This window comes from Bradyrhizobium jicamae (assembly GCF_018130695.1).
Lineage (GTDB): Bacteria > Pseudomonadota > Alphaproteobacteria > Rhizobiales > Xanthobacteraceae > Bradyrhizobium > Bradyrhizobium jicamae_B.
On record NZ_JAFCJX010000011.1, the window covers coordinates 224,144 to 275,700 of the forward strand.

At 64.9% G+C, this 51,557-nt stretch carries 52 protein-coding genes and 2 riboswitches (1 of these 54 cut by a window edge); of the genes, 26 read left to right on the forward strand and 26 right to left on the reverse strand.

The features are described from left to right. Positions 1-423: the 5' portion of an OsmC family protein gene (locus JQ604_RS18320; RefSeq protein WP_212359130.1), read on the reverse strand. It extends 120 nt beyond the left edge of the window; only the first 423 of its 543 coding nucleotides appear in the window; it begins with the start codon at positions 421-423; its stop codon lies off the left edge, out of view. Positions 424-664: 241 nt separating this feature from the next. Between JQ604_RS18320 and JQ604_RS18325 the strand changes: the two genes are divergently transcribed. After that, positions 665-1,315, forward strand: a complete 651-nt coding sequence (locus tag JQ604_RS18325; RefSeq protein WP_212359132.1) for a TetR/AcrR family transcriptional regulator — start codon at positions 665-667, stop codon at positions 1,313-1,315. On the opposite strand, the gene JQ604_RS18330 is transcribed toward JQ604_RS18325, so the two are convergent. Genes JQ604_RS18330 through JQ604_RS18340 form a run of 3 tightly spaced genes read right to left on the reverse strand, consistent with a single transcriptional unit; the run spans position 1,312 to position 3,106 of the window. Beyond that, positions 1,312-1,992, reverse strand: coding sequence for a flavin reductase family protein (locus JQ604_RS18330; RefSeq protein ID WP_212359134.1), 681 nt, complete (start codon positions 1,990-1,992; stop codon positions 1,312-1,314). The genes JQ604_RS18325 and JQ604_RS18330 overlap by 4 nt on opposite strands. Continuing rightward, positions 1,992-2,927 carry a DUF1989 domain-containing protein gene (locus JQ604_RS18335; protein ID WP_212359137.1) on the reverse strand — a complete coding sequence of 312 codons (936 nt, stop codon included), beginning with the start codon at positions 2,925-2,927 and terminating at the stop codon, positions 1,992-1,994. The genes JQ604_RS18330 and JQ604_RS18335 overlap by 1 nt, the downstream gene beginning before the upstream one ends. After that, the gene (locus tag JQ604_RS18340) at positions 2,924-3,106 is read right to left on the reverse strand and encodes a hypothetical protein (protein WP_212359139.1); all 183 of its coding nucleotides are present in this window, start codon (positions 3,104-3,106) and stop codon (positions 2,924-2,926) included. The genes JQ604_RS18335 and JQ604_RS18340 overlap by 4 nt, the downstream gene beginning before the upstream one ends. Positions 3,107-3,351: 245 nt before the next feature. Between JQ604_RS18340 and JQ604_RS18345 the strand changes: the two genes are divergently transcribed. Together JQ604_RS18345 and JQ604_RS18350 are read left to right on the forward strand one after the other, a co-directional pair. Next, positions 3,352-4,104: a GntR family transcriptional regulator gene (locus JQ604_RS18345; protein ID WP_212359141.1), complete on the forward strand. Its 753-nt coding sequence runs from the start codon at positions 3,352-3,354 to the stop codon at positions 4,102-4,104. Positions 4,105-4,208: 104 nt separating this feature from the next. Then, a complete protein-coding gene (locus JQ604_RS18350) occupies positions 4,209-5,327 on the forward strand; it encodes a BMP family ABC transporter substrate-binding protein (RefSeq protein WP_212359144.1) in 1,119 nt (372 codons plus the stop codon). Positions 5,328-5,354: 27 nt separating this feature from the next. Here JQ604_RS18350 and JQ604_RS18355 read toward each other — a convergent pair whose 3' ends face one another. Together JQ604_RS18355 and JQ604_RS18360 are read right to left on the reverse strand one after the other, a co-directional pair. Next, a complete protein-coding gene (locus tag JQ604_RS18355; protein ID WP_212359146.1) occupies positions 5,355-5,705 on the reverse strand; it encodes a hypothetical protein in 351 nt (116 codons plus the stop codon). A 20-nt stretch (positions 5,706-5,725) separates the two neighbouring features. Then, a complete protein-coding gene (locus JQ604_RS18360) occupies positions 5,726-6,625 on the reverse strand; it encodes a LysR family transcriptional regulator (RefSeq protein WP_212359148.1) in 900 nt (299 codons plus the stop codon). A 114-nt stretch (positions 6,626-6,739) separates the two neighbouring features. On the opposite strand from JQ604_RS18360, the gene JQ604_RS18365 reads away from it, so the two are divergent. The 4 genes from JQ604_RS18365 to JQ604_RS18380 all read left to right on the forward strand — a co-directional run bounded on the left by JQ604_RS18365 (position 6,740) and on the right by JQ604_RS18380 (position 9,595). Further along, positions 6,740-7,948, forward strand: coding sequence for an arabinose transporter (locus tag JQ604_RS18365; protein ID WP_212359151.1), 1,209 nt, complete (start codon positions 6,740-6,742; stop codon positions 7,946-7,948). After that, positions 7,945-8,736, forward strand: a complete 792-nt coding sequence (locus tag JQ604_RS18370) for a carboxymuconolactone decarboxylase family protein (protein ID WP_212359153.1) — start codon at positions 7,945-7,947, stop codon at positions 8,734-8,736. The genes JQ604_RS18365 and JQ604_RS18370 overlap by 4 nt, the downstream gene beginning before the upstream one ends. Before the next feature lie 122 nt (positions 8,737-8,858). Next, complete coding sequence (locus JQ604_RS18375; RefSeq protein ID WP_212359271.1) at positions 8,859-9,254, forward strand: (R)-mandelonitrile lyase; 396 nt, start codon at positions 8,859-8,861, stop codon at positions 9,252-9,254. Continuing rightward, the gene (locus JQ604_RS18380) at positions 9,251-9,595 is read left to right on the forward strand and encodes a putative quinol monooxygenase (protein ID WP_212359155.1); all 345 of its coding nucleotides are present in this window, start codon (positions 9,251-9,253) and stop codon (positions 9,593-9,595) included. The genes JQ604_RS18375 and JQ604_RS18380 overlap by 4 nt, the downstream gene beginning before the upstream one ends. Positions 9,596-9,621: 26 nt before the next feature. On the opposite strand, the gene JQ604_RS18385 is transcribed toward JQ604_RS18380, so the two are convergent. Beyond that, complete coding sequence (locus JQ604_RS18385) at positions 9,622-9,834, reverse strand: hypothetical protein (protein ID WP_212359157.1); 213 nt, start codon at positions 9,832-9,834, stop codon at positions 9,622-9,624. 806 nt (positions 9,835-10,640) lie between these two features. After that, the gene (locus JQ604_RS18390) at positions 10,641-11,837 is read right to left on the reverse strand and encodes a TrmJ/YjtD family RNA methyltransferase (protein ID WP_212359159.1); all 1,197 of its coding nucleotides are present in this window, start codon (positions 11,835-11,837) and stop codon (positions 10,641-10,643) included. A gap of 297 nt (positions 11,838-12,134) precedes the next feature. Here JQ604_RS18390 and JQ604_RS18395 point away from each other — a divergent pair, with 297 nt between their 5' ends. The 3 genes from JQ604_RS18395 to JQ604_RS18405 all read left to right on the forward strand — a co-directional run bounded on the left by JQ604_RS18395 (position 12,135) and on the right by JQ604_RS18405 (position 15,812). Continuing rightward, positions 12,135-13,862, forward strand: a complete 1,728-nt coding sequence (locus JQ604_RS18395) for an alpha/beta hydrolase family protein (RefSeq protein ID WP_249158327.1) — start codon at positions 12,135-12,137, stop codon at positions 13,860-13,862. Between the two features lie 126 nt (positions 13,863-13,988). Continuing rightward, positions 13,989-15,203 carry an NADP-dependent isocitrate dehydrogenase gene (locus tag JQ604_RS18400; protein WP_212359161.1) on the forward strand — a complete coding sequence of 405 codons (1,215 nt, stop codon included), beginning with the start codon at positions 13,989-13,991 and terminating at the stop codon, positions 15,201-15,203. Positions 15,204-15,305: 102 nt separating this feature from the next. Beyond that, entirely contained in the window at positions 15,306-15,812 is a 507-nt protein-coding gene (locus JQ604_RS18405; protein WP_212359164.1) for a DUF3455 domain-containing protein, read from the forward strand. 9 nt (positions 15,813-15,821) lie between these two features. On the opposite strand, the gene JQ604_RS18410 is transcribed toward JQ604_RS18405, so the two are convergent. Both JQ604_RS18410 and alaS read right to left on the reverse strand, forming a co-directional pair. Continuing rightward, positions 15,822-17,066 carry a cyclic nucleotide-gated ion channel gene (locus JQ604_RS18410; RefSeq protein WP_212359166.1) on the reverse strand — a complete coding sequence of 415 codons (1,245 nt, stop codon included), beginning with the start codon at positions 17,064-17,066 and terminating at the stop codon, positions 15,822-15,824. A gap of 12 nt (positions 17,067-17,078) precedes the next feature. Continuing rightward, positions 17,079-19,751, reverse strand: a complete 2,673-nt coding sequence (alaS, locus tag JQ604_RS18415) for an alanine--tRNA ligase (protein WP_212359169.1) — start codon at positions 19,749-19,751, stop codon at positions 17,079-17,081. 201 nt (positions 19,752-19,952) lie between these two features. Further along, positions 19,953-20,043: riboswitch (glycine riboswitch) on the forward strand. Positions 20,044-20,045: 2 nt separating this feature from the next. Further along, a riboswitch (glycine riboswitch) is annotated at positions 20,046-20,124 on the forward strand. Between the two features lie 60 nt (positions 20,125-20,184). Between alaS and gcvT the strand changes: the two genes are divergently transcribed. The 4 genes from gcvT to JQ604_RS18435 all read left to right on the forward strand — a co-directional run bounded on the left by gcvT (position 20,185) and on the right by JQ604_RS18435 (position 25,156). Then, a complete protein-coding gene (gcvT, locus tag JQ604_RS18420) occupies positions 20,185-21,330 on the forward strand; it encodes a glycine cleavage system aminomethyltransferase GcvT (protein ID WP_212359171.1) in 1,146 nt (381 codons plus the stop codon). Positions 21,331-21,340: 10 nt separating this feature from the next. Beyond that, the gene (gene gcvH / locus JQ604_RS18425; protein ID WP_212359173.1) at positions 21,341-21,706 is read left to right on the forward strand and encodes a glycine cleavage system protein GcvH; all 366 of its coding nucleotides are present in this window, start codon (positions 21,341-21,343) and stop codon (positions 21,704-21,706) included. Positions 21,707-21,717: 11 nt separating this feature from the next. Continuing rightward, positions 21,718-24,591 carry an aminomethyl-transferring glycine dehydrogenase gene (gene gcvP, locus JQ604_RS18430; RefSeq protein WP_212359176.1) on the forward strand — a complete coding sequence of 958 codons (2,874 nt, stop codon included), beginning with the start codon at positions 21,718-21,720 and terminating at the stop codon, positions 24,589-24,591. Between the two features lie 127 nt (positions 24,592-24,718). Then, a complete protein-coding gene (locus JQ604_RS18435; RefSeq protein ID WP_212359178.1) occupies positions 24,719-25,156 on the forward strand; it encodes an acyl-CoA thioesterase in 438 nt (145 codons plus the stop codon). Positions 25,157-25,172: 16 nt separating this feature from the next. On the opposite strand, the gene JQ604_RS18440 is transcribed toward JQ604_RS18435, so the two are convergent. From JQ604_RS18440 to JQ604_RS18450, 3 genes are all read right to left on the reverse strand, one after another. Further along, the gene (locus JQ604_RS18440) at positions 25,173-26,150 is read right to left on the reverse strand and encodes a hypothetical protein (RefSeq protein ID WP_212359180.1); all 978 of its coding nucleotides are present in this window, start codon (positions 26,148-26,150) and stop codon (positions 25,173-25,175) included. Between the two features lie 105 nt (positions 26,151-26,255). Continuing rightward, entirely contained in the window at positions 26,256-27,344 is a 1,089-nt protein-coding gene (recA, locus tag JQ604_RS18445) for a recombinase RecA (protein ID WP_212359182.1), read from the reverse strand. A gap of 521 nt (positions 27,345-27,865) precedes the next feature. Beyond that, the gene (locus tag JQ604_RS18450; protein ID WP_212359185.1) at positions 27,866-28,216 is read right to left on the reverse strand and encodes a hypothetical protein; all 351 of its coding nucleotides are present in this window, start codon (positions 28,214-28,216) and stop codon (positions 27,866-27,868) included. A gap of 787 nt (positions 28,217-29,003) precedes the next feature. Here JQ604_RS18450 and JQ604_RS18455 point away from each other — a divergent pair. After that, positions 29,004-29,213 (forward strand): hypothetical protein, encoded by a 210-nt coding sequence (locus JQ604_RS18455; RefSeq protein WP_212359188.1) that lies wholly within the window; start codon positions 29,004-29,006, stop codon positions 29,211-29,213. Positions 29,214-29,236: 23 nt separating this feature from the next. Here the strand turns inward: JQ604_RS18455 and JQ604_RS18460 are convergent, their stop codons facing one another. From JQ604_RS18460 to JQ604_RS18470, 3 genes are all read right to left on the reverse strand, one after another. Continuing rightward, complete coding sequence (locus JQ604_RS18460; RefSeq protein WP_212359190.1) at positions 29,237-29,467, reverse strand: hypothetical protein; 231 nt, start codon at positions 29,465-29,467, stop codon at positions 29,237-29,239. Between the two features lie 80 nt (positions 29,468-29,547). Beyond that, positions 29,548-29,847 carry a hypothetical protein gene (locus JQ604_RS18465; RefSeq protein WP_212359192.1) on the reverse strand — a complete coding sequence of 100 codons (300 nt, stop codon included), beginning with the start codon at positions 29,845-29,847 and terminating at the stop codon, positions 29,548-29,550. Between the two features lie 59 nt (positions 29,848-29,906). Further along, complete coding sequence (locus tag JQ604_RS18470) at positions 29,907-30,035, reverse strand: peptidylprolyl isomerase (protein WP_212359194.1); 129 nt, start codon at positions 30,033-30,035, stop codon at positions 29,907-29,909. A gap of 170 nt (positions 30,036-30,205) precedes the next feature. Here JQ604_RS18470 and JQ604_RS18475 point away from each other — a divergent pair, with 170 nt between their 5' ends. Together JQ604_RS18475 and JQ604_RS18480 are read left to right on the forward strand one after the other, a co-directional pair. Beyond that, positions 30,206-31,681: an amidase gene (locus JQ604_RS18475; RefSeq protein ID WP_212359195.1), complete on the forward strand. Its 1,476-nt coding sequence runs from the start codon at positions 30,206-30,208 to the stop codon at positions 31,679-31,681. A 32-nt stretch (positions 31,682-31,713) separates the two neighbouring features. After that, on the forward strand, positions 31,714-32,175 hold the full coding sequence (locus tag JQ604_RS18480; RefSeq protein WP_212359197.1) for a PaaI family thioesterase: 462 nt from the start codon (positions 31,714-31,716) through the stop codon (positions 32,173-32,175). 102 nt (positions 32,176-32,277) lie between these two features. Here JQ604_RS18480 and JQ604_RS18485 read toward each other — a convergent pair whose 3' ends face one another. The 4 genes from JQ604_RS18485 to JQ604_RS18500 all read right to left on the reverse strand — a co-directional run bounded on the left by JQ604_RS18485 (position 32,278) and on the right by JQ604_RS18500 (position 36,770). Then, positions 32,278-32,571, reverse strand: coding sequence for an HdeA/HdeB family chaperone (locus tag JQ604_RS18485; RefSeq protein WP_212359199.1), 294 nt, complete (start codon positions 32,569-32,571; stop codon positions 32,278-32,280). Positions 32,572-32,788: 217 nt separating this feature from the next. Then, positions 32,789-34,810, reverse strand: coding sequence for a pyrroloquinoline quinone-dependent dehydrogenase (locus tag JQ604_RS18490; protein WP_212359201.1), 2,022 nt, complete (start codon positions 34,808-34,810; stop codon positions 32,789-32,791). 90 nt (positions 34,811-34,900) lie between these two features. Next, a complete protein-coding gene (locus JQ604_RS18495) occupies positions 34,901-36,295 on the reverse strand; it encodes a caspase family protein (RefSeq protein ID WP_212359203.1) in 1,395 nt (464 codons plus the stop codon). Between the two features lie 256 nt (positions 36,296-36,551). Beyond that, complete coding sequence (locus tag JQ604_RS18500; RefSeq protein ID WP_433996259.1) at positions 36,552-36,770, reverse strand: hypothetical protein; 219 nt, start codon at positions 36,768-36,770, stop codon at positions 36,552-36,554. Between the two features lie 138 nt (positions 36,771-36,908). On the opposite strand from JQ604_RS18500, the gene JQ604_RS18505 reads away from it, so the two are divergent. Then, the gene (locus JQ604_RS18505; RefSeq protein ID WP_212359207.1) at positions 36,909-37,319 is read left to right on the forward strand and encodes a hypothetical protein; all 411 of its coding nucleotides are present in this window, start codon (positions 36,909-36,911) and stop codon (positions 37,317-37,319) included. A 94-nt stretch (positions 37,320-37,413) separates the two neighbouring features. Continuing rightward, the gene (locus JQ604_RS18510; protein ID WP_212359210.1) at positions 37,414-37,749 is read left to right on the forward strand and encodes a hypothetical protein; all 336 of its coding nucleotides are present in this window, start codon (positions 37,414-37,416) and stop codon (positions 37,747-37,749) included. A 59-nt stretch (positions 37,750-37,808) separates the two neighbouring features. On the opposite strand, the gene JQ604_RS18515 is transcribed toward JQ604_RS18510, so the two are convergent. After that, complete coding sequence (locus tag JQ604_RS18515) at positions 37,809-39,620, reverse strand: ShlB/FhaC/HecB family hemolysin secretion/activation protein (protein ID WP_433996256.1); 1,812 nt, start codon at positions 39,618-39,620, stop codon at positions 37,809-37,811. 125 nt (positions 39,621-39,745) lie between these two features. On the opposite strand from JQ604_RS18515, the gene JQ604_RS18520 reads away from it, so the two are divergent. From JQ604_RS18520 to JQ604_RS18535, 4 genes are all read left to right on the forward strand, one after another. After that, positions 39,746-40,948, forward strand: coding sequence for a FecR family protein (locus tag JQ604_RS18520; RefSeq protein ID WP_212359215.1), 1,203 nt, complete (start codon positions 39,746-39,748; stop codon positions 40,946-40,948). A 49-nt stretch (positions 40,949-40,997) separates the two neighbouring features. Next, positions 40,998-43,730 (forward strand): EAL domain-containing protein, encoded by a 2,733-nt coding sequence (locus JQ604_RS18525; protein WP_212359217.1) that lies wholly within the window; start codon positions 40,998-41,000, stop codon positions 43,728-43,730. A gap of 159 nt (positions 43,731-43,889) precedes the next feature. Then, positions 43,890-45,071, forward strand: coding sequence for a GNAT family N-acetyltransferase (locus JQ604_RS18530; protein WP_349631114.1), 1,182 nt, complete (start codon positions 43,890-43,892; stop codon positions 45,069-45,071). A 75-nt stretch (positions 45,072-45,146) separates the two neighbouring features. Then, positions 45,147-45,980, forward strand: a complete 834-nt coding sequence (locus JQ604_RS18535) for a transglutaminase-like domain-containing protein (protein WP_212359221.1) — start codon at positions 45,147-45,149, stop codon at positions 45,978-45,980. A gap of 2 nt (positions 45,981-45,982) precedes the next feature. Here JQ604_RS18535 and JQ604_RS18540 read toward each other — a convergent pair whose 3' ends face one another. Beyond that, on the reverse strand, positions 45,983-46,621 hold the full coding sequence (locus tag JQ604_RS18540; protein WP_212359223.1) for an NIPSNAP family protein: 639 nt from the start codon (positions 46,619-46,621) through the stop codon (positions 45,983-45,985). 75 nt (positions 46,622-46,696) lie between these two features. Continuing rightward, entirely contained in the window at positions 46,697-47,359 is a 663-nt protein-coding gene (locus JQ604_RS18545) for a DsbA family oxidoreductase (RefSeq protein ID WP_212359225.1), read from the reverse strand. 157 nt (positions 47,360-47,516) lie between these two features. Here JQ604_RS18545 and JQ604_RS18550 point away from each other — a divergent pair, with 157 nt between their 5' ends. After that, entirely contained in the window at positions 47,517-48,314 is a 798-nt protein-coding gene (locus tag JQ604_RS18550; protein WP_212359228.1) for a thioesterase family protein, read from the forward strand. Here JQ604_RS18550 and JQ604_RS18555 read toward each other — a convergent pair. The 3 genes from JQ604_RS18555 to JQ604_RS18565 are packed head-to-tail and all read right to left on the reverse strand — an operon-like array spanning position 48,302 to position 50,587. Then, the gene (locus tag JQ604_RS18555) at positions 48,302-49,126 is read right to left on the reverse strand and encodes a helix-turn-helix domain-containing protein (protein ID WP_249158328.1); all 825 of its coding nucleotides are present in this window, start codon (positions 49,124-49,126) and stop codon (positions 48,302-48,304) included. The two genes, JQ604_RS18550 and JQ604_RS18555, sit on opposite strands and share 13 nt — an antisense overlap. 51 nt (positions 49,127-49,177) lie before the next feature. Further along, positions 49,178-49,726 carry a hypothetical protein gene (locus JQ604_RS18560; RefSeq protein WP_212359230.1) on the reverse strand — a complete coding sequence of 183 codons (549 nt, stop codon included), beginning with the start codon at positions 49,724-49,726 and terminating at the stop codon, positions 49,178-49,180. A 42-nt stretch (positions 49,727-49,768) separates the two neighbouring features. Beyond that, positions 49,769-50,587, reverse strand: a complete 819-nt coding sequence (locus JQ604_RS18565; protein WP_212359232.1) for a helix-turn-helix domain-containing protein — start codon at positions 50,585-50,587, stop codon at positions 49,769-49,771. Positions 50,588-50,681: 94 nt separating this feature from the next. On the opposite strand from JQ604_RS18565, the gene JQ604_RS18570 reads away from it, so the two are divergent. Together JQ604_RS18570 and JQ604_RS18575 are read left to right on the forward strand one after the other, a co-directional pair. Next, complete coding sequence (locus JQ604_RS18570) at positions 50,682-50,906, forward strand: hypothetical protein (protein WP_212359235.1); 225 nt, start codon at positions 50,682-50,684, stop codon at positions 50,904-50,906. A gap of 31 nt (positions 50,907-50,937) precedes the next feature. Then, positions 50,938-51,336: a hypothetical protein gene (locus JQ604_RS18575; RefSeq protein WP_212359236.1), complete on the forward strand. Its 399-nt coding sequence runs from the start codon at positions 50,938-50,940 to the stop codon at positions 51,334-51,336. The last annotated feature ends 221 nt before the right edge of the window (positions 51,337-51,557 follow it).

Genomic DNA, 51,557 nt, shown 5'->3' on the forward strand with positions numbered 1-51,557 from the left:
GACCTTGACGCGCACATCGGTGAAGCCGACCGGCTTCTCGCTGACGTCGCCGGTGCCCCACACCGCGGTGATGTTGAGGTCGCCCTCGAGCTCGAGCTCCAGCTTGTTGACGGTCCAGCCGCGGTGCACGGCATTGGCGTGCAGGCCGACCGCAAGGCAGGAGCCGAGGGCTGCGAGCGAAGCTTCCGACGGATTGGGCGCGGTGTCGTCGCCGAGCAGCCCGGGCGGCTCGTCGACGATGTAGGGCGCGAGGTTGCGGATGTAGTTGGCGTGGCGGAACTTGCCCTCGGCCACCGTCTTGCACTTCAAGGTCTTGATGATCTTCGGGTTGGCCTTGCCGTTGGCAATCAGCTGTTCCAACCCGTTCTTGTCGATGGGCGCGAGGCAACCCGTCAGCACGGTTTTTTGAGCGACAGCAGTCATGGTTTTCTCCCTGGAGCCGTGGAAATCGGCAGGATACAGAACGTTCTGTATCCTGCATGAAGCGTGCCAGCCAGCGGCCAAATCAAAAGCCGAATGGCTTGAGCCACTTGGGCTGCCCTGCCTGCGGATTGATCAGCGCGCTTCTGCTCAAAGCCGATGCATCTGCTGCGCAGCAGCGATTATTTTCGGCGCATGAAGATGCGACTTGATGATTGCGCGGCGGTCCGATTTACTGCCGCGCATGGGCAAATCAGGTGTGAAGAAAAAATCCGCCGCAGCGTTCGCCGCCGGCGATGAGGAATCCGCGCGCGGGCGCTTGCTGAACGCGGCGACGCGGCTGTTCTGCAAGAACGGCATCAACGCCACCGGCATCGATGCAATCATCGACGAGGCCGGAACCGCGAAGACCACGCTCTACAAGCTGTTCGGCTCCAAGACCAACCTCGTCCACGCCGTGCTGGAGAGCGAAGGCAAGCAGTGGCGCGAATGGTTCATCGGCGCGATCGAGGCCGGCGGCGGCGACGCGCAGACCAAGCTGTCGCGGATCTTCCCTGCCCTCAAATCATGGTTCGCCGAAGAGCGCTTCTATGGCTGCCCCTTCATCAATGCCGTCGCCGAGCACGACAAGGATTCAAAACAGTTCCGCAACATCGCGCTGAAGCACAAGAAGGTGGTGCTGGCGCATATCGAAAAGCTCGCCGGCGAGATGGGCGCGGCCGAGCCCGCCGTGCTCGCCCATCAACTGGCGCTCTTGATCGACGGCGCCATCGTCGCCGCGATGGTGTCCTGCGATCCCGGCGTCGCCGACACGGCAGCGCTTGCCGCCGGCAATCTGTTCGCGCCGTCGAAGGTGAAGAAGACCAAGCGCGCCGCCGAGCTCGAAGCAGTTTAGCCCCGATCGCCGGACAGGCCCGCGTGGTACTCGTCGAGCGTCGGCGTCAGCATCTCGAAACGATCGCGGATGGTGGAGCAGGTGTTGCCGCCGAGACGCGCGATCGCATCGAGCCTGGCCGGATCGATGCGCATGCGGTCGACGTCGATGACGTCGGCATGGTAATGCGCGAACACGATCTCGCCGAGGATGATCTGGCGCGACTTGCCGACCTCGAGCGTCAGATGGCGCCGGCATTCGAATGACGCCGGCGCCTCCTTGATCCAGGGCGATGCTACTTTCACGCCGGGCATGGCGGTCAGCCCCGCGGCTTTCAGCTCATCCTGCTCGGGCGGGAACGGCGCCGCGCACAGATGCATCGCCTCGGCGATCGCATGCGAGACGATGTTGACGGTGAAGACCTCGGTCAGGCGCACGTTGAGGCCGGTATCCTTGAAGCGCATGTCCGGATGGTTCTCGACGCCCAGCGCCAGGATCGGCGGATCGGCCGACAGGCAGTTGAAGAAGCTGAACGGCGCCGCATTGACGCGGCCCTGCAGATCGACGGTCGTCACCAGCGCGATCGGGCGCGGCACCACGGTACCGATCATCAGCTTGTACTTGTCGCGCGCCGACAGCTCGCGAAAGTCGAAATCGACATTGCAGGGAGAAACATTGTCCTGGGAAGCAGCTTCCATCATTCGCCCTCGATCGCCGGCGCGCCGGCATGCGCCTGCAGAAAGCGCTCTTCCCACCACGAAAACAAGAGATCGCGCAGCGCAGCTGCATCGTCATCACCATAGATGTCGGTCCGTTTGACCGCATGGAACGCCGCGAATTCCTCGGCCGACAGCGCCACCGGCAGCTCGGTGATGCGGATCGGCGTATTGGGGAACTCCGCTCTGTAGGCGGGATCGCGCCGCAGCGGCCGGTCGGACTTGATGGTCGCGTTACGAAAATCCCGCGGTGTCCGCTGGCTCGCCAAGGTCGGCGTCTTCGGCACCTGCGCGAGATCGGCGTCCGTCGCGGCAAACACCGTGAGCTTGAGCGGCTTGAGCGCAAAATTGCTGGTGCGCATCACGTCGGCGCCGCAGACGTTCGGCACCGCCAGCACATCCATCAGCGCCAGCAGGTCGACATGGTCGCCGGGCTTGGTGGTCTGCCGCGTCATGTAGGCGTGGCCGTCCTGGTCGACGCCGGTGCACATGAACAGGTTGAAGGAATCATGCACGTCGTCGGGCGTCAGCCCGTATTCGCGCTGCGCCTCGGCCTGGATGTCATGGCAATTGGTGTGCACCGAGAAACCGTAGGAGGCCTCATAGACATAGGCGCTGCAGCGGGGAAACAGCACGTCGTTGCGGCCGACCGTGTCTTCGAGGATGTAGAGCATCGCCCGCTCGCGCGGCGGTGCCGACCACATGAAGGTGCCCTTGGTCGGATGGAAGCCGTGCACCGTGCGGGTTCGCCCGCAATGCATGAACTCCTTGTAGTCGTGCAGGTTGAAGCAGTTGAAGTCGGCACATTGGCCGCCTTCGACCTGTTCGATGCGCAGGATCTGTCCCTTCAACAGTTCGATCGCCTTGCCGGTGCCGGGTTCGAGGATGTGCTCGAACAGAACGCTGCGCGCGCTCATCGCCTCGCCTCCAGATCGTTCGGCTTCGCTGTCGTCTCGGCCTTGCGCGCCGCGACGTATTCGCGGAGCGCGAGCCGCACCAAAGCGACGCGATCGGGCGCCACCCCGCGCGCGATTGTGCGATCCATCAATTCGAGCTGCTGCTGGTTGAGCTGCAGCCTGATGACCGTATCCGACATCGGTCCTCCTCGGCCCCTCTGGGCATTCTTGTATACAGTTTTCGTCTGCGGAGCCGCACCGGCTCGACGCATTCACATGCAAATATCCCGGGTTTTGCGGCAGATCGAGCGCAAACTTTGGGCGCCCTGCTGCCGAATCTTCGCGCCAGTCGACTATTTATTCCTCATCACGTGTACAGATCGAAGTGATATCGTATACGAGATTTCGCCGGTCAACCCAGGCCGGCGACGCATGCGGACCGCCGATGAGCAAGAAATCCACCCGTGTTGCGCTGGCCTGCCAGGCGCTGCGGCAGGCCATCATCGAACAGGCGCTGCCGCCCGGCACCAAGCTGCCGGAGGACGAGCTCGGCCTCCGCTTCGGCATGAGCCGGACGCTGGTCCGCGAGGCGCTGGCCCAATTGCAGTCGGAGGGGCTGGTCGATGCGCCGCCGCGGCGGACCGCGACCACGGCGAAGCCGACGCTCGATCAGGCCCGCGAGATCTTCGAGACCCGCCGCATGCTGGAGCGCGAGGTGGTGCGGCTCGTGATCGCGCGCTGGCGCCCGCAATTCGGCGCCGATCTCGAAGGCCATGTCCGCGCCGAGGAGACCGCGCGGCAAGCGGGCGAGGCCCGCGTCTCGATCCGCCTTGCCGGTGAATTCCACACCAGGCTCGGCGAGATGGCCGGCAACTCGCTGCTGCGCCGCTATCTCTCGGAAGTCGTGTCGCGCTGCTCGCTGATCCTCGCGCTCTACGGCCGGCCGCATTCGGCCGATTGCGCCGTCAACGAGCATCGCGAGATCGTCGCAGCGTTGCGCGCCGGCAATGCGGAGACCGCGATCAGGATCATGGATCATCACATCGGCTCGGTCGAGGCGCGCGCGCTCTTGGATCAGGGCCGCGACGCCGGCTTCGATCTCGGCACGGTGCTGTCGCGCTATGCGAGCGGACTCGATGAGCCCGGCTCCGCGAAGGTCGCAAGGATTCCCAAAGCGAAAGCGAAGGGGAAACGATGATCGCATCGAACCCGCTTTAAGCGGCGCGCCTGATCTGACTTCAAGTTTTGTTCGGACCCAATGCCGCCAGCGGCCACGCTGCGGCCAACGACGGAGTATTGCCTGTGACCAAACCTTCCTCGCTGATCAAGCCTGCCCTCTCCCGCCGCGCGTTCCTCGGTGGCGCTGCCGCCGCCCCCTTCGTGCTCTCCGGTCTCGGCTCACCGGCGCATGCCGCCGACCTCACCATCGGCATCATCTATGTCGGCTCGCGCGCCGACTACGGCTGGAACCAGGCCCATGCGGTCGCGGCGAAAGCGTTGAAGGCGGTGCCGGGCGTCAAGGTCGTCGAGGAAGAGAACGTGCCTGAAACGGCCGCCGTGCAGAAGACGATGGAATCGATGATCAACATCGACGGCGCCACCCTGCTGTTTCCGACCTCGTTCGGCTACTTCAACCCGTTCACGGTGGATGCCGCGAAGAAATTTCCCAAGATCGAATTCCGTCATCCGACCACGCTGTGGCAGGCCGACAAGCATCCCGCCAATCTCGGCGGCTATTTCTGCTACCTCGACCAGGGCCATTATGTGAACGGCATCGCCGCAGGCCTGTCGACCAAGTCGAACAAGATCGGCTACATCGCCGCCAAGCCGATCCCGCTGGTGCTGCGCAACGTGAACTCGTTCATGCTCGGCGCCCGCAAGGTCAATCCCAACGCGACGGTGCAGTTGATCGTGACGGGCGACTGGGCCTTGCCGGTGCGCGAGGCGGAAGCCGCGAATGCGCTGGTGGATGCGGGCTGCGACATCATCGCCTGCCACATCGACAGCCCGAAGGTCGTGATCGAGACTGCCGAGAAGCGCGGCGTCAAGAGCTGCGGCCACAATGCCAACCAGGCCGACCTCGCGCCGAAAGGATTCATCACCGGCGCCGAGCTGAAATGGGAAACGGTCTACAAGAGTTTTGCCGGCATGATCGCCAAGGGCGAGAAGCTGCCGAACATGGTGATCGGCGGCTACGACAAGGACATGGTGGCAAGCTCGGCTTTCGGCGCCGGCTGCAGCGAAGCCGGCCGCAACGCCGCGATGGCCGCCATCGCCGACCTCAAGGCCGGCAAGCCGATCTTCACCGGCACGGTCAAGAGCAACGCCGGCAAGGTGATCACCGACAAGGATACCGGCCTCTACGATCCCTCGCTCGAAAGCACCGACTATCTGGTCGAGGGCGTTGTCGGGGCGGTGTGACGTCCGGTTCGACGCGGAGCGGCCGCGTTACGGCCGCTCCGGCGCGATCAGGCTCATCACCTGGCCATCGAAGGCCACCACGCCGAGCGCGTTGCAGATCTCAGGCACCAGCTTGCGTGTGCTGGCGCGATGCGAGGTCGAGATCGTCCAGCAAAGGTCCGGCTCTGCACCGATGCGGAATTCGTACCAGCCATCCTCGCCATCCAGCGCGCCGAACCAACCGCCGTCGTCCTCTCGCCGCCAGGCAATGTCGGGACACAGCGCGGTCAGCCCGGCGACAACCACGGCCGGCTCCTGCAGGACGAGCGTGTCCTCGCCGAGATCGTCGATCGCGGGCACGGCGCCCTTCGGTTTGAACATCATGAAGCCGTAGGTCATGAAAACTCACCTCGCCGATATCACCGCGCGCGATATCGCAGCGCCTCGATCAGGAGCGAGAAAGCCGGCGTCGGCTGGCGCCGGCTCGGATAGTAGAGATGATAGCCTGAAAACGGCGGGCACCAGTCCGCGAGCACGCGGACCAATTGTCCTTTGGCGATGTAGGGCTGCGCGTGGCTTTCCGTCAGGTACGCAAGCCCGAGGCCCTTGAGCGCGCCGGCGAGCAAGAGACCTGCGCTGTTGAAGACGAGTTGGCCTTCGACGCGGACATTGAGTTCGCGCCCGTTCTTCTCGAACTCCCAGGCGTAGAGGCTGCCGCCATGGGTCGGCAGACGCAGGTTGAGGCAATTGTGGTTGGTCAGCTCCTGCGGCGTCTTCGGCCGCTTGCGCTCAGTGAAATAGGATGGCGAGCCGACGACAGCCATACGCAGATCAGGACTGACGCGCACCGCGATCATGTCCTTCGCCACGAGCTCGCCCGGGCGAATCCCGGCATCGACCTGCTGGGCGACGATGTTGGTGAGCCCGTAGTCGATGATCACCTCGACATGGACATCGGGATATTTCGGCAGGATCTTCGCTAGCGCCGGCAACAGTATCTCGCCGGCGGCGTACTCTGTCGCGGTCAACCTGATCGTTCCGGCCGGCTTTTCACGGAGCTCGCCGAGCGCCGCGAGCTCTGCGTCCATCTCGCTGAACCTCGGACCGATGCTCAGGAACAGCCGCTCTCCGGCCTGGGTCGGCGTGACGCTCCGCGTCGTGCGGTTCAGCAGCCTGACGCCGATCCGCTCCTCCAGGTTTCGGATGATCTGGCTGAGCGCGGATTGCGTCATGCCGAGCTTCGCCGCCGCACGCGTGAAGCTGCGTTCGCGCGCCACCGCGAGAAAGGCCAGGAGATCGCTCGCGTCATCCCGCTGCATTGATAAGCCTGCCTAATGACTACATACGAAATCTATCACCTAATCGTCCGCCCTCGGAAGTCCTAGGTTCAGCGCGGCGTCAACGGCAACGCCGTCCCAACCCATGGAACCCGCATGTCGGCAACAGCCATTGAGAATCCCGTTGCAGCCCCTCGCCTCACAGCGACGCTGCTGCCGATCATGGCGATCGTGTTCGTCGCCTTCCTCGTGATCGGCGTGGCGATGCCCGTGCTTCCGCTCCATGTGCACGACGGCTTGGGGCTTGGACCCTTCGTGGTGGGCCTCGTCGCTGGCAGTCAGTTCGCGGCCTCGCTGATCTCGCGGCCGTGGGCGGGCCACTATTCGGACGCACGCGGGGCGAAGCGTGCCGTCATCCTCGGCCTGCTGGCCGCAGCGGCATCCGGCCTGTTGTATCTACTGTCGCTCGGCTTCAGCGGCGCTCCGCTGATCTCGGTCGCGATCCTCCTGCTCGGGCGTGGCCTGCTCGGCGGCGCCGAGAGCTTCATCATCACGGCGGCCGTGAGCTGGGGGCTGGCGCTCGCCGATACCGGTAGCACCGGCAAGGTGATCGCCTGGATGGGCTCGGCGATGTTCGCAGCCTTCGCCATCGGCGCACCGGCCGGCTCCGCGCTCTACGCGGCCTACGGCTTTGCCGCCGTTGCCATCGCCACTGCCGTGGCGCCTCTGGCCGCACTGCTGTTCGTGGTGCGCCTTCCCGCGGTCGCACCCATTCAGCACGCCCGCGCGTCATTTGCCGACGTCGTCGGTGCCGTATGGATACCCGGCCTCGGCTCGGCGCTCGGCAGCGTCGGATTCGGCGCGGTGACGACTTTCGCAGCCCTGCTGTTCACGAGCCGCGGATGGGCCAACGGATGGCTCGCCTACTCGGCCTATGCCGTGGCCTTCATTCTGGCCCGGGTCTTCTTCAGTCATCTCGTCGACAAGATCGGCGGCGCAAAGGTCGCGCTCGTCTTTGCACTGGTCGAAACCGTCGGCCAGGTGCTGCTCTGGATGGCCGTTCAGCCGGAGACGGCGCTGGCGGGGGCCGCACTCACCGGCTTCGGCTTCTCGCTGGTCTATCCCGGCTTCGGCGTCGAAGCGGTGCGCCGCGTACCGGCGCAGAGCCGCGGCCTCGCCATGGGTGCCTACACCGCCTTTCTCGATCTTGCCCAGGGGCTCGCAAGCCCCGCGCTCGGCCTGGTCGCGACCGGCGCGCGGCTGCATGTCGTGTTTCTCACCAGTGCCATCACCGTGCTCGGCGCTGCGGTCGTCGCGTCGTGGCTGATGGCCCACCCAACAACTGCCGAAGGATCACCGCAATGAAACGCCTCGCAGCAACCCTGGTTTCGTTCAGCCTGATCGCCGGCGGCGCGTCCGCCGCGGAGCGGACCATTACCGAAGGAGCCAATCGCATGCCGACATCTGCAGACATCCGCGCCGTCGCGCCCGCGCTGGAGACTTACGCGCAGCAGGTCATTCGCGGCGACCTCTGGAACCGCCCCGGCCTGTCGCCGCGCGACCGCAGCGTCGTCACTGTCGCCGCCCTCATCGCCCGCGATCAGACCGTCGAGCTTCCGCACTATCTCGCTCTTGCGCTCGACAATGGCGTCAAGCCGGCGGAGGTCTCCGAGATCATCACGCATCTTGCGTTCTACACCGGCTGGGCGAATGCGATGGATGCGATCCCGGCGGCACGTGAGGTCTTCGTGAACCGTAACATCGGCGCCGATCAGCTCCCGCCGGTTGCGGGGCCCAAACTCCCGCTCGATGAGGCCGCGGAAAGGCAGCGGGCGACGCGCGTCGGCGAACAGTTCGGCCAGATCACGCCGCGCCTCGTCAATTACACCACCGACGTGCTGTTCCGCGATCTCTGGCTGCGCCCCGATCTGGCGCCGCGGGACCGCAGTCTGGTCACGGTGAGTGCCCTGATCGCGACCGGACAGGTCGCGCAGGTCACCTATCATCTGAACCGCGCGATGGATAACGGGTTGACGAGAGACGAAGCCGGCGAGCTGCTCGGTCATCTCGCCTTCTACGCCGGCTGGCCCAACGCGTTCTCCGCAGCACCCGTGGTCAAGGACGTGATCGAGAAAAGGTCCACCGCGAAATGACCTCGACCTGTTCGCGGCGAACCGCGTTGCGGGCCACGGTTGGCAGCTTTGCCGCTGCGATCACAATCGCAAAGACATCAGCCGAAACGTTGGCTTTCGAACCAAAGAGGACGATCATGGACATCGACATCAAGCGCAATGGCTCGCGGGCGGCCACCAAGGGCTCGCCGGACTGGTTCACCGGATCGGTTCGGGTTGACCCGCTGTTTCAGGCGCCCGATCCTGCACGGACCACCGGCGGCCAAGTCACCTTCGAGCCCGGCGCCCGCACCAACTGGCACACCCATCCGCTCGGCCAGACCTTGATCATCACCGCAGGCCTCGGATGGGTCCAGCGCGACGGCGGTCCTGTCGAGGAAGTGCGGCCGGGCGACGTGGTCTGGTTTCCACCGGGCTTAAGGCACTGGCACGGCGCCACGCCAACCACGGCGATGACCCACATTGCCATTCAGGAGTCGCTTGACGGCAAGACCGTCGACTGGCTGGAGAAGGTCGGCGACGACCAGTACCGGAAATGACGACCGCAAGTTCAATCCTCGCGGACGACACGCAGCGCTATGTGCGCATCGCCGACATCGAGATCGATCCGGCGCAGCTGAGTGCCTACAGAACGGCGGTCACCACGCAAATCGAAGCCGCGATCCGACTTGAGCCCGGAGTGCTGGCGCTCTATTCGGTGTCCGACACGGACAACCCGGCCCATGTCACGGTGTTCGAGATCTACGCCAGCATCGAGGCCTACCAGGCACACCTCGAGGCAGCGCATTTCAAGGCGTACAAGGGTGCGACCCAGGACATGGTGAAATCCCTCAAGCTGCGCGAGGCCGTGCCGATTGTGCTCGGAGCCAAGCGCAGCTGAGAGTCATGACCGAACCGGTTCTGGGCTCAGAGCGGGAACGGACGGCCGAAGGAATTGATCGGGAAATACGGCAGGGGGCCGCCGTTCGGATTCGGGTAACCGGTGGTCGGCGAGACGTAGATGATGCCGCCGCCACGGGTCTCCACGGGAACCCCGAAGCAGCCGCCGTTCACCGAATCCAGGTCGCCATCCGTGAGGGCACGGGTCGCGGCCGGCTGACCATTCTCGAAGCTCGTCATCGTGATCTCCATCTGAGTTGGGTTGGGTGATCGGATCGCCCGCTCACATGGGTGCGTTATGCCTGCGGGCTGCCGGCCTCACCGTGACCTTCGTCACATTGCCGTCGCCGTCCTCTCTCCCCGGAGCACCGTCACCAGCGGCCTCCCCGGCACCGGACAAAAAATCCGCTCCACTCCCGATTTTTTCTCTTTACATGAACTTCTGATTATGCTAACAATGCGCCCATCTCATCCGACACGAGGGGCGCTCGCGAACGCCACGAACGTGGGTGAAGATGCGGTGGCCGCTGGGCGTGCGACAGGCGTGTGTGCGCAAGGCGGACGGTGAAGTCGTGTGGGCCTGCCGCCCCGATGCAGGTGGCAAGCACGCGAAAGGTCCAAAGCCGATCGCGGATGATGGTGGCACAAACGCAGAGTCTCACCAGGGCGAGCACGTATAAGCCGTAAAACCACTGCGCAGGGAAGGCCGGATGCCTCCGCCGAACCTGTATGCTCGTGCGCGCACTTTCTTCTGTGCACATGGCGCACGGGACCGCGGGTGCGGCGCGCACCCGGTCTTCCCTGCGCCCTCGGTATTCGAGAGAGGGCGGAACGAGATGGAAAACTCGGACAAATCATGTCGCGAGAACGGGAAGCTGCGTCCTCACACTCAATTGTCATCGCCCGCCTTGTGCGCACTTGCGCACTGGAGCGGGCGACCCAGTACGCCGCGGCCCATCGGTTCTATCGCAAGCGTCTCTGGAATACTGGATCACCCGCTTTCGCGGGTGATGACACTGAGGAGGTGGCGTGAAACGCGAAGGAACTCACCGCCCCTGCAGCCCCGCCTCCAGCCGCGCCAGCTCGGCCGCCAGATCGCGCTCGACGTCGGCCACCGCCATCTCGATCACCCGATAATCCCGCTCCTCCAGCCAGGCCCGCCGGCCGGCCCGGTCCCGGGCAATGGCCTCGGTTTCCCCGGCATTGACCAGTTCGATCGCCATCCGATGGGTGAAGGAGACGAAGTCCGGGATATGGCGGCCGACCGGGGTCTGGCGCTTGAACCCTCCTGCGAAGCGGCGGTCCTTGGTCAGGGCCTGCCAGAGCAGCCGCTCGGCGTCGGTCGGGTTGCGGCGGAGCAGCCGGGCGAGGCCGCGGACCGTGCTCGAATTGTCGGCGGTGGCGCCGCCCTGGCCCTGCTCGGCGAGCAGCGCCCGCAGCCTTGTCGCTTGGGCGCCGTCGAGCACGCCGCCCTTGGCCGGGCCCTTCCGCCCCTCGGCGATCGCCATCACCACCCCGTGCAGGGTGTGCATGTCCTGCTTGGTCGGGTCCATCCGGGTGAAGATGTTGCGCAAATTGACCAGCATGGTGTCGCGCTTCTCCGGCGGGCGCAGGAACTCGACCCGGTCGAGCTCGGCGACGAGGTTGTCGAAGAAGGCCTGCATCTGGTGCTGGGACGCCGGCTCGCTCCGCTCGGGCATCGCGAACGGCAGCGCCCCCCTGGTCGAGAGCTTGAACCACTCGTACCCCATCAGCAGCACGGCCTGCGCCAGGTTGAGCGAGGCGAAGCCCGGGTTGACCGGAAAGGTGATGATGCGGTTGGCGAGCGCGACCTCGTCATTGGTCAGGCCCGAGCGTTCCCGCCCGAACAGGATCCCGGCCCCACCGCCGGCGCCAACATGGGCGACGATCTCGCCGGCCGCGGCCTCCGGTCCGACCACCGGCTTGGCCTGGTCGTGAGCGCGGGCGGTGGTGGCGAACACCAGGGTCAGATCGGCGATCGCCTGCTCGACGGTGTCGAACAGCTCAACCTTGTCGAGGATGTGGTCGGCACCGGCGGCGGCGCGCTGCGCGGCAATGTTCGGCCAGCCGTCGCGCGGCTTAACCAGACGCAAACGGGTCAGCGCGAAGTTGCCCATCGCGCGCGCGGTCATGCCGATGTTCTCGCCGAGCTGCGGCTCGACCAGGATGACGACGGGACCGGCAAGGTCATGCCCTGCCTTGGTCTTGTCGGTGCCGGACATCTCACTTCACTTTCTGATTCAACGTCTTCCGCTTCTGCTTCCGGAGAGTTTGAATCAACCTCTGAAGGTGTTGATTCAAGTTCTCATTTGCGCCGCCAGGCGGCCTTCCGCGCAGACCGGTTTCTCAAGGGAAATAACAGGGTTAGCGGCGCTTGCGAATCCTCAATCGGAATCTCAACTGGGGACGATGTTACCGCCCCGCTTGCGCGCGCTTGGCCTTCGGATAAGGCTATCAACCACAACCAAAGCGAAGCTGTAAAGCCGCCGCTCAGACGGCACAATAACGGGGGGACGGCGATGCGCGGGCGATGGACACTGGCAATCCTGGGCGTGGTCCTGATCGTGGCGGGCGGGCTCCTTGCTCATCTCACCCAAACCGCCGGTGGCATCCGGATCGAGGACGTCAGGTTCAAGGGCGCCAAGGGCAACACCATGAGTGCCCTGCTCTACGTCCCCGCCAATGCCACAAAGCAGACCCCGGCGCCGGGCATCCTCGCCGTCCACGGCTACATCAACTCGCGCGAAACCCAGGACGGGTTCGCGATCGAGTTCGCCCGCCGCGGCTATGTCGTGCTGGCGCTGGACCAGACCGGCCATGGCTATAGCGACCCGCCATCCTTCGCCAACGGGTTCGGCGGGCCTGATGGCCTCGCCTATCTCCGCAGCCTCGACATGGTCGACAAGGCCAATATCGGCCTCGAGGGTCACTCGATGGGCGGCTGGACCGTGCTCGCGGCAGCCGCCGCGATGCCCAATGACTACAAGTCGATGGTGCTGGAGGGCTCCTCGACCGGCAAGCCGTTCGCGGCCGACGGCACCCCAACCTGGCCGCGCAACACCGCTCTGGTGTTCGCCCAGTACGAGGAATTCTCGAGCCTGATGTGGGGCGAGGAGCTCGCCCGCGACGTCACCAAGAGTCCCAAGCTCTGGGCGATGTTCGGCACCCAAGGCGCAGTCGAGCCGGGCAAGGTCTATGGCGACCCGGCAGCCGGCACCGCCCGGGTGCTGTACACGCCCGCCATCACCCACCCGGCCGAGCACATCTCGCATGAGGCGATCGGCTACAGCCTCGACTGGTTCGCAAAAACCCTGCAGGGCGGCACCCCGCACCCGGCCGACGACCAGATCTGGTTCCGGAAAGAACTGGGCACCCTGATCGCACTGCTCGGTTTCGTGGCACTGCTGATCGGCACCTTCGACGGCCTACTCGAGGCGCAGATGTTCTCCCGCCTCCGCCTGCCCGCGGTGCCCGACGGCACCATGCCGCCACACGAGGCCGCGACCGGCCGGCGCTGGACCACGGCGTTCATCCTGTCCGCCTTCCTGCCGGCGCTGACCTACTACCCGGCCTTCGCGGCGGGCGGCACCTTCGTAACGCCAATGGCGTTCCTGCCACAGGGCATCACCAACCAGATCCTGGTCTGGGCCATCGTCAACGGCCTGATCACGCTGGCGCTGATGCGCTTTGCTCCGAAGCGGACGGGCCGGAGCGGACTGCTCGGACAGTCGCTGGTGATCGCGGTCGCCTCGGTGGCGGTCGGCTATGCGGCGCTGTGGCTCGCCGACCTCGCCTTCAAGATCGACTTCCGATTCTGGATCATCGCGCTCAAGTTGATGAGCGTGAAGCAATTCATGATCTTCCTGATCTATTTGATTCCATTCACGGCGTTTTTCGTCGTGGCGCTGCACGTGCTGCATCGGAATTTCTCGACCATGGAGGCGCCGCGGCTGGCGCTTTACCTGACCAACATCCTGGCGCTGACGTCAGGTTTCATCGTGCTGCTGGTCCTGCAATACGGCACGCTGTGGCTGACCGGAAAACTGTTCAACCCGATCCCCGATCCCGGCTTCGTGCCGCTCTCGACCATCGTCGCGATCCAGTTCGTGCCGCTGCTCGCGATCGTCGCCGTGATCGCGACCTTCACCTGGCGGCGGACCGGATCGAGCCTGCCGGGGGCGCTGATCTCGGGCCTGTTCGTGACCTGGTACATCGTGGCGGGGACGGCGACGCAGGCTGCTTTTTAGGACTAAAAGATGGGCTGAAAGTGCATAACCGCTCCGCTTCCGCCTGCCTCCGGGCGGTGCTATAGCGCGGGGATAATTCACCCCCCGCCGTCAAAAGCGCGCTGTTCCCAAGAGGGCCCCTCCGTCATGGCAAAAATCAAGGTATCCAATCCCGTCGTCGAGCTCGATGGCGACGAGATGACCCGGATCATCTGGCAGTACATCAAGGACAAGCTGATCACCCCGTTCCTGGATGTCGACCTGCTCTATTTCGACCTGGGCATGGAATACCGCGACAAGACCAATGACCAGGTGACCATCGACGCTGCGGAAGCGATCAAGAAGGTCGGCGTCGGCGTCAAATGCGCCACCATCACCCCGGACGAGGCCCGGGTGGAGGAGTTCAAGCTCAAGCAGATGTGGAAGTCGCCGAACGGCACCATCCGCAACATCCTGGGCGGCTGCATCTTCCGCGAGCCGATCATCTGCAAGAACGTGCCGCGCCTGGTGCCCGGCTGGAGCAAGCCGATCATCATCGGCCGCCACGCCTATGGCGACCAGTACCGCGCCACCGACATCAAGTTCCCCGGCAAGGGCACCCTGTCGATGAAGTTCGTCGGCGAGGACGGCACCGTGATCGAGAAGGAAGTGTTCAAGGCGCCCGGCGCCGGCGTCGCGATGGAGATGTACAATCTCGACGACTCCATCATCGATTTCGCCCGCGCCTCCTTCAACTACGGCCTGATGCGGAACTACCCGGTCTATCTCTCGACCAAGAACACCATCCTCAAGGTCTATGACGGCCGCTTCAAGGACATATTCCAGGACGTCTACGACCGCGAGTTCAAGAAGGAATTCGAGGCCAAGCGGCTGACCTACGAACACCGCCTGATCGACGACATGGTCGCCTCGGCGCTGAAGTGGTCCGGCGGTTACGTCTGGGCCTGCAAGAACTATGACGGCGACGTGCAGTCCGACACCGTTGCTCAAGGTTATGGCTCGCTCGGCCTGATGACCTCGGTGCTGCTGACCCCGGACGGCCAGACCGTCGAGGCCGAAGCCGCCCACGGCACTGTGACCCGCCACTACCGCGAGCACCAGAAGGGCAAGGAGACCTCGACCAACTCGATCGCGTCGATCTTCGCCTGGACCCGTGGCCTCGCCCACCGCGCCAAGCTCGACAACAATCCGGAGCTGGCCAAGTTCGCGTCGACGCTGGAGAAGGTCTGCGTCGACACCGTCGAGCAAGGCTACATGACCAAGGACCTCGCGCTGCTGGTCGGCGCCGACCAGCGCTGGCTGTCGACCACCGGGTTCCTGGACAAGGTTGCTGACAATCTCGTGAAGGCGATGGCGGCTTAACGGCTGCCCCTGAATGATTTCGCCTGATCGGGGTTAGACATCATTATGGGCCGCGCCCACGCGCGGCCCATTCATTTTGATACGATCGCGCGGAGCCCGCTCATGCCCATCAAGAAGTTCACCGTCCCCTGCCTGCTGCTCACGGCCGTGATCAGCCCGGCCGCAGTCGCGCAGTCGGCACTGCCCGACGCCATCGCCGCGCGCGGCGAGACCGCAATCCTCACAGTCCACGCGGAGGGCGCGCAGGTCTACGAATGCAAGGCCGTCGCCGACGGCAAGCTCGCCTGGGCCTTCCGCGAGCCGGTCGCCACGCTGATGTCGGAAGGCAAGACCGTCGGCCGGCATTATGCCGGCCCGAATTGGGACCATGTCGACGGCAGCGGCGTGCTCGCCCGCGCCGCCGGCAACGCGCCGGGCGCCACGGCTGCCGACATTCCCTGGCTGAAGCTCGAGGTGATCTCGCAGCGCGGCTCGGGCACGCTGACCGGCGTCACCACCGTGCAGCGGATCAATACGGTCGGCGGCAAGCTCGACGGTGCCTGTGAAAAAGCCGGCGCGACGAAGAGCGCACCCTACTCGGCCGACTACGTGTTCCTGAAGAAGGGCTAGCTGGGGCTGCTAGTCCCGATGCCCGCCGTCCCCATCGGCCGGCTCGGCCTGGGCGATCTCGGCCTCGGCAACATCGCCGCCGGCACTGTCGGCCATCCGCGCCTCGGCGGTCTCCTTCACATGCGAGGCCAGCGCCGGCAGCCGCTCGATCAGCGCATGAAAGTCCTGCGCGTCGAGCGCGAGCAGTTTGGTCTTGCGGGTCGCCGTGACCGTCCCGGACCGCTTGGTCCGCCGGAGCAGCGCGATCTCACCGAAGAAGGTGCCGTCCGACATCCGCACCCGCTGGCTCGGCAGTTCGATCTCGACCTCGCCGGCGGTGATGAAATACATCGACGTGGCCGCATCGCCTCGCCGCACCAGCACCTCGCCCGCCTCGATGGTGCGCGAGCGCAGCAGCCGCATGATGTCTGATATCTCGGCCGCACCGAGATGCGAGAACAGCGGCACCCGGGCCAGCATGCCCCAGGTGACGACGAAGTCGCGCCGCCGCACCTCATCGGCAAAGGCGGTCGAGACGATCGCAACCGGCAGCGCGATCATCGCGAAGCCGACCACGATGGCGACCACCGAGACCATCTTGCCGAGCGGCGTCGCCGGCACCACGTCGCCATAGCCGACGGTGCCGAGCGTCACGATCGCCCACCACATCGCCTGCGGCATGGTGCCGAACTTGTCGGGCTGCACATTGTGCTCGATGGCGAAGAGCAAGGAAGCGAACAGCAGCACGGCGCCGGTCAGGATCACGATGCAGCCGAACAACGTGCGCCGCTCGGCATGCAGCGCGGCCAAGAGCGAGCGCATCGCCGGCGAATAGCGCACCAGCTTGAGGAACGGCAGCAGGCCGAACAGCACCAGCCAATGCCGGTCGCCGAGCGCAAGCGCGATGCCCGACGGCAGGAAGGCCAGCAGATCGATGATGCCGAGGCTGGAGAAGGCATATTCGAGCCGGGCCCTCGTCGGCGTCATGTCGCGCAGGGAATGGCCGACGATGCTCCAGAGCCGGGCGGCGTATTCCAGCGCAAACGCCGCGACGGCCGCGACCTCGATGGTCGTGAACAGCCAATAGAACTGCGCGTCGTATTCCGGCACCGAGGCCAGGATCGCCGCCAGCACGTCGAGGACGATGATGGCGATGATCAGCCGGACGAAGCGCGAGCCGACCGAGTAGGGCAAATGGTCGTGCTCGAGCAGTTCGTAGAGACGGTCCCGCAAATCCGGATCGCTGATCGCGCGCTTGCCCGGAACCGTCGCCACGTGAGGCCTCCGTCAGGCGCCCGCCATCGCCTGCTCGATCGCCGACAGCGCGGCGCTCGCCTTGGCGCCGTCGGGGCCGCCCGCCTGCGCCATGTCGGGCCGCCCGCCGCCGCCCTTGCCGCCGAGGGCTTCGGAGCCCTTGCGCACCAGGTCGACCGCATTGAAGCGCGAGGTCAGATCGGCAGTGACGCCGACCACGATGCCGGCCTTGCCGTCCTCGGTGACGCCGACGATCGCGACCACGCCGGAGCCGATCTGCTTTTTCCCGTCGTCGACCAGACTCTTCAGATCCTTGGTCTCGACCCCCTCGACCGCGCGCGCCAGGAGTTTGACGTTGCCGATCTCGCGCACGCTGGAGGCCGCGCCATTCGACGAGGCACCGCCGCCCATCGCGAGCTTTTTGCGCGCGTCGGACAGATCGCGCTCCAGCCTTTTGCGCTCGTCCATCAGCGCCGTGATCCGCGCCGGCACGTCCTCGATCGTGGTGCGCAGCTCCTGCGCCGCGGTCTTGGCGAGCGCGATGGTGTCATTGGCGTGCTTGCGTGCGTAACGCCCGGTCAGCGCCTCGATGCGGCGCACGCCGGAGGCGACCGCGCTTTCGCTGGTCACCGAGATCAGGCCGATATCGCCGGTACGCTTCACGTGTGTGCCGCCGCAGAGTTCGACCGACCAGCCGAGCGCGTTCTGGCCGTGCTCGCGCGCCGCCTTGCCCATCGAGACGACGCGGACCTCGTCGCCATATTTCTCGCCGAACAGCGCGCGCGCACCGGCCTCGCGGGCATCGTCGACCGCCATGACGCGGGTGGTGACCTCGTCATTTTCAAGCACGACGTCGTTGGCGATGTCCTCGACGCGCGCGAGCTCTTCCGCCGTGATCGGCTTCGGATGCACGAAGTCGAAACGCAGGCGGTCAGGCGCGACCATCGAGCCGCGCTGGGCGATGTGATCGCCGAGCACCTGGCGGAGCGCCTCGTGCAGCAGATGCGTCGCCGAGTGGTGCGCGCGGATCGACGAGCGGCGCGCATGATCGACCTCGAGCTGTAGCGCGGTGCCGACCTTCAAGGTGCCCTGCTCGACCGTTCCGAGATGCACGAAGACGTCGCCCGCCTTCTTCTGCGTGTCGGTGACGCGGAACGTGACGCCCTGCCCGGTCAGCACGCCGGTGTCGCCGACCTGGCCGCCGGACTCGCCGTAGAACGGCGTCTGGTTCAGCACGATCGCGCCGGCATCGCCAGCCCTGAGGCTGTCGACCTCGGCGCCGTCCTTGATCAGCGCCGTCACCGCGCCTTCCGCGCGCTCCGTCTCGTAGCCGAGGAATTCGGTGGCACCGAGCTTCTCGCGCAACGGGAACCAGATCGCTTCGGTCGCGGCCTCACCCGAGCCCTTCCAGGACTCGCGCGCCTTGGCCTTCTGGCGCTCCATCGCGTCGGTGAAGGCGGACTGGTCGACGCCGATGCCGCGCGACTTCAGCGCGTCCTGCGTCAGGTCGAGCGGGAAGCCGTAAGTGTCGTACAGCGTAAAGGCGACGTCACCGTCGAACATGTCGCCCTTTTTCAAGCCCGCGCTCTTCTCGTCGAGGATCGACAGGCCGCGCTCCAGCGTCTTGCGGAAGCGGGTCTCTTCCAGCCGCAGCGTCTCCTCGATCAGCGACTCCGCACGCACCAGATCCGGATAGGCCTGGCCCATCTCGCGGACCAGCGCCCAGACCAGCCGATGCATCAGCGGCTCCTTGGCGCCGAGCAGCTGAGCGTGGCGCATCGCGCGGCGCATGATCCGGCGCAGCACGTAGCCGCGGCCCTCGTTCGAGGGCAGCACGCCGTCGGCAATCAGGAACGACGATGCGCGCAGATGATCAGCGATGACGCGGAACGAGGCGATGTCGTCCTTGCCCGGGCCACGGCCGAGCGCCGAGCCGGTCGCGTCGACCAGGTTGCGGAACAGGTCGGTCTCGAACACGCTGTCGACGCCCTGCAGGATGCAGGCCATGCGCTCCAGCCCCATGCCAGTGTCGATCGAGGGACGCGGCAGCGGCAGGCGCTCCTCCTTCGTCACCTGGTCGAACTGCATGAACACCAGGTTCCAGAACTCGAGGAAGCGATCGCCGTCCTCCTCCGGGCTGCCGGGCGGGCCGCCCCAGATGTGCTCGCCGCGATCGATGAAGATCTCCGAGCACGGACCGCACGGGCCGGTGTCGCCCGCCGCCCAGAAATTGTCCGAGGTCGCGATGCGGATGATGCGGTCGTCGGAGAAGCCCGCGATCTTTTTCCAATGGCCCGCCGCCTCGTCGTCATCGTGGTAGATGGTGACGAGCAGCTTGTCCTTCTTCAGCCCGAAATCCTTGGTGACCAGGTTCCAGGCGAGCTCGATCGCGCGCTCCTTGAAGTAATCGCCGAACGAGAAGTTGCCGAGCATCTCGAAGAAGGTGAGATGGCGCGCGGTGTAGCCGACATTGTCGAGGTCGTTGTGCTTGCCGCCGGCGCGCACGCATTTCTGCGCGGTGGTGGCGCGCTGGTAAGACCGCTTCTCGATTCCCGTGAAGACGTTCTTGAACTGCACCATGCCGGCCGCGGTGAACATCAGCGTCGGGTCGTTGCGCGGCACCAGCGGCGACGAGGCCACGATCTCGTGGCCGTTCGCCTTGAAGTAGTTCAGAAAGGTCGACCTGATGTCGTTGACGCTGCTCATGTTCATCCAATCGGGCAAAGAGGCCGGATCAGGCGCAAACTGCATTCATTTCCGGCCGAACGCTTTTAGACATTGCGGGCCGCGGTGTCCAGAAACTGTGCAGGCGGATCATAGACTTGCCGCACCAGCGTAAGAGCCGTTGATAGCCCTTCAGGGTGCGTTGACAGCCCTGGTGGTGCCGTGTTTCTTACCTACCTATTGTTACGTCACGTCGGGAGAGACCGGCTTCATCGCCGGCGCCGAAGGAGCAACCGCCCCGGAAACTCTCAGGCAAAAGGACCGTGTGACGTCCGACATCTGGAAAGAGGCGCCGAGGGCTTTGGCCTGGACGCGTCCGCCGACGGGATAATACTCTCAGGCACAGCGACAGATGGGGCTTTCTGCAGGTTTCCCAGGGGGAATGGTCCCCGGCGGGAACCGCGAGGGCCTACGAATGCTTGCACCCGACAATTCCCCGCTGAAAAAGACCCCGCTGCACGCGCTGCACCTGGCGCGCGGCGCCAAGATGGTGCCGTTCGCGGGCTATGACATGCCGGTGCAATATGTTGCCGGCGTGCTGAAGGAACATCTGCACACCCGCAGCCAGGCCGGGTTGTTTGACGTCTCCCATATGGGCCAGCTCACGCTTCGGGCGAAATCCGGCAAGGTTGCCGATGCCGCCCTCGCCCTGGAAAGGTTGGTGCCGCAAGACATCCTCAGCGTCGCGCCGGGCCGGCAGCGCTACGCGCAATTCACCAACAGCGACGGCGGTCTGCTCGACGACCTCATGGTCGCGAATTTCGGCGATCACCTGTTCGTGGTGGTCAACGCCGCCTGCAAGGAAGACGACGAGGCGCATCTGCGCGCGAATCTCTCCGACACCTGCGAGATCGTCTCCCTCGCCGAGCGCGCGCTGATCGCGCTGCAGGGGCCAAAGGCCGAATCGGCACTGGCGAAATTTTGTGCAGATGTCGGTTCGATGAAATTCATGGATGCGGGACCGCGCCGCGTCGGTGACATCGACTGCTTCGTCTCGCGCTCCGGCTATACCGGCGAGGACGGCTTTGAGATCTCGGTGCCGTCGGACAAGGCCGAATCGCTGGTCACCGCCCTGCTCGACAATCCCGACGTGCTGCCGATCGGGCTCGGCGCGCGCGACAGCCTGCGGCTCGAAGCCGGGCTCTGCCTCTACGGCCACGACATCGACACCACGACGACGCCGGTCGAAGGCGCGCTGGAGTGGTCGGTGCAGAAGGCGCGTCGCGGCGGCGGCGCCCGCGCCGGCGGTTTTCCGGGCGCGGACAATATCCTCGCGCAGTTCGCGCATGGCGCGGCACGACGACGCGTTGGCCTTCGGCCCGAGGGCCGCGCGCCGGTGCGCGAGGGCGCACTGCTGTTTGCGGATGCGACCTCGGCCGATCCGGTCGGCAAGGTGACGTCAGGCGGTTTCGGCCCGAGCCTGAATGCGCCGGTGGCCATGGGTTATGTACCCACCTCGCTTTCGACCGTCGACACCACCGTGTTCGCCGAAGTGCGCGGCCAGCGGCTGCCGCTCAAGGTCGCCGCCACACCTTTCGTTCCCAATACCTACAAACGCTAAAGGAAGTTTCATGACGACGCTCTACACGTCCGACCACGAATGGCTCCAGATCGAGGGCGATGTCGCAACCATCGGCATCACGGACTACGCGCAGTCCCAGCTCGGCGACGTCGTGTTCGTCGAACTGCCGAAGCTCGGCCGCAGCCTGAAGAAGGCGGAAGCCGCAGCCGTCGTTGAATCCGTCAAGGCCGCCTCCGACGTCTACGCGCCGATCACGGGTGAAGTGGTCGAGATCAACGACGCGCTCGCCGCCGATCCCGCGCTGGTCAATTCCGACGCCGGCAGCAAGGCGTGGTTCTTCAAGATCAAGATGGCCGACAAGAGCGAGCTCGACGGATTGATGGACGAAGCCGCCTACGCCGCGCACACCGCCTAAAGGATTTGCCCATGAACGCGCCCTTCAAGCCTGCCAACGACGCCGCCGCCGATTTCGTTCGCCGCCATATCGGGCCCTCCCCGCGCGACATCAACGCGATGCTGGAGACGGTGGGCGCGCAAAGTCTCGCTGCGCTGATGAGCGAGACGTTGCCGGCATCGATCCGCCAGCAGGCGCCGCTCGATCTCGGGCGCGCACTGAGCGAGACCGAAGCACTGGCGCATATGAGCGATCTCGCCGCGCAGAATCAGGTGTTCACGTCGCTGATTGGCCAAGGCTATTCGGGCACGATCCTGCCGGCAGTGATCCAGCGCAACATCCTGGAGAACCCGGCCTGGTACACGGCCTACACGCCGTATCAACCGGAGATCAGCCAGGGCCGGCTCGAGGCGCTGTTCAACTTCCAGACCATGATCTGCGATCTCACCGGGCTCGACGTCGCCAACGCCTCGCTGCTCGATGAGGCAACCGCGGCGGCGGAAGCGATGGCGCTCGCGGAGCGGCATTCGCAGGTCAAGGCGCAGGCCTTCTTCGTCGACAAGGACGTGCATCCGCAGACGCTGGCGGTGATGCGCACCCGCGCCGAGCCGCTGGGCTGGACCATCGTGGTCGGCGATCCCCTGACCGATCTCGACAAGGCCGAGGTGCTCGGTGCGCTGCTGCAATATCCGGGCAGCTCCGGCGCGGTACGCGATCTCAGGCCCGCGATTGCCGCGCTCCGCGCCAAGGGTGCGCTTGCGATCGTCGCCGCCGATCTGCTCGCACTGACTTTGCTCGCCTCGCCCGGCGAGCTCGGCGCCGACATCGCGGTCGGCTCGGCGCAGCGCTTTGGCGTGCCGATGGGCTATGGCGGGCCGCATGCCGCCTATATGGCGGTGCGCGATACGCTGAAGCGATCGCTGCCCGGCCGCATCGTCGGCCTCTCCGTGGATTCGCGCGGTGCGCCGGCCTATCGGCTGGCGCTGCAGACGCGCGAACAGCATATCCGCCGCGAGAAGGCGACCTCCAACATCTGCACCGCGCAGGTGCTGCTCGCCGTGATCGCCTCGATGTATGCGGTCTATCACGGCCCCGAAGGCCTGACGCATATCGCACGCGGCGTGCATCGCCGTGCGGCCGTGCTGGCCGCCGGCCTGCGCAAGCTCGGCTTTGCGCTGACAAGCGACGCGTTCTTCGACACCGTGACAGTCGAGGTCGGCGCCAGGCAGAACGACCTGATTGCCCGCGCGCTCGCGGAGCGGATCAATTTGCGCATCGGCGAGACCACGCTCGGGATCGCCGTCGACGAGACGACGACGGCCGACATCGTCGAGGCCGTGTGGCGCGTGTTCGGCGGCAAGTTTGCCTATGCCGACATCGAGGCCGGCGCGCGCGAGGCGCTGCCGAAGGATTTGCGGCGCGCCAGCGCGTTCCTGACCAACCCCGTGTTCAACACCCATCGCTCCGAGACCGAGCTGCTGCGCTACATGCGCAAGCTCAGCGATCGCGACCTCGCGCTCGACCGCGCCATGATCCCGCTCGGCTCCTGCACCATGAAGCTGAACGCGACCACGGAGATGATCCCGCTGACCTGGCCGGCGTTCGGCAATCTGCATCCGTTCGCGCCGACCGACCAGGCCAAGGGATATCACGCGCTGTTCAAGCGGCTGGAAAAGTGGCTGTGCGACATCACCGGCTATGACGCGATCTCGCTGCAGCCGAACTCGGGCGCGCAAGGCGAATATGCCGGGCTGCTCGCCATCCGGGGTTACCATCTCGCGCGCGGCGAGCCGCACCGCAAGGTCTGCCTGATCCCCTCCTCCGCGCACGGCACCAATCCGGCCTCGGCCGCGATGGTCGGCATGGACGTCGTCGTGGTCGCCTGCGACACGCGCGGCGACGTCGATGTCGAGGACCTCCGCGTCAAGGCGGAGAAGCATTCCAAAGACCTCGCTGCGGTCATGATCACCTATCCCTCGACGCATGGCGTGTTCGAGGAGCACATCCGCGAGATCTGCGACATCGTCCATCGCCATGGCGGACAGGTCTATCTCGACGGCGCCAACATGAATGCGCAGGTCGGCCTGTCGCGGCCCGGCGATTACGGCGCCGACGTCAGCCATCTCAATCTGCACAAGACCTTCTGCATCCCGCATGGCGGCGGCGGCCCGGGCATGGGCCCGATCGGCGTGAAGGCACATCTCGCGCCCTATCTGCCCGGTCATCCCGCCATTGTCGGCGATACGCCGCCCGCGGTCGGGCCGGTATCGGCCGCGCCATTCGGCTCGGCCTCGATCCTGACCATCTCCTACATCTACATCCTGATGATGGGCGGCGAAGGCCTGACGCGCGCCACCGAGATCGCGATCCTGAATGCGAACTACATCGCCGCACGGCTGCAGCCGCATTTCCCGGTGCTGTATCGGAATGCGAAAGGCCGTGTCGCGCATGAATGCATCGTCGACCCGCGTGCGCTGAAGACGACCAGCGGCGTCACCGTCGACGACATCGCCAAGCGCCTGATCGATTACGGCTTCCACGCGCCGACCATGAGCTTCCCGGTCGCGGGCACGCTGATGATCGAGCCGACGGAATCGGAATCCAGGATCGAGATCGACCGGTTCTGCGACGCCATGATCGCGATCAGGAACGAGATCGCCGAGGTCGAGAAGGGCCGCTGGAAGATCGAGGCCTCGCCGCTCCGCCACGCGCCGCACACCGTGCACGACATCGCCGACGACGCCTGGAACCGCGCCTACAGCCGCGCCGAAGGCTGCTTCCCGGCCGGCGTGTCGCGATCAGACAAATACTGGTGCCCCGTCGGCCGCGTCGACAACGTCTATGGCGACCGCAACCTGGTGTGCTCGTGCCCGCCGGTCGAGGATTATGCGCAGGCGGCGGAGTAACGATCAACGCGTCTTCGGCACGCGCGTGCTTACCTCACGTCAAAGAATGGGTTGAGCCTCCGGCTCAACCCACCATCTGCAAAAACAACAATGGTGGCTGACAGAATCAGCCGCGGCTGGAGGCGCCATGCGCGAGGAGTTCTGGTTCCATTTCCCGTTCCGCGTCCGCTACTCCGAGGTCGACGCGCAGGCCGTGGTGTTCAACGCCCACTACCTCACCTACTTCGACACCGCGATCACCGAATACTTTCGCGCGCTTGGCTACGACTATCTCGGCGAGGTGAAGCGGACCGGCGTCGACTTCCACACGGTGAAGTCGGTGGTGGAATACAAGGCACCGATCCGCTTCGATGAGGACATCGACGTCTGCGTGCGTGTCGCCAGGATCGGGCGTTCCTCGATCACGCTGCTGCTTGCGATCTTCGCCAAGGGGTCGGCGGATCTGCGCGCGACTGGTGAGATCATCTGGGTGGCCGCGGATCAGAGGACCCATCAGTCCGTCGCGGTCGAAGAATCGTTGCGGACGCTGATTGCAAGCCGAGAGAAGGCACTCGCCAAGGCTTAGGCGTTCCGGCCAACCGCTATGGTTTCATCAGCGTTGGGTTCCAGCGCCACATATTGTCGTTGGTCAGGTGCGTGCCGCCCCACCAGCGGTCGATCGGGTTGTGGCGGCTGAAGTCTTGCTTGTGGGCAAGAACTTCCTTGCCAAAATCGGTGAGTGACAGGCGGCTTCTCTGATAGGCCTCCAAGCGAGCGCGCAAATTCGCTCGATCAATGGTACGCAACTCGTCATCGAGCCCTGTAATCGCGGGCCGCGGACCGTGCGCCAGTCCCTCAAGCAAAGTGCCGATTTCCATATCGCTGAATACGCCACGCTGTCGGAAGCCGCGCAGGTAGAACAGCGCGTTCGTACTCACGAAACCAGCACCAATCAACTCAAGCAGCCGTATCTCTGTCGCACCAAGTCCAGTAATGCGCGACGGCAATTCCTGGATCAGATCAAGCAGAGCGGGCCTCAACAACGGAAATGCACTTAGGTTCTGCTTCAACACAGCTATGCAGGCTTCCGGTGTCGTCGCCCGATACGCCTGCCAACACATACTCGCCGTCCTAAGCTCTTGCGGACTGATGTCGGCCAGGGGAACGTGCTTCAGATCAGGCGCTCTTTCGAGCATGATCAGATCGAAGCCGATAAGGCGCAATTTCAACTTGGCCGCAGTCTCAGGGTGAGACTCGAAGAAGTCGAGCAACCAGATGAGCTGCAGTTGATCTTCGACGGTCGAGTCAAACCATAGCTCAATGAGGTCGTACCGCGCGCAATATTCAGTGAACGCGATGTGTCGAGATCTGACGGGGCGAGGAGAGCCGACTTTCGGATTCCAATCCGTCCAATGCCAGCCTGGGCCTTGATCTGAACGTGCGTCCAAAAACGCTTCGAGTCTGATCGCGGGCGGCAACGGTTGCGCGATGAACCGGAAGCCAAATTGTATGACCGCCTCGGCCAGACCAAAACGCCTGAGACAGGAACCGGACAAACTGGTCAAAATCAATCGCTTCATTGGCCCAACTCAGACAATGAACAACAAAAAAAACGGGCGCTGACGACGTCGGCAACTCAACGTCCTCAGCGCCCGCTTCTTCGAAAAACGGATATGGCTAAAACCTTACTCTTCCGCGGGCTCTTCGCCCTCGGCGTCGCGCTCGGGTGTGCCGGCCAAAATCTGCTCGGAGATCAGGCCGGAGTTCTGGCGGATCGCGGCTTCGATCTTAGCGGTGATGTCGGGGTTGGCGCGCAGGAATGCCTTGGAGTTCTCGCGGCCCTGGCCGAGACGCTGGCTGTCATAGGAGAACCAGGCGCCGGACTTCTCGACCAGGCCGGCCTTGACGCCGAGATCGAGGATCTCGCCCATCTTGGAGACGCCCTCGCCGTACATGATGTCGAACTCGACCTGCTTGAAGGGCGGCGCCAGCTTGTTCTTCACCACCTTGACGCGGGTGGTGTTGCCGACCACCTCGTCGCGCTCCTTGATCGCGCCGATACGGCGGATGTCGAGACGGACGGAGGCGTAAAACTTCAGCGCGTTGCCGCCGGTGGTGGTTTCCGGCGAGCCGTACATCACACCGATCTTCATGCGGATCTGGTTGATGAAGATCACCATGGTGTTGGACTTGTTGATCGAGGCGGTGAGCTTGCGCAGCGCCTGGCTCATCAGACGCGCCTGCAGGCCGGGCAGCGCATCGCCCATCTCGCCCTCGAGCTCGGCCTTCGGCACCAGCGCCGCGACCGAGTCGATCACCAGCACGTCCACCGCGCCCGAACGTACCAGCGTGTCGGCGATCTCCAGCGCCTGCTCGCCGGTGTCGGGTTGCGAGATCAGGAGTTCGTCGATGTTGACGCCGAGCTTGCGGGCATAGACCGGATCGAGCGCGTGCTCGGCATCGATGAACGCGCAGATGCCGCCCTTCTTTTGCCCTTCCGCCACCGTGTGCAGCGCCAGCGTGGTCTTGCCCGATGATTCCGGCCCGTAGATCTCGACGATGCGCCCCTTCGGCAGGCCGCCGACGCCGAGCGCGATGTCGAGCCCGAGCGAGCCGGAGGACACCGTCTCGACATCCATCGAACGGTCGTTCTTGCCCAGCTTCATCACCGAGCCCTTGCCGAACTGGCGCTCGATCTGGGAGAGCGCGGCTGAGAGGGCCTTGGACTTATCCATGGAGGATCCTTCGACGATACGCAGGGCAGAGACAGACATTGGATGTGCTCCTTATGGCGAGGATTCGCTAGCGGGACAAACGGGCGTTAAGGGTTCGGCGGGCGATTCAGGGGACTTCGTTGTTGATGAAAAAAATGTACCACGTTTGTTCTATGTTCGCAATATGTTCTTTTGGAGGGCGAACGCCCAATCCACATCCAAGCATCGATGGGTCAATTCGTTTTCCGGTGTGGATGGGACGCTATTAAGCCTGCGGAAACCAAGGCTTAGTTGATGTTCTCAGTAGCTCTACCGAGACGGCTTGGTGAATGTTCTCCTGCGCGTGGACGAGTGCGGGGGTGCGTTCCATTTCGCTGCGCGGCCCCGTAGTTCTCGGGGCGAGAACAGCGTTCCGCCAGCCTCTGACCGACGTCAGGTTCCGGAAACGGCATACACATTTGGGGTATAGGAACAATCAGCTTGGCAGCGCATGATACGTGGGCCCCCAGCTGACAGGTAGCCCCCCGACTGCTGGAGGAAAACCCCCATCAGCGGGGTTGGCGGCCCCCACTTGGGGCCGTTTAAAATTCAAAGATAGGGCCGCCGCAGTTGGTGGCCTCTTTCATTAAAGACACTTCGTCTTTCTCGCGCTCAAACTGATCCTGTTCGCCGAAGCGAGGATCGTAAGTCTCCATCTTGTCGATGAAGTCGTGATGGTCACGACTGGGCTTCATACGCGCGCCTGTCGCGCCCAAATGCTCGCGCAGTTTCGGGTAACGCATATTGCGGGATAGTCTGCGAGCGTAACCGCCGATGCGCGTGGCATCGCGGTTTGCGTCTTTGGGAGTGTTGCAGTCGTACTCGCTGCAGCCAGCGTCAGGGCCAACGATGATTCCGCGTGCGAACAGCCCAAAGCGGCGGCTCTCGCTCAAGCGATCAGCAGCGCGAACAGGATGACGAACAGCATCGTCGTCATCACCACGGCGGCCACCGCGCCGGCGGTGATCCTGGTCGCCTCTCTCGCGGTGCCTGCATACGGTTCCATGCGCTGTGCCTCCCAACCATAGGTCAGCATGACCGGAGCGCGGTTGCGGTCACATTTCGCATCCGCGTGCAGACGGCAGCAATTTCCGTAGTTCTCCGGTCCAGAACAAAGTTCCCCGATACCGTCAGATACCGACGGCTCCGAATTTTCAACAGCGCAATCAACGTGAGCGGGCGCGCGGCCCCGCCCCAAGTGGGCCATGCAGGCGGGGCCGCCGACGGCGGGATTTAATCTGGAGGACCGCACCCCGCCGTAACGAAAGATACGTCCGCTCGGCGCGCGCGTTTCAGTCCCGTCCGGCATCGCGTCAAAACCGCCCAGTCGCGTTGCCGGCTCTGGCCAGCGGCGGGATTTGCCGCATAATCGTTCCTGAGGCCTGAGAGAAATTCGCAAGCCTCAGGGGAACACCCGGCTTGGCTTGGTGTTCGGTCATGAAGAGTTCAGGGCTCAACAAGCCCGTTCAACCGCGAATTGATCGTGATGTTGAGCCTGCCAGGCGACAGCCGGCCGGCGACGAAGATTGCGAAACAGGGGCCCAAAGACGGGCTCCGCGAGATCTGCAAACCAGCGAGCAGCAACGGCGCGGCAACTCGCCGTTTGACGAGCTTTTGAAAATAATACAACCTTTGGTTTACAACGAATGCCCGCCTTGAGTCTGATGCGGAGCTTCCAAAATGATCCACAAGGGCGTTGAATTCAGTGTGACACAGGCGGCAGCGGGCGTCTGGAAATGGCGCTTCCAGATCGGCGACCGGACCTTTGCCGGCAAGACCGAAGCTCGCCTCAATCTGCTGGCGATCCGCCGTGTTCAACTCAGGATCGATCGCGAGTTGAAGAAGGCCAAGGATGAAGCCGGCCTCGTCGGCAGAAGCGAAACGGGGTGAGGCGCGAACGATCCGCGTTCGGATCAATCCGCGCTGGCCAGCCGCCGCATCGTGAATTCGATGTCGCCGCCGGGCAGTTCGCGCCAGCTTTCGACCGCGCTCATATAGGCGGCTTTCGGATAACGATCGAGGAAGTCACGCGCCCGCAGGCGGGCCGCATCGCGCGGCAGCGTGAAGGTCTCGCGCAGATAGCCGTCGTCCGGCCGGCGTCGTGCGGCCATTCGGCTGGCGAGATCGCGCGGACGGAACACCATGTCGCAACTCCAAAACCAACTGACGACCAGTCCAATATAGGGCTGGCCGCCGCGGAATCCGAGTCGGCGATGTCAGGCGCTTACTGGCTGCGCTGGGTGTTGGTGGAGGTCGTGCTGCCGGTCTTGGTCTTCGGCTTGGCAGGAGCAGCCGCCGTCTTCGGCGCATCCGGGCCGCGCACGGTGCCCCAGGGATCGGACGAGGCCTTGGCGTCGGGAATCTTCCGCAACGTGTCCTTGTAGGCCTTGTCCTTGGCCGCGTCCTGCTCCTTCTCTTCCTGCGTCTTGCTCGGCGCGTCCGCCAGCAGGTTGATGTTGGGCATTTGCGCGTAGGCCGGCGCTGTCAGCAACATCGCCACGGCGGCCACGCCTAGAATTCTCATCACTCCGCTCCTTGCCTTCTTCAGAGGGTCCATTTTCAGAGCGCCCATTGGCGCTGGGGTCACAGATGGTCCGACTTGCAGGATTTCGGCGACATCCAGTCTTCCCAGATCGGCCCGCATTTGGTGCAGCCGCTCAGGGCAAGCCCGATCGCGATCACGCTGCCCAGCATCACCAACTTACGGATCATCACCACCCACTCCCCCGACCGGCGGCCATAGGGCCCCAAAACTGGGGCATTTTCAAGCCACCCGCCGGCACGCCCAGGCCGTTGACCGGGCTTGCTAATCCCGGGTTGTTTGACCCGGCGCCCGGCCAAACTACAGTGGGACATAAAAGAAAACGAAGGATTCGACTTGCATGACTTTGCCGATGAGCTGGGACGAATGGGCGCAGCACGATGGAACGGCGCTCGCCGCACGCGTCAGGAAGGGCGAACTGAGCCCTGCGGAACTCGCAGCCCAGGCCGCTGCCGGCGTCGCCAAGGTCGACGGCGCGCTGTCCGGCGTCGTTGAGCTGTTCGACGACGTGATCGCCAATCCAGCCAAGGACGGCGCCAATCTCGATGGCCCCTTTGCCGGCCTGCCCTTTCTGATGAAGGACCTCGGCCCGACCATGCAGGGCCGCCTGCAGGAGATGGGCTCCAAGATGATGCGCGGCAATCGCGCCGCTTCCGACACCTTTCTCACGTCGCAGTTGCGCAAGGCTGGGCTCAATCTGATCGGCCGCACCACGACGCCGGAGTTCGGGGTCTGCAGTTCGGCCGAGAACCCGGCGGTCTATGTCACCCGCAATCCCTGGCACACCGACTACACCACCTGCGGCTCCTCGGCCGGCAGTGCGGCGATGGTCGCCGCCGGCGTGGTCCCGATCGCGCATGCGACCGACGGCGGCGGCTCGATCCGGATTCCCGCAGGCGTCAACGGCAATATCGGGCTGAAAGTCTCGCGCGGCGTGTTCTCGCTGTCGCCGCTGCTGTCGGATCTCTCGGGCCTGGTCTCGATCCAGGGCTGCCAGTCGCGCTCGGTGCGCGACACGGCGGCCTTTGTCGATTCCTGTCGCGGGCCTGCGCCCGGCGAGTTCATGCCATTCTGGACGCCAGCCGAGCCCTACACGACGATGATCGCGCGCGATCCGGGCCGGCTCAGAATCGCACTCTCGCATCAATGGGGCGAATATCGCGCCACGCCGCAGATCGCCGCCGAGTTGCAGCGTGTCGGCCGCTTCCTCGAAGGCCTCGGCCATCACGTCGACTATGCCCTGCCCGCGCTCGACTATCGCGAGGCGTTTGCCGCGCAGACCACCTGCTACATCAGCAATTTTGCGGTGGTGATCTCCAACATGCTGGCCGCACGCGGACTGGAGAGACCGCCGGCCGAGCTGATCGAGCCGATCAACATCCGCATCTGGGAGCACGGCCGGCACACCAGCTTCGCCGATCGCGCGCGCATGCAGGCGGTGTTCAACACCACATCGCGCGGCTTCGGCGCGTTCTTCGAGGATTGGGACATCATCCTGACGCCGGTCACCGCGCTGCCGACGCCGAAGGTCGGCACGACGGAATATCTGACCATCAGCGACAATCCGTCGGTGCTCGACTGGTTCGAGAATCTCTGGCGCAACTTTGCGTTCACGCCGCTCGCCAACCTCTGCGGCATTCCCGCGATCTCGCTGCCGCTTGCCACGCACGAGCACGGCCTGCCGCTCGGCATCCAGGCGATCGCAAAACAGGCCAATGACGGATTGCTGCTGCAACTGGCGGCGCAGATCGAGCGCGCGATCGGCGGCAAATGGAATGGCGGCCAGCGGCCCGGCGTGCACGTGACGCAGAGCTGACAACAACGCATCAGGAGAGGAAACGGACCGTCATGCAGCAGCAAGCCGGTGAGTTCGGGATCGAGGAAGCGCGGCGCGCGTTGGCTGAGGTGTTTGCGCCCTGGGTGCTGGATCTCAATCTGTCGATCGACGCGTTCGACTATACGCCGCCGGCGGGTGCCGTCGACTGGCAGCCCGGCGCGATCCTGCGGATGCCGTTCTCGGAGCGGCTCTGCCGCAACGGCGGCACCGTCAGCGGCCAGGCGCTGATGGCGTTCGCCGACACCGCGATGGTGATCGCCAATCTCGCCGCCAACAAGGGCTATCGTCCCATGACGACGGTCGACCAGACCACGCATTTCATGCGCGCGGTCAGCGCATCCGACGTGCTGGCCGATGCGCGCGTGGTGCGGCTCGGCCGCACCATGAGCTTTGGCAGGGTCACGCTGCTGTCCGCCACCGACAACAGGCCGGTGGCGATGGTCTCGAGCGCGTTCGCGATGCTGGGAGCATGATCCGGAAAAGTGCGAAGCGGTTTTCCGATAGGATCATGCTCAAAACAAAGAAACTAAAGCGCGATCTCATCGCGCCTTAATTCGCGGCAGCAGCGCGACAACTTACTTGCCGAGCACTTCCTCGGCGGCGTTCACGATGCTGATGGTCGGGTTCTTGCCGCAGTACTCGCCGAACTTCTTGGCGTTGGCCACGAACACTTCGGTGTCGATGATCGCCTCGTCGGAGTCGCCCTTGTACCAACCGTCCATCCAGGTCAGCACCACCTGGATGGTGTCCTTGTCACTTTCGACGAACTGCTTGCAGGTCATGGTCGAGAGATCGATTTTGGTGGCATGCGCCGGGACCGACGACAGGGCCAGCGCGGCAGCAAGCGCGAGTGATGCGGTGATCTTCATCATGAATCTCCATTGGCAAAGCAATTGCCGAAAATGTTTGGGCGCAAGGAAAGCATCAGTGCTTTCCGGGGCGAAGTCGTAAACGGAATCGGAAGCCGCCTGCAAGCGCGACGACGCCGGATGCTTACCGACATGTATTCGCTGCGCTGGTTGAGAATTCACATTTGGGAACTGTCATCAACACGCCGCGTGCGCTACACGACGCTGCGGCATTTGCTCAGGCGGTCCGCAAGCGTCGCCGTTTGCGCCAGCGCCAAGCCAGGGCGACAAGCGCGATCAAAACAATGACCGCCGCGATCGCCTTGCTCGCAAACCGTCCGCCGGGGCGGTCGATGGTGTGCGACCACAGCGACGGCCCTTCGCGCAGCCGCGCCAGACGAAACGCGACCACGCTATCGCCGATCGAGGTGCCGGCCTCGGAATGGCCGCCCGCACCGATCGCGACATACTGCTCGCCCTTCCAGAGATAAGTCATGGGGTTGGCGACGCCGGGCACCGGCAGCCGTCCCTGCCAAAGCTCCCTCCCCGATTTGGCGTCGAACGCCCGCAGGTAAGCGTCCATCGCGCCGGTGAAGGCGAGTCCGCCGGCGGTGATCGCGAGACCATTGACCAGCGGCGTGCCCCAGGAAAATGCCATGCCAAGCGGCGCCAGATCCTCGCTGGTGCCGACCGAGGAATGCCAGAGGATCTTGCCGGCCTTCAAATCGACCGCGACCATCTCGCCCCATGGCGGCTTGTTGCAGAGCAGCCCGAGTGGCGACATCGCCACCGCACGTGACATCGCAAATGGCGCGCCGTCCTGCCGGCCGAAATCATGCCCCGGCGGCGGGCTAAAACCCTTGGCCTCCTCGCGCGGGATCAGCTTGATGACATGAACGGCGTGGCTGGTGTTGGCATAGAGGATCTGGTTGACCGGATCGAACGCGGCACTGCCCCAGTTCACGCCGCCGCCGGTCATCGGATAGACCGCCGTGCCCTGCGTCGAGGGTGGCGTGTAGAGCCCCTCATTGCGGAGATCGCCGAGCAGCTTTTCGCAGGGCGATGGGCCGAACGGCAGCAGCTTGAATGCATCGTCCTTCGAGATGCTCTGCTTCATCAGCGGCGGCACATGGGTCGGGAATGGCTGCGTCGGTGACAACTGCTCGCCCTCGGCGCCGTTCTGCGGCACCGCGCGCTCCTCGACCGGCCAGACCGGCTTGCCGGTGTCGCGATCGAGCACGAACACAAAGCCCTGCTTGGTCGGCTGGATCACGACATCGCGCTGGCCCTCGCCAGTGTCGATGCGCGCCAGCGTCGGCTGCGCCGGCAGATCGTAATCCCAGACGTCGTGATGCACGGTCTGGAACGACCAGATCAGTTCGCCGGTCTCGATGCGCAGCGCCACCACCGAATTGGCATGCTCATTGTTGCCGGGCCGCCTGCCGCCCCAGAAATCCGGGCTCGGCGACGTCGTCGGCAGGAACACCAGCCCCCGCGCCTCGTCCACCGACATCGGCGCCCAGACATTGGTGTGGCCGGCGGTGACACCGTCATGCACCAGCGGATCGAAGCTCCAGCGCGGCTGTCCGGTCCTCGCGTCATACGCGCGCACGGCACCGAGTGGCGCCTCGACGCGGCGGTTGTCGGCCATCGCGGTACCGACCACGAGGACGCCGCGCGCGATCACCGGGGCTGAGGTGATCTGGACTTCGCCCGGCCATTCCAGCTTCATCCCGAGATCGATCTTGATCTCGCCGCCAGTACCGAAATCGGCGCACGGCTTTCCGGTCCTGGCATCGAGCGCGATCACGCGGACATCGTTGGTCCCGGTGAAGATCCGCGTCCGGCACGGTGCATTCTCCGCCGCGCGCTCGTCGACCCAATAGGCGACGCCGCGGCAGACGTAACGATTGGCCGGCCGCTGCGCGGTGCTGATCTTCGGGTCGTAGCGCCACTTCTGTGCGCCGATGCCGGGATCGAGCGCGATCACCTCGTTGAATGGTGAGCAGAAGATCAGGCTGTCCTCGACGAACAGCGGAGTCGCCTCGAACTTGGTGCGCTTCATCAGCTCGCTCGCGCGGGCATCGAGATCGCCGGTGCGAAACTCCCAGGCGCGGACGAGATTGCCGACATTGTCAGGCGTGATCTGATTGAGCGGCGAGAAGCGCTGGCCACCGCGATCGCCGCCCCAATACTCCCAGCCAAGCACCGGCGACGCACCAAACAGCAGCACGGCTAGCAGACAAAACAGGGATCGCATCGCGCCCTCCGGCCGATGCGATCATTCCCGGGTTACACCGCATCTTGCGCGGATGGATTTACGCCATCGGCGCGTCAGTATCCACCCTCGTCAGTATCCCCTGCGGCCCTCGTAACCGCCGCGGCCGCCATAGCCGCCGCCACCGATGCCAATCCCGATACCGATGCCGACCGGCGGTCCGGCCGGCTCATACACCACAGGCGGCGGACGACGGACCACCACGACGTCGTCCTCGATGACGCGGCGCGGCGGCTGCGAACTGGCGCGCCGCGGCGGATCGGGATCGACGCGCTTCTTGGTCGGCAGGTCGACTTTCCGCGGCTGTGCTGGCGCGATGTTGCAGGGACAGGTCGGCGCCGCCATCGCAATATTGGCAGCCTGTTCGGGACGGTTGCGCAGCCGCTCGATCAGATTGCGCGCAGTCACTGTCAGGTCGCTGTCAGGATATTGCAGGAGGAAGGTGCGATAGGCGGTCGCCGTGTTGATGAGGACCGCGTTGTTCCACGCCACCATGCGGCGATGGCGATCGAGCCAGTCCTTTGCTTGCAGACCGCGCGGCGTGCCGGCATAGGCAACCGCGAAAGCCTCATAGGCTTCGTCCGAGCCGTCAGCCACGATCAACTCATTGGCGACGTCGACCGGCTTGCCCTGCAAATTGCGCTTCCACTCCTCGACCGTGCGCTTGGTCGGAGCCTGCTTTGGCGCTGCTGCTGCCGAGCCGCTCGCGACGAAACGAAAATCCTCGGTCAGCGACGAGCTGTCCCACGGTGTCTGCCGTCCGTCCGTCGCCTTGTTCACGGCGACGCGAACGCGCTTGAATGTATCCTCGATCGGAATCCCCGGCTCCTTGCCGGCGGTGAGCAGCGCCGTCGTGTACGGGCTGTTGCTGCCGCTGCCGTCCTCGGCTTCAGCTCCGGGTGATGTCGAGAACGACACGAAGGTGCCGGGCGCGCCGGTTTTGGCGTCGATGATCGCAAGGCCGTGGCCGGCGGTCTTGTTGAGTTCGGGGAACGGATTGTTGCGGCATGCGTCGAGCAGGAGGATGCGCATCCGGCTCGGCACCGAGTTCAGCGCATTGAGGATATCGTTAAGGCGCACCGCCTGGATCGGAATGTCGGCCTCGCGCTTCGGATCGACGTCGACCGGCACCAGATAGTTCTCGCCGTCGATCTGCAGGCCGTGGCCGGCATAGAACACCAGCGCTACCGTATCGGCCCCCTTGGCCGCGACCTGCCCGGCAAATTCGCTGATCTTGTCGCGCAGCTGGGCTTGCGACAGGTCCGATGCGGAAGTCACCGCAAATCCGGACTCCGTCAGCAATTGCGACATCGCCTTGGCGTCGTTGGCCGGATTGGGAAGCGCGGGCACCGACTTGTAGGCGGATTGCCCGATCACCATCGCCAGACGATTCTCGGCGAGCGCCGGAGCCAGGCCAAGCAACAACGTCGCGGGAACGAGCAGACTAAACAACGAACGGCGAAGCATCGGGCGGCCTCCCGGCAATATCACATCAAAAATTAGTCGAAGAATCGGCGCGCAGGGTTCACTTCAAGCATGATCCGGACCCGGAGGGCCGCGCTAGCGCAAAGTGTGAAGCGGTTTTCCGAAAGATCATGCGCAAACAAGAAGCTAAAGCGCGATGACGACTCATCGCGCTTTGGGCGCGTCAATGTGAAGCGCCAGCGGGTCGGTATCAATTGATTGAATTGTCGCAGCAATTAGACGTTGCAGGCGTCCGCACTCATTTCGGCTTCTTGGCCGGCTCGGCGGGCTTGGCGATGCTCCAGGGGTCGTACTTTTCCTTCGGCTCCGGAATGCGATCGAGCGCGGCCTTGTAGGCCTTCTCGTCGACCACCGGCTTCTTGTCGGCCTTCTTGTCTTCAGTCGGTTGCTTGCGCTGTGCATAAGCGGGGATCGCCAGCAACGTCAGCGCGATCGCCGCAATTGTGAATCGTCTGATGACCATTGCATCCTGCCTTCCCGCCAGAAACATCCGGCAACACCTGATGTGACCAGAATACCTCGACCATCGGCAATTGTTGAATGACAAATCGGCCACGATTTGCGTTTCGGCCGCCGCTCCCTACATCTCCCGCCGATGGGACAGGATCACCTCTACACTGCCGCGCTGTTGGTCGGCTGCGCCCTGGTGCTCGGCGGCTGCGGCTTCGCCGACAGCCGCGCGCCATTGCCGGAATTCATGCGCGCCAAGGCGGCCGAGCCGCCGCCGCTCGAAGCGCCACCCGACGTCAAGCGTCTGGTCGGCCAGAAGCTCGACTCGGTGTTCACCAGCGGATCGCAGCCGACCCATGTGCGGGTCTCCGCACCGCTGCATGATCCGCGTGGCCCCGGCTGGACGGCCTGCGTGCGCGCCGAGCTGACATCCGTGGTCGGCAAGCCGCTGGGCACCCAGACCTATCGCATCTTCATCAACGACGGCGTGATCGCAGATCGCCAGCGCATCGAAGCCGACGACAATTGCGTCGCCGAGAATTACGAGCCGATCTAGGCAATCATCACCTCGGAACCCAGGGAACCTGCGGAACGAATGCAATCGCGATGATTTGTATCGCGAGGGCAGATTCGGACCGAGGAGTGGGACTATGAGGACATTTGCGATTGCACTGCTGGCGGGCGTCGGCGCCTTGTCGGCGGGCGGTGCCGCCAAGGCGTCGGACATCTACACGTCAACCACCACCGAATATGCGGCGCCCGAGCTGGTGCAGCAGGTGCGCATGGTTTGCGACGAAGACGGACGCTGCTATCGCACCCGCAGCGGCGCGCGTGTGATCGTGCGCGATTCCTACAACTATGCGCCGCGCGAGCGCTACATCGAGCGCCGCCACTATCGCGACTGGGATGACAGCCCGCGTGCGGGCGTTGGCATCCGCGCACCCGGCGTCAGCGTGGGTGTCGGTGTCGGCGACGATCGCTGGTAACTGATCTCAGCAGACATGAAAGCCGCCGAAGCGACTTCGGCGGCTTTCGCTTGCGTCGACTACAAACAGCGCGTCGCGGCGCGCGTCGGGCAGAGCTTGAGCGCGCTGGTCAGCGAGAACAGCACGCGCACGTCGCGGGCGTAATTGTCCGGCGCGCGATAGCTCAGGGGGACCGCGGCGCCGATGTCGGCCTGCATGTCGTTGGCGAGGTAGAAGCGCACGCCGCCGCCGACGGACGTGAGCGACAGGCCGTCGGTGTAGCGATAACCGTCGTTCCAGGCGACGCCACTGTCGACGAAGCCATAGAGCTGATAGCCGGTGAGATATCCGAGGTTGGTCTTCTGATCGAAGCGCAGCTCGAGCGAGCCGGCCATGCCGTTGTCGCCGCTGATCTCGGCCGCGCCGTAGCCGCGGCCGAAGGCGGCACCACCGAGATAGAATTGCTGCGACAGGAACAGCGGACCTGACGCCACCTGCCCGGCACCGGCGATCTTCAGCGACAAGGTGTCGGTCAACGTCTGATAGCGCGTGTACCAGAGATTCAGCGCGGAGAATGTTCCGGACGCGCCGGTGCGCGACAGGAAGTCGTCGCCCTTCTGCGAGGCGCCCATGATGTCGAGCCCCTGTCGAACGGTCGCCGTGAAATAGTTAGTGCCGTTGAAATTGTCCTGCAGGCGGTAGTCCGCGGTCAGGCTCGCGGTGCGGATGTGATCGCGGTAGACCGGACCGAAGAAATCGTTCTCGGTCACGTTGCTGAATCCCATCGCCGACGTGATCGTCAATGTCTCGCGCTGCGACTGCAGCGGCACGATGCTGGCGCGCAGCTCGAAGGCTTCCGTCTTGGTGTTGTCGCTGAAGACGCGCCGATAATCGCCCGGCCAGACTTCGCTATAGACTCCGGAGGCGCCGACGCGCAGGCCGTCGGTACCGACCGGCACGTCATAGGACAGCCGGCCGAAGGCGAGCTGGCGGGGATCGCCAGGCGTGGTCGACAGGTTGACCACCATCGAGTCGCCCGGCGCCATGGTGGAGTTGAAGGCGGCAGTGGCATAGCTCTGCCACGGACCGACCGATGACGATCCGAGATTGTCGAGCCCGAACGACGTGTAGACATGCCACGTCTTCACGAACACGGTCAGGCGAAAGCGGCCGGTGGAATTGCCGATCTCGTCCAGCGTCGTGTCCTCGATCCGTACCCCGGCGCGATTGTTGATCAAGAGCAGCTGCCGCTCCAGCGTCGTCAGGCGCGATGGGTGCTCGGCCAATATCGGACCAAGCATCGCCCGGACGCCGAACTCCTCGGCGCCCTCGCCCTTCAGCGCGAGTTCGGTGATGCCGCCTTCGATCACCTGGACGAGGATGGTGTCGTTCTTGATGTCCTGCGGGGGGATGATCGCACGGCTCAGATGGAAGCCGGCCGCGCGATAGGCCTCGCTGATCCCCTTGGCGATGGTCGCGAGGTCGGCTTGCGAGACCTTCTTTCCGAGATAGGGTTGATAGACCGTTGCCAGTTGGTCCGGCGGAAGGGCAGTCGCCCCCTTCACCGCGACATGGCGCAGCACAAACAACGGCGTGGGATCGGCCTTGATCTCCCCCGGCCGGGCCAGCTTTGGCAATGGCACACGCGATCGCGCAGCCGGCGACTGCCCAAGCGGACCATTGTCGAAGCGCCGTTCGAGCTGTCGCGGGTCGAATGAGGGCTGGCTGGCCTGCTGTGCAGAGGAAGGGGTTACCGCCGGCAAAAGCGTCGAAAAGACGCCAAAAGCGGTCGAAAGACGCGGTACCTGGCGACCGATCCAGGTCAACCCCATCGCGTCCCCGTATTTCCACGGACACCCACCAACAGATCTATGGAAAGCTCTTAGACGCATGATTTTTCTTAAGATTTTATGGTCAATGAATCGTTAACGGCGGCCCCGGAAGCGCTCTGATACCGCTGACTAAATGTTGAAACTTTTCCCCTAAGCCTTGGAACCCTGAGGCTGAGGAGAAGGTCATGCGTACGGCCCACAGGTATCTGCGTGCTCTCGCGACGGTGGTCGCGGTTGTCGTCACGTCCCCGCTTTTTGCCGCCGACGGCGGCACCTGGTCGGTCAGCAAATCGTCCGGCGAGGTCTGGATTTCGAACGGCGACGTCCAGCAGGCATCTCTCAAGCCGGAAGACAATCTCAAGCCCGGCGACACCATTCGCACCGGCCGCAATGGCCGTGTGCTGCTGATGCGCGGCGAAGAGAGCATCATGATTGCGCCGAATTCGGTGGTCGGCCTGCCCACCGAGAGCAAGGCAGGGCTTTCCACCACCATCGTGCAGAAGGCCGGCTCGATCCTGCTCGAGGTCGAGAAGAGGAACGTCAGGCATTTCGAGGTCGAGACCCCCTACCTCGCCGCCGTGGTCAAGGGCACCCAGTTCCGCGTGTCGGTGAGCGGTGGCAGCACCAGCGTCGACGTGGTCCGCGGCCAGGTCGAAGTCTCCGACTTCAAGTCGGGCCAGATCGCCCAGGTGCTGGCCGGCCAGAAGGCGACCGCCTTCGAGCACGGCAAGGCCGGCCTGGCGCTGAGCGGCGCCGGCACCTTCAATCCGATCGGGCAAGGCAAGCCGCGTCCGTCGTCGGTCGATCGCGTGCCCGTGCCGAAGGGCGGCCTGTCCTCGCCCCGCAACGCTGCGAATGGACAGGCGATCCGCGCGCTGGCGACGAATGATCGTTCCGGCGGCAAGTCGGCGACGTCGCAACAACATGCGGTCGCCAGGCCGCATGTCGGCTTGCGGATCCCGGCCGCACTCGGCGAGGTCAAGCTGAACTTCCACAAGGTCACGCACGGCCTCGCCCGCGGCACGAACGGTGCAACCGGTTCGAGCCGCAGCGCCGCCAACAACACCGTCTGGGCGGGCTCGTCCAGCTCCTCGTCGACGACGACTGCCAACGCCAACAGCGCTGGCGATACGGCCACCGCGACCGCCACCGCCAGCAGTGCAATCGGCAGCACGTCGGGCACCGCCTCTTCCGTCGCAACCACCGTCGCCGCAGCCACTGGCTCCGGCAACAACGGAAACGGCAATGGCAACGGAAATGCCAACGGGAATGGAAACGGCAACGGGAACGGAAATGGCAACGGGAACGGAAATGGAAACGGGAACGGGAACGGGAACGGGAACGGCGGAAAGGGTAACGGCAACGGCAATGGAAACGCGAAGCACTAGCTGACAACGCGCGGCGGGCGTTGTGTCTGCCGCAGGGGGATGGGGACACGTGAAACACCTTCGGCCACATGTTTTGGTCGCGGCCGTTCTGACCATCGTGCTGGCCTCGGGCTGGCACGCCGGGCTGCGTAACGCGCTCGCCGACCTTCGTTTCGGCTGGCTGTCGCAACCGGCGGGCAACGAGATCGTCGTCGTCGCGATCGATGCGCCCTCGATCGAAAAGATCGGCGTCTGGCCGTGGCCGCGCCGGCTCCATGCCGAGTTGCTCCAGCAGCTCAACCACGCCGGCGCCAGCGACATCGTGTTCGACGTCGACTTCAGCACCCCCTCCGATCCCGAATCCGACAGGCTGTTCCTCGAAGCACTGAAGAGCGCCGGCGGCTCCGTGGTGCTGCCTTCCTTCAAGCAGCCCGGCCCCGAAGGCACCACGTTCTTCAACCGCCCGCTGAAGGCGTTCCGTCCCCACGCCTGGTCGGCGATCGTCAACGTCGCGATCGAGCCGGATGGCCTGGTGCGCTACTATCCGCTCGGCCAGAAGCTCGACGGCGAATTCCTGCCCTCGATGGGCGCAGTGCTCGCCGGCAAGTATGACGAGAAGCGCCCGCCCTTCCTGATCGATTTCGGTATCCGGAACGCCTCCATCCCGAAGGTCTCCTTCGTCGATGTGCTGAACGGCGACAAGGCGACGCTCGACAGGTTGAAGGACAAAAAGGTCATCATCGGCGGCACCGCGCTCGAGCTCGGCGACCGCTTCAGCATTCCGAACGGCGGCATCGTCTCCGGCCCGGTGATGCAGGCGCTCGCCGCGGATTCGATCCTGCGCGGCCGCGAGCTGCACTGGACGTCGATGACCACGACGATGATCGCGCTCGGCGCTCTCTCGCTCACCATGATACTGCTGTGGCGCCGCCGGTCGGCCGGCCAGCGCGTGACCGTGCTCGCCTTCACCGCGGTCGGCATCGAACTATCGGCCTATCTGCTGCAAGCCATATTTCCGCTCGTCCTCGACACCGCGCTGCTGCACATCGCGATCCTGGTCTATATCGCGGCAATCGCGCTCGACGAGATCGACGTGCGCGACCTGCTCGGCCGCGTCGCTGAAAACCGTTTTCACCGCATCGCGATGTCGCTCGGCGACGGCCTGATCTGCACCGACAAGGATTATCTGATCACGGTGTGGAATCCCGGCGCGGCCGCGATCTTCGGCTACGGGCCGGACGAGATGATCGGCCGCCCCTTCGACACGATCTGCGCGATCAATGGCGACGATGCCGCGGCCTTCTCGATCCGCGATGCGGCCACGCTCGGCACCGGCAAGGTAATCGAGTTCGACGGCCGCCGCCGCAACGGCGAGGTGTTTCCGGTCGAGGCCAGCTTCTCCGGCTGGCAGGGCACCGACGGCCGCCAATACGGCGCCATCCTGCGCGACATCTCGGTGCGCAAGCGCGAGGCCGAGAAGATTCGCTACCTCGCCGAACACGACTCGCTGACCGGCCTCGCCAACCGCTACACGCTCGATGCCCGCGTCGCGGCGATGATCGCAACGGCCGAGTCTCCCGGCGCCGAAGTCGCGCTGCTGGTCGTCGGCCTTGACGGCTTCCAGCACATCAACGACCTGCTCGGCCACGCCAATGGCGATCTCGTGCTGCACGCTGTATCGGAGCGACTGACCGGCGAGGTCGGCAACGCCGGAATCGTTGCCCGCCTCAGCGGTGATGAGTTCGCGATTGCCGCGCCGTGTAGCTCGACGACCGAGACCGTCGATCATCTTGCCCGACGCATCGCCGCTGCCTTCGACACACCCGTCGTCACCGGCAGCCGCACCCATCGCGTCAAGGTCTCGATCGGCGCCGCGATGTTCCCTGCCGACGGCAGCAACGCCGACGAACTGCTCTCCAACGGCCATCTCGCGCTGCGCCGCGCCAAGGCCAACAAGGGCGGCGGCCACGTGCTGTTCGAGGCCGGCATCCGCCAGGAGCTCGAGACGCGCCTGACGCTGGAAGCCGAATTGGCGCGCGCCACCGAGCGCGGCGAGTTCGAGCTGTTCTATCAGCCGCAGGTGCATCTTGACGGCGGAGAGCTGATCGGCGCCGAGGCCCTGATCCGCTGGCGTCATCCGGAGCGCGGGCTGATATCGCCGGGCGCGTTCATGCCGGTGGTCAACACCGCATCGATCTCCGAGAGGATCGCGCAATGGGTGCTGGAGACCGCGTGCCGGCAGGCCCGTGCCTGGGAGCTCGCCGGCCATCACCTGCGTGTCGGCGTCAACCTGTCGCCGTCGCAGCTCCACACCGGCGACCTCGCCAGGTCCGTCGCCGACGTGCTGGCCGCGACCGGGCTCACGCCGGCGCTGCTCGAGCTCGAGGTCACCGAGGACATCCTGCTGGTCGACGAGAAGCGCGTGCTCGACACCTTCCAGCGCATCCAGGACCTCGGGGTCCGCGTCGTGTTCGACGATTTCGGCACCGGCTATGCGAGCCTCAGCTATCTCAAAAAATTCCCGCTCGACGGGCTGAAGATCGACCGCTCCTTCGTGTTGGACGTGCTGACCGACCCCGATGACGCCGCGATCGTCTCTTCGACCATCGGGCTCAGCAAGCAGCTCGGCCTGTCCGTGATCGCCGAGGGCATCGAGAACCGCGCCACCGCCGATCTGCTCGCGACCATGGGCTGCGAGGAAGGCCAGGGCTATCATTTCGGCCGTCCGATGCCGGTGGGCGAGCTGGAGCGGCAGTTTTTGGCGGCGCCGGCCGAGTTGCTGACGGACGGTCAGGCGGCCTGAGGCCGCCGGCCTCATTCCGCCGCGGCTCATGCTGAACGCGGCGTTAACATTACCGCTCAAATTGCACGGCGACACCACCGGCAATCTCCACCTCTTTCCGCTAGCGTTGGCCTGCGAATGACGCACCAGTTGCGCCGATCGCGAGCGGGGAAACGGGACGTGGCCGATATCGCCGACCAGACACTGGTCCGCCGTGCATCGAACGATGCCACGGATGCGCGCGCCCTGCCGCGGCTTGCCGACATCCCGCTCAATCCATGGCGCGCGCTTGCCGATCGCGCGATCGAGGCCAACGGCTACTATCAGGCCGAATGGGAATTGGCCGTGAACGCATTCGCGTGCGGCCGGACCAACGTTTCCGCCCTGACCGCAATCGATAACGCCGGCAAGCTGATCGGACTGCTGCCGGTCATCCCGCTGCGCCGCGCCACCATGATTCCGCTGCCCGCTTTGGTCGGCGCCGAGCCCTACGGCACGCTGTGCACGCCGCTGCTCGATCGCGACGCCGCCGAGGATGCCGCGGCCAAGTTGCTGCACAATGCGCGACGGTCGGGCGCCCATGCGCTGGTTCTGCGCACGATGTCGCTGGAAGGCCCGGCGATGCAGGCGATCGACGCCGCTCTCGCCCGCGACCGCCTGCGTTCGCGCGTGCTGACCACATATGCCCGCGCCTCGCTCGATGCGACGCGCAATGCAGACGAATTGCTGCGCGAGGCGCTCGGCGCCAAAAAATTGAAGGAGCTGCGCCGGCTGCGCAATCGCCTCGGCGATCACAGCGACGTGCGCTTCGACGTGGCGCGCACGCCGGAACAGGTGGCTGGTGCGCTCGAAACCTTCCTTGCGCTCGAAGCCAGCGGCTGGAAGGGCAAGCGCCGCACTGCGCTCAGCCAGGATGCGGGCGATGCAGCCTTCATCCGCCGCGCCACGACCGCGCTGGCCGAGCGCGGAGCTTGCGAGATCATCACGCTGTTTTCCGGCGCAACGCCGGTCGCCGGCGGCATCGTCGCGCGGCATCAGGACCGGGCGTTCTTCTTCAAGATCGGCATCGACGAGCGCTTCGCAAAGTTCTCGCCCGGCGTTCAGCTGACGCTCGAGCTGACCCGTCACCTCTGCGCCGATCCTGCGATCAACTCCGCCGATTCCACCGCAGCTCCCGGTCACCCCATGATCGATCCGATCTGGCGCGGCCGCTTCGCCATGGGCGACGTGCTGATCCCGCTCCGCCGCAACGATCCCGTCGTCGCGGCGATCCACGCCGCGCTGACCGCCGAGCGGTTCATGTACGCGCAAGCGCGCCGCGCGGTTCATTTCATCCGCAATCGCCACACCAGATCTGCCTAGCCGCCATTCGCGCGTGCCTCTACCTGAAGCCATCGGGATCGATACGCTCGGCGACGGTCTGGGGACGCACAGGTGATGGGGAATATCGAGCAGCACTATGTTCGGCAGGACGACCTCACCGATCCCGGTGATCTCGGTGGCGCCTATGATGATTTGCCCGACGGCGTTGCCGGACTGCGCGAGGTCGTCTCTCGCCTGATCGTTCACGTGTCGTGGGCCGGGCGCTATGGCATTCCGCCTGACATGCCGATGGTCCGGCAAACCCAGCCGATCGCCAGGCGGCTGCAACTGATCCAGGCGGCGTATCCGGGATCGCTGCGGACCGCACGGCCGCCGGAGCGGCGCACCTTTGGCACCTGTCGCGACTATGCGCTGCTGTTGTGCAGCATGCTCAGGAGCCGATCGATCCCGGCACGTGTCCGCTGCGGTTTTGCGACTTATTTCGATAGCCCCTATCACGACCACTGGATCTGCGAGTACTGGTCGCCGGACGAGACTCGCTGGGTGCAAGTCGACGCGCAACTCGACCCGTTCCACATCGAGCAACTCAAGGTCACGTTCGACGGCGCGGACCTGCCGCGCGGCGTATTCCTGACGGCATCGCAAGCCTGGCGCCTCGCGAGGGCCGGCACCGTTGCGCCTGAGCTGTTCGGCCATGCCGACGCTTCGGGATGGTGGTTCCTCCGCGTCGACGCCTGGCGCGATGTTCTGTCCCTCGTGAACCGCCAGATGTCCGCGTGGGACAGCTGGCGCGACGCGACGCCGCCGAGCAAGGTTCTCGACGGCAACACCTTGGCCGAGCTTGACGAGCTCGCCGACGCCGTCATTGCGTTCGAACACGGCGCGGACCGATATGCACTGCTGACCAAGGCCGCCTCACGGAACATGACGCCGCCCTGGCTCGCTTAAGCTCACCTCAGCGGCGAATGCGGCGCCGGCAGCATGATGGTCGAGTGCATCTCCTCGAGATGCTGCGTGGCCTTGCCCAGAAACTCCTGCCACGCCGGATCCTTCAGCGCATTGCCGCGCGCTTCCGCGCGGGCATTGAGATCGGGATAGGCCCAGATGTGGCAGGCCTCGTTGGGCTGGCCAGAGTCGGTCTGCCAGAGGCCGACGATCTTGGAATATTTTTCGCGCGTCGGCAGCACGCCGGTGAACAGCTCCTGCCACTGCTTGAGCCCGCCGAGCGGCTTGGCGCGGTAGTTGCGGAATTCGTAGATGTTGCCCGACGTCGCCGGAGCCACCGGCGGGATGATCGCGCTCATCAACCGCACCTCCTGCTTCACCAGCAACGGACGGATCGCCGGAATGTACTCGCCGGTCCAGCGTGAATTCTTGGCGAGCTCGGCGCGCAGCCGGGTGCGCTCGGTCGCATCGGGATAGCTCCACATATGCATGACCTGATTGAGCGGGCCGATCTCGGTGAACCAGTAGCCCTCGAGCTTGCCGAAATTGTCGCCGCGGATCTCGCGCGACAGCGTGCTCGCCGCCTTGACCATCTCGCCGATGGTGTTCGGCCGGACCGTATAGGTGCGCAACTCGTAGATCATGATGTCTCCCTGATCTTTTTTGTCTCGACAAACGACAAGCCCGGCCTGACGCCGGGCTTGTGAGGTGATGATGGCCTATTCCGCGGCCTGCGCGTTGATCTCCTCCGAGACCTGGCGGATCGCGCGCGCCAGCTGCTCGGCGGGCTGCGCGCCGGAGACGGCGTATTTCTGCGCGAACACGAAGGTCGGCACGCCGGAGATGCCTTTCTCCGCAGCCTCCTGCGCGTCCGCCGAAATCTTTGCGACGTCCTCGTCGGTGGCAAGGCGCCGGCGCACCTCGTCGGCATCGAGCCCGACATCGGCGGCGGCCTGCACCAGCACATTGACGTCGGTCAGATCGCCGCCATCGCGAAAGTACAATTCCATCAGCCGCTGCTTCATCTCGGGCGCCTTGTCTTTGGCTTCCGCCCAGTAAATCAGGCGGTGGCAATCGATGGTGTTGGGTTGGCGCTTCACCAGGTCCGGGCGATAGGTCAGCCCCTCCTCGCCGGCGGCGGCGACCACGCGGCCGGCGATGCCCTTGTAGGCCTCGACCGAGCCGAACTTCGCGGTGAGATATTCCTCGCGGCTGATACCTTCGCGGGGTACCCAATTGTTGAGGAAGAACGGCCGCCAATGCACCTCGACCGGAACATCAGGCACCAGCGCCAGCGCATTCTCGATCCGCTTTTTGCCGATATAGCACCAGGGGCAGACGACGTCGGAGACGATGTCGAGGCGAAGCGGTTTCATGGTCATGGCGCGTCCTTTCGGAATGAGGCCCCAAGGTAAGCCCCTGCTTCGGCAACACAAGGGCGGCGGCCGCATGTCTGCCTCACATAACCTCCGCGGTTATTGTGGGATGCGGCCAAGGTTTCCTAGAAGTCACCGCCATACGCCAAGCGGAGACGAACCAATGACCGCCATTTTCCAGCCTGAAGGACAAACGTTTCGCGCCACCGAGCATGCCGGCGGTCCGTGGTCGCCGGACATGCTGCAGGGCAGCGCCACCACCGCGCTGATGACGCGCGAGGTCGAACGGCTGGCTGTGACATCCGGCTTTGCGGTCCGCCGCCTCACCTTCGACCTGTGGCGGCCGGCGGGCCTGCGCAGCTTTGAGCTCGCGACCGACCTGCTGCGCGACGGCCGCAAGGCCAAGACGCTGCAGGTGCGCCTCCTCGACGGCGAGACCGAGATCGGCCGCTGCACGGCGCTGCTCACCGCACACGGCGATGAGTCGCCCCGCGATCCCTTCGCCAAATCCGCCGCGCCGGATGCCATGCCCGAAGCCGGCACACCGCCGCCGGCCTTTGCGCAAAAATGGAGCCGCTATTTCCAGCACGTCTCGGTGCGACTGATCGAGGGCGCGCTGGAGAAGCCAGGTCCTGCAGCCGCATGGATGCGGCTCGACGTCCCGCTGGTCGCGGGCGAGCCCAACACGCCGCTGCTGCAGGCGGTGCAGGCGGCGGATTTCTCCAGCGGGGTGGCGCAGATCGTCGACATGCGCGAATGGACCTTCATCAATCCCGAGATCAGCCTGTACTTCTTCCGCCCGCCGGAGGGCGAATGGATTTTGATCCGCTCGCGCACCTGCGTCGGCGCCGGCGGCGCGGGATTGACGACCGCGACCTTGAGCGACCGCAGCGGTCCATTCGCGGAGGTGATGCAGGCGATGAGCTTTGAACGGCGCGCGGTGCAGGCTCAAGCCTCCTGAGAAGCGAGCGCCGTCAGCACCGCCTCGGTATCGCCATCGGCCGGCATGAACATCTCGATGCGCAGCTCCTGCAGCGTGACGTCCTGAGGCGTGCCGAGCGTCAGCACCGTGCCTATCAGGCCGACGCCGATGTCGCCCTTGCGCAGCCGCACCTCGCAGAGCGGCCCCGGTGCCTCGCTCTCGTTGAGCTGCGGCGTGGCGATATCGGGCAGCTTCAAGAGCTCCCGCCAGGTCGATTGCAGCGCGAGATCGAGCGGCGCGGCCATCGCCTCGTGTCGCGCGCGGACCAGCAGGGCCGCTGCGACCTTCGGCCAATTCTCCACGAACGGCCGCAACTCGTCGGGTGCCAGGAACATTCGCATGTGATTGAGCGGCCGCTGCATCCGCTCAGGTCCCAGCAGCATCGTCATCAGCCGCGTCGCGGCGCGATTGGCTTGCAGCACATTCCATTGCCGGTCGGTGACGATGGCCGGGAACGGTTCGTGCCGGCGCAGCAAGAGATCGATCGCGCGTTTGGCGTCGGCGATCTCCGGGGCCGACAGATCGCGCTCGCGATATTGCCGGGCGAAGCCGCCGGCCTCCAGCAGCGCGTTGCGGTCGCGCAGCGAGAGGCCGAGGGCTGCGGCGAGCTGCGACAGGATCTCGCGGCTCGCCACCGCCTTGCCGGTCTCGACGAAGCTCAGATGCTTGATCGAGATGTTGGCCTCGAAGGCGAGATCGGCCTGGCTCATGGCGCGCCGCCCGCGCCAGTCGCGCAGGAGATCGCCGACGGGGTTCGCCTTGAGACCGGTGGCGGGGCGTGGGTCCATCATCGCATTATCGGCCAGGCGTCCGTGGCTTGCAAAGGCATCGCGATGTCGCGCTCAGCTGGATGCAAGAGGGCGAGCCTCCATCAGATAGGCCTTGATGTCGGCGAGTCCCTGCAAAGCCGGCATCCGCTTCATGGCCTCGCCGGCGCTGCACCAGGGATAGGGCAGCGCGGAGAGCCAGGCCATGCAAGCCGAAAGTTCATCCGCGGCGAGCACCTTCATCACTTCGATGGCAATGACAAGCTTCTCGACGTGCCCGCTGGCGCCAAAGTACCAATCGTAACGACCGCAGCCGACACGGATCTGGCCGTTAGCCTTGGCGGACATCCCAACCAGCCAATGACAAGGGAAATACTCACAAGGAACCGCCGGAGGCTCTGTGAGGCAAAACGTGAAGACATTCTCGTAGTCGATGCCGAAACGGCGGACCAGAATATCCTCGAGCGCGACAACGCCTTTGGCCGAACTCGGGAAACTGATTGCGTCAGTCTTGACGATCATCTCAAGTTCGGCGTTTTCGGCAAACGCCTGTTTCATCAGGAACGGGCGATTGCCGTCCTTGGCAAGGATATACACTTTCACGACATCGAATGGCGTGGGCATGCCTCAAATCCTAATCGCATTGCCAAGGGCAAACCAGATGCTTCAGAGCGCTGCCATCTCCTTCATGCGCCGCGCCGTCAGCTCGTCAGCTGGAAAAAACGTCTCCAGCGCGAGCTCCTGCAGCGTGATGTCGACGGGCGTGCCGAACACCATCGTGGTCGAGATGAAGCTCAGCACCTCGCCATTGAGACGCAGCTTGAACGGGAGCGCGACGTTGTTGTCGGGCGTGATCGGGCCCGAGCGCGCCGGAATCGGATAGGACTTCAAGTCCTGATACAGTTTGAGCAGCTCCGGATCGGCGGTGGCCTCGCACTGACGATGCAGGCGCTCCAGGAGATGCGCGGCCCATTCCGGCAGGTTGACGGTGCGCGGCGCCAGCCCCTCGGGGTGGAACGCCAGGCGCAGGATGTTGAAGGGCTGGCCGAGCAGCCGCTGCGGTACGCCCTCGAGCAAGGGCGCCACCATCCGGTTGGCAGAGACCAGATTATAGTGCCGGTCGTAGGCCAGCGCCGGATTCGGCTCATGCGCCTTCAGCACCAGATTGATCGCTTCGCGCGCCGATTTCAGCGCGGGATCCTCCAGCGCGCGTTGCGGAAAGGCCGGCGCAAAGCCGGCGGCGACCAAGAGCACGTTGCGTTCGCGTAGGGGCACGTCCAGTCGCTCCGCCAGTTTGAGCACCATGTCGCGCGACGGCGCCGAGCGGCCGGTCTCGACAAAGCTCAAATGCCGTGCCGAGATCTCGGCATCGACAGCCAGATCGAGCTGGCTGAGATGGCGGCGCTGCCGCCACCCGCGCAGATGGTCGCCGATATGGATGGGTTTTGCGGGCTCGGCCCGCGCCGTGGATGCATGTGCGTTCATGGTGCAAAACCTAGCATGCGGATTTCGCTCGTTCCATTACGTGCGAGGTAATCGAATTCGGACGCCGGCCGGATCATCTTCCAACCCACAGGAGATGACCATGCTGATGCTGTCCTTGATCCGAGCTTTCACCGCCCTCGCCCCGCTCGCCCTCAATCTCGCGACCTGGCTGGTGGCGCGCTCCCTCAACATGCCGCAGCCGATCGTGCACGACACCGGTGTGTTCGTCGTCGCGCAGGTTTATGCCGCGGAGATGAGGGTCGGCAAGGCGCTCTGCCCGGTCCGCCTGCTGCGTCAGCTCCGCATCTGGTTCCGCTGACGTCATCCAACCCAACGAGAGGAGATCCGCCATGATCACAACGTCCCAGTTCCTGCGCCGCGCCCTGCTTGCCGACGCCATCTTCAGCGGCGTGTCCGCCGTCGTGATGACGCTCGACGCCGGCGCACTTGCACCTTTCCTCGGTCTGCCCGAAGCGCTGCTGCGCGAGACCGGCCTGTTCCTGATCGCGTACACGGCCCTCGTCGGCTGGCTCGGCACGCGGCCGGCCGCGCCGAAGGCGCTTGTCATGATCGTGGTCGCCGGCAACGCCGCCTGGACGCTCGCCAGCATCGCACTGCTGTTTTCGGGGATGGTGTCGCCGAACCTGCTCGGGATTGTCGTGGTCGTCGCGCAAGCGATCGCCACGGGCGTGTTCGCCGAGCTGCAGTATGTCGGGCTGCGGAGGAGCGAGGGCGTGGTGGCGGTGTAATTCACCGTGACTCGTAGGGTGGGCAAAGGCGCTCTTGCGCCGTGCCCACCATTCCCGGCGTGCTCGTGGTGGTGGGCACGTCGCTTCGCTCCTTTGCCCACCCTACAGCAGCTTGCCGTGCGTTCGCATTCTCGCGACATGTTCTGCCCGAGTTGTCCATCTCGTTCCGCCCTCTCTCGATAGCGAGGGCGCAGGGAAGACCGGGTGCACGCCGCACCCGC

Excerpts from the sequence above, each read along its gene's own strand:
- JQ604_RS18480 (WP_212359197.1), top strand. The coding sequence starts at position 31,714 with ATGCAGCAGCAAGCCGGTGAGTTCGGGATCGAGGAAGCGCGGCGCGCG.
- gcvH (WP_212359173.1), top strand. The coding sequence starts at position 21,341 with ATGACGACGCTCTACACGTCCGACCACGAATGGCTCCAGATCGAGGGC.
- JQ604_RS18365 (WP_212359151.1), top strand. The coding sequence starts at position 6,740 with ATGTCGGCAACAGCCATTGAGAATCCCGTTGCAGCCCCTCGCCTCACA.
- JQ604_RS18520 (WP_212359215.1), top strand. The coding sequence starts at position 39,746 with ATGCGTACGGCCCACAGGTATCTGCGTGCTCTCGCGACGGTGGTCGCG.
- JQ604_RS18385 (WP_212359157.1), bottom strand. The coding sequence starts at position 9,834 with ATGACGAGCTTCGAGAATGGTCAGCCGGCCGCGACCCGTGCCCTCACG.
- JQ604_RS18475 (WP_212359195.1), top strand. The coding sequence starts at position 30,206 with ATGACTTTGCCGATGAGCTGGGACGAATGGGCGCAGCACGATGGAACG.
- JQ604_RS18360 (WP_212359148.1), bottom strand. The coding sequence starts at position 6,625 with ATGCAGCGGGATGACGCGAGCGATCTCCTGGCCTTTCTCGCGGTGGCG.
- JQ604_RS18395 (WP_249158327.1), top strand. The coding sequence starts at position 12,135 with ATGCGCGGGCGATGGACACTGGCAATCCTGGGCGTGGTCCTGATCGTG.
- JQ604_RS18390 (WP_212359159.1), bottom strand. The coding sequence starts at position 11,837 with ATGTCCGGCACCGACAAGACCAAGGCAGGGCATGACCTTGCCGGTCCC.
- JQ604_RS18545 (WP_212359225.1), bottom strand. The coding sequence starts at position 47,359 with ATGACCATGAAACCGCTTCGCCTCGACATCGTCTCCGACGTCGTCTGC.
- JQ604_RS18490 (WP_212359201.1), bottom strand. The coding sequence starts at position 34,810 with ATGCGATCCCTGTTTTGTCTGCTAGCCGTGCTGCTGTTTGGTGCGTCG.
- JQ604_RS18345 (WP_212359141.1), top strand. The coding sequence starts at position 3,352 with ATGAGCAAGAAATCCACCCGTGTTGCGCTGGCCTGCCAGGCGCTGCGG.
- JQ604_RS18330 (WP_212359134.1), bottom strand. The coding sequence starts at position 1,992 with ATGGAAGCTGCTTCCCAGGACAATGTTTCTCCCTGCAATGTCGATTTC.
- JQ604_RS18405 (WP_212359164.1), top strand. The coding sequence starts at position 15,306 with ATGCCCATCAAGAAGTTCACCGTCCCCTGCCTGCTGCTCACGGCCGTG.
- JQ604_RS18440 (WP_212359180.1), bottom strand. The coding sequence starts at position 26,150 with ATGAAGCGATTGATTTTGACCAGTTTGTCCGGTTCCTGTCTCAGGCGT.
- JQ604_RS18515 (WP_433996256.1), bottom strand. The coding sequence starts at position 39,620 with ATGCGTCTAAGAGCTTTCCATAGATCTGTTGGTGGGTGTCCGTGGAAA.
- JQ604_RS18550 (WP_212359228.1), top strand. The coding sequence starts at position 47,517 with ATGACCGCCATTTTCCAGCCTGAAGGACAAACGTTTCGCGCCACCGAG.
- JQ604_RS18325 (WP_212359132.1), top strand. The coding sequence starts at position 665 with ATGGGCAAATCAGGTGTGAAGAAAAAATCCGCCGCAGCGTTCGCCGCC.
- JQ604_RS18575 (WP_212359236.1), top strand. The coding sequence starts at position 50,938 with ATGATCACAACGTCCCAGTTCCTGCGCCGCGCCCTGCTTGCCGACGCC.
- JQ604_RS18435 (WP_212359178.1), top strand. The coding sequence starts at position 24,719 with ATGCGCGAGGAGTTCTGGTTCCATTTCCCGTTCCGCGTCCGCTACTCC.
- JQ604_RS18570 (WP_212359235.1), top strand. The coding sequence starts at position 50,682 with ATGACCATGCTGATGCTGTCCTTGATCCGAGCTTTCACCGCCCTCGCC.
- gcvT (WP_212359171.1), top strand. The coding sequence starts at position 20,185 with ATGCTTGCACCCGACAATTCCCCGCTGAAAAAGACCCCGCTGCACGCG.
- JQ604_RS18485 (WP_212359199.1), bottom strand. The coding sequence starts at position 32,571 with ATGAAGATCACCGCATCACTCGCGCTTGCTGCCGCGCTGGCCCTGTCG.
- JQ604_RS18370 (WP_212359153.1), top strand. The coding sequence starts at position 7,945 with ATGAAACGCCTCGCAGCAACCCTGGTTTCGTTCAGCCTGATCGCCGGC.
- JQ604_RS18465 (WP_212359192.1), bottom strand. The coding sequence starts at position 29,847 with ATGAGAATTCTAGGCGTGGCCGCCGTGGCGATGTTGCTGACAGCGCCG.
- JQ604_RS18340 (WP_212359139.1), bottom strand. The coding sequence starts at position 3,106 with ATGTCGGATACGGTCATCAGGCTGCAGCTCAACCAGCAGCAGCTCGAA.
- recA (WP_212359182.1), bottom strand. The coding sequence starts at position 27,344 with ATGTCTGTCTCTGCCCTGCGTATCGTCGAAGGATCCTCCATGGATAAG.
- alaS (WP_212359169.1), bottom strand. The coding sequence starts at position 19,751 with ATGAGCAGCGTCAACGACATCAGGTCGACCTTTCTGAACTACTTCAAG.
- JQ604_RS18355 (WP_212359146.1), bottom strand. The coding sequence starts at position 5,705 with ATGACCTACGGCTTCATGATGTTCAAACCGAAGGGCGCCGTGCCCGCG.
- JQ604_RS18505 (WP_212359207.1), top strand. The coding sequence starts at position 36,909 with ATGGGACAGGATCACCTCTACACTGCCGCGCTGTTGGTCGGCTGCGCC.
- JQ604_RS18560 (WP_212359230.1), bottom strand. The coding sequence starts at position 49,726 with ATGCCCACGCCATTCGATGTCGTGAAAGTGTATATCCTTGCCAAGGAC.
- JQ604_RS18380 (WP_212359155.1), top strand. The coding sequence starts at position 9,251 with ATGACGACCGCAAGTTCAATCCTCGCGGACGACACGCAGCGCTATGTG.
- JQ604_RS18335 (WP_212359137.1), bottom strand. The coding sequence starts at position 2,927 with ATGAGCGCGCGCAGCGTTCTGTTCGAGCACATCCTCGAACCCGGCACC.
- JQ604_RS18555 (WP_249158328.1), bottom strand. The coding sequence starts at position 49,126 with ATGATGGACCCACGCCCCGCCACCGGTCTCAAGGCGAACCCCGTCGGC.
- JQ604_RS18565 (WP_212359232.1), bottom strand. The coding sequence starts at position 50,587 with ATGAACGCACATGCATCCACGGCGCGGGCCGAGCCCGCAAAACCCATC.
- JQ604_RS18540 (WP_212359223.1), bottom strand. The coding sequence starts at position 46,621 with ATGATCTACGAGTTGCGCACCTATACGGTCCGGCCGAACACCATCGGC.
- JQ604_RS18495 (WP_212359203.1), bottom strand. The coding sequence starts at position 36,295 with ATGCTTCGCCGTTCGTTGTTTAGTCTGCTCGTTCCCGCGACGTTGTTG.
- JQ604_RS18470 (WP_212359194.1), bottom strand. The coding sequence starts at position 30,035 with ATGATCCGTAAGTTGGTGATGCTGGGCAGCGTGATCGCGATCGGGCTT.
- JQ604_RS18455 (WP_212359188.1), top strand. The coding sequence starts at position 29,004 with ATGATCCACAAGGGCGTTGAATTCAGTGTGACACAGGCGGCAGCGGGC.
- JQ604_RS18510 (WP_212359210.1), top strand. The coding sequence starts at position 37,414 with ATGAGGACATTTGCGATTGCACTGCTGGCGGGCGTCGGCGCCTTGTCG.
- JQ604_RS18535 (WP_212359221.1), top strand. The coding sequence starts at position 45,147 with ATGGGGAATATCGAGCAGCACTATGTTCGGCAGGACGACCTCACCGAT.
- gcvP (WP_212359176.1), top strand. The coding sequence starts at position 21,718 with ATGAACGCGCCCTTCAAGCCTGCCAACGACGCCGCCGCCGATTTCGTT.
- JQ604_RS18400 (WP_212359161.1), top strand. The coding sequence starts at position 13,989 with ATGGCAAAAATCAAGGTATCCAATCCCGTCGTCGAGCTCGATGGCGAC.
- JQ604_RS18460 (WP_212359190.1), bottom strand. The coding sequence starts at position 29,467 with ATGGTGTTCCGTCCGCGCGATCTCGCCAGCCGAATGGCCGCACGACGC.